Origin of the sequence: Streptomyces pseudovenezuelae (assembly GCF_029892565.1) — a bacterium.
GTDB classification, from domain to species: Bacteria; Actinomycetota; Actinomycetes; order Streptomycetales; family Streptomycetaceae; genus Streptomyces; species Streptomyces pseudovenezuelae_A.
Map to the genome: position 1 here is coordinate 412,501 of NZ_JARXVH010000002.1, position 57,671 is coordinate 470,171.

Genomic DNA, 57,671 nt, shown 5'->3' on the forward strand with positions numbered 1-57,671 from the left:
GGTGGATGTCGTGTCCGAGGGCCGGTGGCGATTCCATCCTTGAGGTGACGTGATGTGGGCGAGCGTTCAGCCTCCGCTGCCGGGCTGACGGCTCGCCGCCGTCTCGACGACGACCGCGCACCACGCGAGGTCCGCGGCATCGCCGTCCGCCTCGGTCACCGCGTCGAGCCAGCGCTGCCAGAGGTCCGCCTTGCTCCAGGCCGTGAAGCGCCGGTGCGCGGTGGAGTGCGAGATCCCGAACTGGGCGGGGAGCTGCTGCCAGCCGCAGCCGGAGGTGAGGACGTAGACGACGGCGGCGAAGGCCGCGCGTTGGTTCGCGGAGCCGGCGGGGAGGAGGGGTTCGACGGTGGCCCACAGCGCGTCCGGTACGAGACGCCGGGCCAGGGCCGGGTTCAGCGTGGCGGAGAGGCGGCCGTGCATCTCCTCGTCGGCGGCGGGCGTCGCGGCCTTCGGTTCGACGGCCGCCGTGTCGTCCTGCTCCTCCGGCCCCTGGGAGCGGAACTTCTGCCACTGCGTCAGCAGGTCGTGGTGGCTGTTGCGGACCCACTGCATGTAGTCGCGCATGTTGGTGAGACGGCGGCGAGGCGCCTGCTCCTCGGGCCCGAGCAGTGAGATGGCCTGTGTGGCGAGTTGCTCCTGCCGGTCCAGATGTCGGCGTTCACCGGCCAGGAAGCTGCCCCACACGTCGTCGTCGACGCGGAAGTAGTGGCTGCGCTCGCCCGGTACGGCGTGCCGCCTGATGAACCCCGCCTCGACCAGGCGGCGCGTCGACAGCGAGACGGAACCCGCACTGACCTGCAGGGCGCGGGCCAGCTCCGCCGAGGAGACGTACGGGACGTCCGTGATGAGCAGGTAGGCGATGACGCGGCCGTCCATCCGGCTGCTGCCGGCCCCCTCCCAGACCAGCCCGATCTCCTCCACGAACGACTCCCGGCTCCACCCGCCCGCACTCCCGCGAGGCTCGGCGGCGCCGACCGTGCCGTGCGTACCGTCGTGTGTGTCGCGCGCGGTGCTGGCTGGAGTGTCGCCGGCCATTGATTCCTCCGTGTAAACATTCATCTCATGCTAAAAGTTTCGTAGCTTTGCATTGACATGACATCTCACCGACGACCAGTATCCCGGTACGCGCCCCCGGTGAGCACCTGACCGCCCAGCCCCCTCCAACAGGGCCGGACGGTGGCGCGACCTGCTCTCCCATGGAGTCGTCTTGCCCAGATCACCCATGTTCACGGCGTCGGCGAGCCTATCGCTGGCCCTCGTACTCGCCCTCGCGGGCTGCTCCGGCGGCACCCAGGGCGGCAGCGGCTCGGCCAAGGACGGCGGATTCTCGGTCGCCGTCGGCGAGCCCGACCATCTCACCCCGGGCCGCAGCACCGTCGGCTGGGACCAACTGCGCGTCCTCTTCGCTCCCCTGGTCAAGGTCGATCAGCAGGGCAAGGTCAGCTATGTCCAGGCGCGGTCGGTGACCTCTGCCGACGCCAAGCACTGGACGATCAAGCTCCGTTCGGGCTGGACGTTCCACAACGGCGAAGCGGTGACCGCCCAGAGCTACGCCGACGCCTGGAACGCGACCGCCTACGGCCCCAACGGCTGGGCCGCCAACGGCCAGCTCGCCGGCATCGAGGGCTACGCCGCGCTCAACCCGGCCAAGGGCACCCCGAAGACCAAGACCCTCTCCGGCGTGCAGGTCGTCGACGCCACGACCCTGAAGGTCACCCTCACCAGCCCGGACAGCCAGTTCCCGCTCCAACTCACCCCGAACCAGACCGGTTTCTACCCGATGCCGAAGGCCGCCTTCACAAACCCCGCGGCCTACGACAAGAAGCCGATCGGCAACGGCCCCTTCAAGATGACCTCCGCCTGGACGGCCGACAAGGGCACGACCGTCTCCGACTACGCGGCGTACAAGGGCACCAAGCCGAAGTCCTCCGCCATCACCTTCAAGAGCTACACCGACCTCAACACCGCCTACACCGACGCGCTCGCGGGCAACACCGACGTCATCGGCGTGCCGGTCAGCAAGTACGGCCAGGTCAAGGCCGACTTCGGGGACCGGGTGTTCACCTACGAGGCTCCGTCACTGGAGTTCATGGGCCTGCCCCTGTTCGACAAGCGGTTCCAGGACGTGCGGCTGCGCAAGGCGCTGTCCATGGCGATCGACCGCTCCGCCGTCAACAAGGCGATCTACGGCGGCCTTTACACCCCGGCCACCTCACTCACCCCGCCCTCGGAGGTGGGCGCGGAGACCGACCTCTGTGACGCCTGTACGTACGACCCGACCGAGGCGAAGAAGCTGCTCGCCGAGGCGGGTGGCTGGTCCGGCGAGCTGACGATCACCTATCCCGGAGGACTTGGCCTCGACGAGCTGTACAAGGCGGTCGCCAACCAGATCAGGCAGAACCTGGGCATCGACAAGGTCACGGCCCAACCCACCGCCGACTGGGCGGAGTTCAGCGAGAAGGTGATCGGCAAGAAGGTCACCGGGCTGTCGCACGCCCACTGGGGCGCCCTGTACCCGAGCATGCAGAACACCCTGCGCGGCATCTTCACCAAGGCGGGCGGCTGTGTGTGCAGCAACTACAGCGCCGCCGCCGTCGACACCCTGCTCCGCCAGGCCGACAGCGAGACCGACGCCGCCGCGGCCCAACGCCTCTACAACGACGTCCAGAAGCGAATCCTCCAGGACTTCCCGGTGATCCCGCTCTTCTACGGCAGCTACATCTACGCCGCCACCGACCGGGTGAGCGGGGTGACCGTGGGCCCGGCCGACGTCGAACTGACCCAGATAGCAGCCGCCGGCTGACAGCCCTCTCGCACCCGCATGCCCGTACCCCTCAGTCCACGCACCCCGGAGACCCGCACCCGTATGACAGCCGCGACGTCCGAGCAGCCCGCCTTCTCCACCCCGGTCGAACCAGCCACCTGGGTGCAGCACGCGGGGACCGTTCCCGAGACCCACGCCTATCCCGCGGTGGATGAACTCCTGTCCCTCTTCAGGGAGTTGGCCGATGCCCACCCCGGCCTCGTGACCGAGCGCCGGATCGGCACCTCCACCCTCGGTGAACCCCTGTACTCCTTCACCGTGAGCGACGGCCTCGCCGCCGAGGACGAGGGGGGATACGTCGTCGTCGGCGGGGTGCACCCCAACGAGCCAGTCGGCGCGGTCACCACCCTGCACCTCGCCACCGCACTGTGCGAGGACCCGGAACTACGGGCGCACTTCGCCGGAGCGTGGCACATCGTGCCCTGCATCGACCCGGACGGAGCCCGGCTCAACGAGGGCTGGTTCGCCACCCCCACCGACAAGCAGAACTACGGACGCTACTTCTACCGCCCGGCCGGCGACCAACAGGTCGAGTGGACCTTCCCGTTCGCCTACAAGAAGGCATGGTTCGACCGCGTCCTGCCCGAAACCCTCGCGCTGATGCGGCTGTTGGACGCCACCCGCCCACGCTTCCTGACCACCCTGCACAACTGCGAGGCGGGCGGCGTCTATTACTACATGAACCGCCCGGCCCCCGAGCTGTACGGCGTCCTGGCCGACATCCCCGCCTCGCTCGGCATCCCGCTGGCGACCGGAGAGCCGGAAGCGGCCCACGTCCCGCTGTACGCCCCGGCCGTCTACGGCTGCATCGACATGAAGGACGCCTACGACTACCTCGAAGGGCTCGGCGTAGACGCCGCCACCAGGATCTCGGGCTCGTCGAGCGCCGCGTACACCGAGCGCTATGGCACGTTCTACTTCGTCACCGAGGTCCCGCACTGGAGCCACCCGGACGCGGACGACGACACACCCACCGAGGAGCGGTACGCCGACGTGGTCCGGCGCCGGGCACGGGCCCTGGCCGAGACCGGGTCGTTCCTCGGGGGCATCCTCGACGCGGCGAACCCGCACCTGAACATCCCGTCCCCCTTCCTGCGCGCGGTCCGCGACTTCGTCCCGTCGCTCGCCGAACTGGCCACGATGGAGTCGACCCGTGCCGACGACCTGCCCGACCGGCCGGCCACGGTCTCCGAGCGCTACGACTGCGCCGCCAGCGTGCACAGCTTCCGCATCCGCTTCGGCGGCATGCTGCTGCGCGCCCTGCACGCCGAGGTGGTCGCCGGCACGGCCACCCCCGAAGTACGCCGCCGCCACCGGGAGTTGCTGAAGACCTACGAGACATGGGAGCGCGCGGCCGACCCCGCCACCGGCGACCCCATCCCGATCTCCACCCTGGCCGGCATCCAGTACGCCGCCCTGCTGGCCGCCGCCGACCACGCCCGAGCCGGCGGCTCTGAGCAGAGCACCGGGGACCCTGGATGAGATACCTGATACGCCGTCTCCTGGAGGCTCTGGTCGTCTTCTTCGGTATCAGCCTGGTCATCTACGCGATGACATACGTGCTGCCCGGAGACCCCGTGGCCGCACTCGCCGGCGACCGACCCCTGGCGCCCAGCGTGGTGCGGGCGCTGCGCGAACAGCACCACCTGGACGAGCCGTTGCTGTCCCAGTACGGCCACTACCTGGCCGGGCTGCTGCACGGCGACCTCGGCACCGACTTCAACGGGCGTTCCGTGGCTGAGCAGATGGCCGATCGCTGGCCGGTCACCCTGAAGCTGGCTCTCACCGCCTGGGGGATCGAGGCCGTCGTCGGCATCGGGCTCGGAGTTCTCGCGGGGCTGCGCCGAGGCACCTGGACGGACCGCACGGTCCTCGCCTTCACCATCGGGGCCACCTCGGTGCCGGTGTTCGTGCTGGCGTACACCGCCCAGGTCGTTCTCGGCGTGAAGCTGGGGCTGTTCCCGGTCGCCGGGAACGCAGACGGCTGGCCGACCAGCTATCTGCTGCCGGCACTGTGCGTCGCGGCCTTCGGGCTCGCGTCGGTCTCCCGGCTGGTCAGGGCCGAGGTGATCGAGAACCTGCGGGCCGACTACGCCCGTACCGCCGTGGCCAAGGGACTCAGCCAACGCCGGGTGGTCGGGATCCACGTACTGCGCAACTCCCTCGTCCCGGCGGTCACCTACCTCGCCATCGACCTCGGCTACCTGCTCGGCGGCACCGTGATCATCGAGGGCGTCTTCAACCTCCCCGGTATCGGCCAACTGCTCTTCCAGGCCATCCGCGCCCACGCCGGGCCGACGGTGGTGGGGGTGTCGACCGCCCTGATCCTGATCTTCCTGGCCGCGAGCGTCCTGGTCGACCTCCTCAACAGCCTCCTGGACCCGAGGATCCGCCATGACTGACACCGCGATCGCGCCGCCGGACGGCACCGCACCCGCCTCCACCTCGGGACCGGCCCTCGATGCCGCGTCGGGCGCGAGATGGCGCACACTTCGCCGCAGGCCCCTCTTCCTCCTCACCGGCGGTTGTGTCCTGCTGCTGCTCCTGGTCGCCGCCGCGCCGGGGCTCTTCGCGGGCTGGTTCGGCCACGGGAACCCGACCGTCTGCGACCTCGGACACAGCGCCGAGGGACCGGCCCCGGGCCACCCCTTCGGATACGACGTCCAGGGCTGCGACCTGTACGCCAACGTCATCCACGGAGCCGGTGCCTCGCTCGGCGTCGGCCTGCTCGCCACCGGTTGCGGCCTGGCCGTCGCGCTGGTCCTGGGCTGTCTGGCCGGGATGGCCGGACGCGTGGTGGACAGTGTGATCGCCCGGATCACCGACGTCTTCCTCGGCTTCCCGTTCCTGCTCGGCGCGATCGTCGTCCTCAACAGCGTCACCACCCGTGACGTGCCGACCGTGGCCGGCGTCCTGGCACTGTTCGGATGGCCCACCATGACCCGGGTGGTGCGGGCGTCGGTCCGCTCGGTGCGTGAGGCCGACTACGTGGTGATGTCCCGCAGTCTCGGCGCGAGTCAGTGGCACATCGTCGTGCGGCACGTTCTGCCCAACGCCCTCACGCCGGTTCTCGTCCTCGCCTCCATCACCGTCGGCGGTGTGATCGTCGCCGAGTCCGCGCTGACCTTCCTCGGGGTCGGGCTGCAACCCCCGTCCATTTCCTGGGGACTTCAGCTGGCCGGGGCCCAGAACTCCTTCCAGACCCACCCGCACCTGCTGATCTTCCCCGGGCTGTTCCTGTGTTTCACCGTCTTCGTCCTCATCACCTTCGGCGACATCGTCCGCGACGCCCTGGATCCGAGAGGCCGGTGACCGTCATGCACGCGAACACCCCGGATCCGGCAGAGCAGTTGGATCCCGTACCGCTCCTGGACGTCAAGGACCTGACCGTCGACCTGCTGTCCCGGGGCGGCGACGGGGGGTCCGTCCACCGCGTCGTCCACGGCGTCTCGTTCACCCTCCACAAGGAGGAGACCGTCGCGCTCATCGGCGAGTCCGGGTCCGGCAAGAGCATCTCTGCGATGGCCGTCATGGGACTGCTCCCGGCGACCACCGCCCGCGTCGGCGGCAGCGCCCGCCACCAGGGCACGGACCTGCTGACGCTGCCCCCCGACCAACTCCGTGCCCGGCGCGGAAAGCGCATCGCGATGATCTTCCAGGACGCCCTGTCCGCCCTCAACCCCACCTTCTCCGTGGGCTTCCAGATCGCCGAGACCATCCGGGCCCACGAGAAGGTCGGCCGCCGCGAGGCACGCGCCCGGGCCGTCGACCTGATGGCCCGGGTCCGCATCCCCGACCCGGCCAGCCGCTACCGCGACTACCCGCACCAGTTCTCCGGCGGCATGCGCCAACGCATCATGATCGCCATGGCGGTGGCGCTCCGCCCCGACGTCCTCATCGCCGACGAACCCACCACCGCCCTGGACGTCACCGTGCAGGCGCAGATCATGGAACTCCTCGCCGAACTCCGCGAGGAGACCGGCTCCGCCCTGCTCCTCATCACCCACGACCTGGGACTCGCCGCGGGCACCGCCGACCGGATCGCCATCATGTACGCCGGACGCATTCTGGAGCAGGCACCGTTCGAGGAGCTGTACGACCGGCCCGCGCACCCCTACACCCGAGGGCTGCTGGCCGCCGTACCCCGACTCGACGGCGACCTCGACGACCTCACCCCCATCCCGGGCAGCCCGCCCGGCCCCGGCGCGTTGCCCTCCGGTTGCCCCTTCCACCCCCGCTGCACGGACTCCCGCGACCGCTGCGCGACACAGCCGCCCATGCTGCTGCCGGTCCTTCCCAACCCGCCCGCACGGCTCGTCGCCTGCCACTATCCGCTGGAGGTCTCCGGTGCCTGATGACCCCCTGCTGCTCGAAGTCCGCGGCCTGGTCAAGCACTTCAAAGCCGGCGGCCTGCCGATGGGTGGCCGGCGCCGGGACCCCGTCAAGGCCGTCGACGGCGTCGACCTCACCCTGAGCCGGGGCTCGACCCTCGGCCTGGTGGGGGAGTCCGGATGCGGCAAGTCGACCCTCGCCCGGCTCCTGATGGCCCTGGACCGCCCGACCTCCGGCACCGTGCTGGTCGAGGGCCGGAACCTGCTCGCTCTGCCGTCGGCCGAACTGCGCCGCCGCAGGCGTGACATCCAACTGGTCATGCAGGACCCGTACACCTCGCTCGACCCCCGGATGACGGCGCTGGAGATCGTCCGCGAACCGCTCGACATCCACCGCGACCTGATGCCGAAACGCGAACGGGCAACCCGCGCCCGCGAGTTGCTGGAGATGGTCGGACTCGACCCGGGGCACGCACACCGCCACCCCCACCAGTTCTCCGGCGGGCAACGCCAGCGCCTCGGCATCGCCCGGGCCCTCGCCCTCCGCCCGAAGATCCTGGTCTGCGACGAGCCGGTCTCGGCGCTCGACGTGTCCGTGCAGGCCCAGGTGATCAATCTCCTCAAGGAGTTGCAGCGGGAGTTCGGGCTGTCGTACGTCTTCATCGCGCACGACCTGGCGGTGGTGCGGCACGTCGCCGACGAGGTCGCCGTCATGTACCTGGGGCGGATCGTCGAACACGGCGACCGCGACACCGTCTACTCCCGCCCCGCGCATCCCTATACGCGGGCGCTGCTCTCGGCCGTCCCCGATCCGGACCCGCACCGTCGGGGCGCCACCGGCCGCATCGTGCTGCAGGGCGACCCGCCCAGCCCGTCCCGGCCGCCTGCGGGCTGCGCGTTCCACACGCGCTGCTGGAAGAGTCAGGAGATCTGCGCGGACCAACGGCCCTTGCCGAGCGAACCGTTGAGCGTCGGACGACGGCAGGTGTCCTGCCACTTCCCCGAGAACTGACAGGACGGAACTCAGCACATGCTCCAGCAGGAGGTCTTCCGGGTCGACGACCCCGGGTGGATCCGTGATCTCGCGAGAGCCCATCCCTGGGCGACCCTGATCAGTCACACTCCCGACCGTGGCCTGATCGTCTCCCACCTGCCGGTCCTGGTGGACAACTCGCAGGAGTGCGAAGGGGATTCGGATCTCGTACTCCGCGGCCACCTCGCCCGCACCGACGCGGCGAAGCACGAACTCGGCTCCCACGAGGTCGTGGTCATGCTCCAGGGGCCGCACGGCTACATCTCGCCGAGTTGGTACGGGGAGACACCCCATGTTCCCACCTGGAACTTCACGGTCCTGCACGTCCACGGCCGCCCCGAACTCCTGGACCCGTCGGACACCTACGACGTGCTGTCCGCCACCGTCGATCACTTCGAGGACCGACTTCCTGAGCCCTGGCGGCTGGCCCGGGTGGAGAGCTATGCCCACCGGATCGCCGCCGCCGTCACCGGATTCCGGTTGCCCGCATCGAGGGTGACGGCGAAGGCGAAGCTCAGCCAGGACGAGCGCGAGGAGGTCGTCCTCCGTCTCGCCGAAGCCCTCGAATCCGGCGGCCCGTACGCCAGTCCCGAACTCGCCCGCGCCATGCGCGACATCCGGAGGAAGCCGTGACCGCCGCAATCACCCCGACCCCCGCAACGCCCGGCACCCCTTCGGCCACGGCCGGGCCCCTCACCTTGCGCCGTGTCCACCTCGGCGCGGGCGGCCCGCTGAGCGATGTCCGTATCGAGGCCGGTCTCGTCTCGGCCGTCCACCCGGCGGGCGAGTCACCGCACACCGACGGGCGGAGCCACGACCTCGACGGCCGCACTCTGCTGCCGGGCCTGTGGGACTCGCACGTGCACATGGTCCAGTGGGCGGGCCTGCGCCGCCGGCTCGACGTATCCGGGGCCGGTTCGGCGCGGGAGGCCGCCGACGCGGCCGGCCGGCGAGCCGCCGCCCTGGCGCCCGGTGAGCCGATGATCGGTCACGGCTTCCGCGACGGACTGTGGCCGGACGTACCCCACAAGGACCTGCTGGACGCCCAAGTCCCCGACCGCCCCGCCCTGTTGATCAGCATGGACCTGCACTCCGCCTGGCTCAACTCGGCCGGACTCGCCCTGGTGGAGCGCGGTGACCACCCCACCGGCCTGCTGCGGGAGGACGAGTGCATCCAGGCCATGGCCAAACTCCCCACCGCCTCGGTGGAGTTGACGGACCAATGGGTGCAGGAAGCCTGCGTCGCCGCCGCGGCGCGCGGGATCACCGGCATCGTCGACTTCGAGTACGCCGACAACATCGCGGACTGGACCCGCCGCATGAACGGCGCCGCGGTGCCGCTCCGGGTGGCGGCCTCCATCTGGCCACCGCACCTGGAGGCGGCGATCAGCGGCGGGTTCCGCACCGGCCAGACCCTGGACACACCTGGCGGACTGCTGGAGGTCGGGCCGTTCAAGCTGCTGACGGACGGCTCTCTCAACACCCGTACCGCGCTCTGCCATGAGGCCTACCCGGGCGCGCTCCCCGGTGACCCCGGCTCCCACGGGCTGGAGCGGCTGTCCCCGTCGGAGCTGGTGTCCCTGCTGCGCCAGGCTTCCTCCCACGGGATCACACCCGCCGTGCACGCGGTCGGGGACCGCGCCAACGGGATGGCCCTCGACGCCTTCGAAGCGGTGCGCTGCCACGGCCGGATCGAGCACGGCCAGCTGCTCGCCCCCGAGGACATCCCGCGCTTCGCCGAACTGGGCGTCACCGTGAGCATCCAGCCCACCCACGCGGTCGACGACCGGGATGTCGCCGACCGGCACTGGCCGGGCCGCACCCACCGGGCCTACGCCTTCGCCGACCTGCTCGCCGCCGACGCCGTCCTGGAGCTGGGCTCCGACGCCCCCGTCGCGGCACTCGACCCCTGGCTCACCATCGCCTCCGCCGTGACCTGGACCGCCGACGAGCGCCCGCCATGGCATCCGGAACAGCGGATACCGGTGGCGGACGCCCTCGCCGGTTCGTCCCAGGGACGACGGCTGATCCGGGTCGGCGACCGTGCGGACCTCGTGGTGACCGACGCCGACCCGCTGACCGCGGACGCCCGGACACTGCGGGAGATGCCGGTGCACGCCACGATGCTCGCCGGTGCCTGGACCCACGGCCCGTCACTCTGACCCGAGCCGGGCACGTAACCAACAACTACGATCGCCATCGGTCCCGATCGGAAGCAACGGGAGGCGGGCGATGGTGATCGAAGTTGCGGGTGTGCGGGCCCCCTCGGGGCGGGCAGCGGAGGCGGCGCTTGAGGTGTGCGCGGAGTACGCCGACCCGGCGCTCTACCACCACTCCCTGCGGTCGTACTTCTTCGGAGCGGCCTGGGCGCAGGACCGTGGCCTCGACTTCGACCGTGAGCTGGTGTTCGTCTCGGCGATGTTGCACGACCTCGCGCTCACCGCGCCCTTCGACAGCCACACGCTCCCCTTCGAGGACGCGGGCGGTCATCTGGCTCGGGTCTTCGCGGCGGGCCTGGGCTGGCCGGTCGAGCGGCGGGACCGGGCGGGCGAACTCATCGTGCTGCACATGCGGGACGACGTGGATCCGGAGCGGGACCCGGAGAGCCGTCTGCTGCAGGTGGGGACCAGCGCCGATGTCTCCGGGACGGGGCTGGACGCGTTCGAGCCCGCCTTCGCCGAGGCGCTCGTCACGGCGTACCCCCGCCTGGGGTTCGCCGCGTCCTTCGTCCGTCTCTTCCGGGACCAGGCCGGGCGGAAGCCGCGGTGCGCGGCGGCGGAGCTGGTCGCCGAGGACTGGGCGGAACGGACCCTGGCCAACCCGCTGGAGGGGCTGGCCGCGGGGACGTCGGCGGGGGAGTAGTGGCTGGTGGGCGTGGGCGGCGCTGCCGGTGTGACCGGGGGATGACAGGATGGGCCGCATGAGTAACGTCTACTTCGACATCACCATCAACGGCGAGGCCGCGGGCCGCATCGTGTTCCGGCTCTTCGACGACGTAGTCCCGAAGACCGCCCAGAACTTCCGTGAGCTGGCCACCGGCCAGCACGGCTACGGCTACGCGGGCTCGCCCTTCCACCGGGTCATCCCCGACTTCATGCTGCAGGGCGGCGACTTCACCAACGGCAACGGCACCGGTGGCAAGAGCATCTGGGGCGGCGAGTTCGCCGACGAGAACTTCAAGCTCCGCCACGACCGCCCGTTCCTGTTGTCGATGGCGAACGCGGGCCCCGGCACCAACGGCTCGCAGTTCTTCGTCACCACCGTCGTCACGCCCTGGCTGGACGGCAAGCACGTCGTCTTCGGCGAGGTCGTCGAGGGTTCGGACCTGGTCAAGAAGATCGAGTCCCTCGGCTCCCGCTCGGGCTCGCCTGCGGGCAAGGTCGTGGTCGCCGCCTCCGGGACCGTCGACCAGTAAAAGCCCTGAGCACGTTGTCGTCACCGGCCCGCAGCGGCCGGTGACGACACCACCTCTCGGTGACCGGCGCTCAGTTCGGCGGAGGCTCCAGCGCGCCGAGCTGTTGCAGCATCGCCAAGTCGTCGCGTACCGCCCAGCGTTCGGCGATCCGTCCGTCGACCAGCCGGTAGGCGAAGGCGACGTCTCTGCGGAAGGTCCCGCTCGGTACGTCGAACCCGCGGAACGTTCCGCCGGGCCACTCGTGCTCTCGAACGCCGAACTGGACGACCAGGTCGCCCTCCGCGACCGTGTGCGACTCCACCCAACGGGCCGGGTGTTGATCACGGCGGGCCCGCAGCAGGAACCGCCGCGTGCCCTCGATCCCGGTCGGCATGCCGGGTGCCAATGCGTGGTTGACCATGTCGGGCGTGCACAGCGCATCCAGACGACCGAGATCGCCGCCGCCGTTGCCCAGCTCGTCGAACTCGCGAACGACCGTCTTGTTGCGCTCCGTATCCACCCCGCCGAGTGTTCAACAGCCGCCCGTCGAGCACAACGCGACCGTGTGCCAGGAGCCGGTTCACTTTCGTCCAAACGCCGTCGATCTTTGTCCATGGACCGGCCCATCGGTACGGGTGAGGGTGGCCCCATGACCGAATTCGGGCTCAGGGACACGGAGTTACCGCTACGCGGGCACCCTGCGCGGCAACGGACGCCGAGTGGACTGGTCGCGCTGGCACTTGGCGGCTTCGGCATCGGACTGACCGAGTTCCTGATCGCCGGGCTGCTGCCGCAGGTGGCGTCGAGTCTCGCGGTGTCCGAGGCGGCGGCGGGCTGGCTGATCTCCGGATACGCGTTGAGCGTCGCCATCGGCGCGATCGCGCTGACCGCGGCGACGGCACGACTGCCCCGCAAAGGCGTGCTGATCGGCCTGGTGGCCCTGTTCGTCATCGGCAACCTGCTCTCCGCCGTCGCGCCGAGCTATCAGGTGATGCTGCTCGGGCGGATCGTCGCGGCGCTGTGCCACGGTTCGTTCTTCGGCATCGGCTCGCTGGTCGCCCGCGGCCTGGTCGCCCCGGAGAAGAAGTCCCGCGCGGTGGCGGTCATGTTCGCCGGGCTGACGGTCGCCAACGTGCTGGGCGTGCCCTTCGGTGCGCTGGTCGGCGAGCGCTGGGGCTGGCGGGCCGCCTTCTGGGCGGTCACCGGAATCGGCGTACTCGCGCTGGGGGGCATCGCGGCGCTCGTCCCGGACAGCGCGGGAGAGACACGACGGCCGCCGACAGCGCAGGTCCACTCAGCTCCCGTACCGCCCATAGGCCTGCGGGATCAGTTCCGCGCGTTCCGCTCCTGGCAGGCCTGGCTGACCCTGACGGCCACCGCGCTCGGCTATGGCGGGATGTTCGGCGCGTTCAGCTACATCGCCTACACGTTCACCGAGGTCGGCGGCTTCTCGCCGTCGGACGTCGCCTGGTTGCTGATGGTGTACGGCGTCGGCCTGGTCGTCGGCAACCTGATCGGCGGACGAGCGGCCGACCACGACCGTGACCGCGCCCTGATCATGGCCCTGCTCGGCCTCACGATCACCTTGGCCCTGTTCGGCCTGCTGGCCGCCAACGCCTCCGCCTCGGTCATCCTGGTGTTCCTGATGGGGGTGTTCGGTTTCGCCGGCGTCCCCGGGATGATCACGCGCGTCACCGACTACGCCCACGGGGCAGCGCTGGCAGCCAGCGCCAACGTGTCCGCGTCCAACGTCGGCAACGCCCTCGGCGCCTGGCTCGGAGGCGTGGCCATCAGCGCGGGCCTCGGCTACACCGCGCCGCTCTACGTCGGTGCCGGCATCGTCCTGATCTCCGTCGTCGTCATGGTCGTTGCGGCACACCGAGCGAGGTTTCCGGCAGCGGACTCATAATCCGCCGGCCGTGGGTTCGAGTCCCACCCGCCCCACCACTCGCTACGCGAGAAGAAACCTTCTGACCAGGCATTTTCCCGGTCGGGGCGAGGGTGTGAGGGTCCTGGCGACCCCGTCGTGATCATGATTTCATGATCGTCTGGACAAATTCTGGACGCGGGTCACGCGGCGCGTGAACGGGCCCTTCTCTGCCTGTTGTTGCGGCGGAGAGGAGCGGGGTGCGAGGTGTCCCACCCCGCGATGCTCGGAGTCTCCGTTCGGGCGATAGTGAAGCGGAGGAGGGCGAACTCCTGGCGCTGATCACCCTGGTACTGGTCGTTGAAGTTCTCGATCCGGACCAGCTCTAGTTCGTTGCTCGTGCAGTGGTCGCGCATCCACTTCACGGCGGCATTGGCGGCGTCGTCCTGGCCTCGGCCGGCGAGGCTGACCAGGCCGAGCAGATCGGAGTCGGGCCCGATCTGAGCGCCTACGGACCAGTCCTCGCCCGCCTGGCGCGCGCCGTGGGCGAAGAAGACAGCGAGGTCGCCCTGCCAGGTCGTCTCGGGGATCTCTAGCGGCGTGTGCACCTTGTAGGGGACTTCGCGGGGGACGACGGAGATGACCGACTCGGCCTCGGCCCTCATCATCTCGGGCAGGACGCTGGTGTAGGTGTCGGAGGTGATCTGGCGTGAGGAGTGTCCCAATTTCTCCTGGACCACCTTGATGTCGTTCCCCGCGAGTAGGGAGAGCGTGGCCGCCAGGTGGCGAAGGTCGTGGAGACGGACCGGCGGCAGGCCGGACAGCTCCACGAGACGGGTGAAGCGTCTGGAGATCCAGTCAGGGTGCAGCGCCTCACCGTTCTCGTGCGTCCACACGCGACCGGTCTCGACGTAGGCAGCTCCCCACTCCTGGCGCTTCTGCTCCTGCTTCGTGCGGAAGCTCACCAGGTTGTCGGCGGACTCCAGGCTCAGCGACACGGTGCGGACGCTCTCCGCCTTCGGTGTCTCGCCGTATAGCTGGTAGGCGACTTCCACGATCTGCTGGGAGATCCGGAGCCAGAGGGCGTCGATGCTGACCTCCCTCCACGGCACCGCGGCCATCTCGCCGCGCCGGGGGCCGAGGAAGATGAACGAGTGCCACAGCTCGTAGAGCCAGTCGTCCTTGACGAAGTCGAGGAACTCCCCAGTCAGCTTGGGTGTCCAGACCATGACCGGGCCGGGCTTCTCTCCGGTGCGCTTCCAGTGTTCGACGCGCTCTGGCGTCCAGACGATGGGCTTCGGCCGTGTGACCGACGGAAGCTCGACGAGCTGCGACCAGTTCTTGGCGAATGCCTGCTCGCGCTTGATCCCCCAGGTGAGCGCCGAGCTGAGGGTGTCGTTGACGCGGTGCATGGTTGCGGGTGAGGTGACCTTTCGCAGGCCCCTGCGGCCCTCGCGTAGAGCCATGTTGGCCTCCAGGAAGGCTTGCCGGTAGGGGCGGCGTTCTTCCCTCTTGGCGTAGCCAGCGGTCTTCACCCAGGCCCGGTGGGCCTCATCCCGAGCCTCCTGGAGTTCCGTCACGCGGAGCCGGTGGAGGATGCGCTCCGCGTTCTCCCTCTCGATCGCGTTGTACATGAGGTCGAGGTGGCGGACCTTGAGGTCGCGTCGCTTGATGTGTCCCAGGTGTGGGACGAGGTAGTTGTCGAGGTGCTCCTGATAGCCGTGGCGAGTGGTGCGTGCGAGGGACTTCTTAGCCTTGATCCAGCGAAGGAAGAAGGCGCCGCACGTCTCGTCGGACAGTACGTCGGTGCCGGCGGTGGCGGCGTCGTACAGTTCCTTCGCCTTCCGCTGTGCGTCCGTCTTCTTGGCGAACCCGCCGCGCCGGACGCGCTGACGCTTGCCGCCCTCGCCGGGCTCCAGCTCGAAATACAGGTGCCAGGTACCGTGGTCCTTCTCTTCGAGCTTCGGGCAGCTCGCGCCGATCTTGCGCATCTTCAGCTTGCCGTTGGCATCCTTCTGCGGTCTGCCGTCCTCGTCTATGACGGGCTCCTGGCAGGCGCAACGCCGCATGTAGCTGGGGTCGAACACGGATACCCCCTTCGTGGCCTTCACTTGTGGAACTTCTGTGCCGGTCTATGTCGACCGAGTCTCTATCTTGCCCCAACACTCCAGTGTTGGAGTATCCTTACGGCATGTTGGCGTGGGGGAGAACGCGACAACGGGAATGACAACGAAGGACGCATCTGTAGCTACGGACGCCGGGATCAGTTCGATGACCCTGGAGGAACTACTCGCGCTGCCACCGACTGTGAACGTTGTGACGGCTGCGCGGGCGCTGGGGATTGGCACACACAAGGCTTATAACTTGATCAAGGAGGGGTCTTTCCCCGTGCAGACGCTCCCTCTGGGTGGCACGGTGAGAGTCCCCACTGCTGCACTGTGGCAAGTGCTCGGGGTGACGCCACTGGTGCAGTGATCGCGTAGCCCTGAGTCTGTCGGTCTCGCTGGGCCATAGCTCGGACATGTGCCGTGGCCTAGGATCAGGCGGCTACGGGCGCACGAGACGAGAACGGACCACCGCATGCCACGGCTCTACGGTTTCGATGACGCCTCACGTCGTCGGCTACGTGATGACGAAGTGGACGCGACCCGCCAGATGGTGAGCCGGGCGCTGAGCGGTCAGTCCAACCAGGATGTTGCCGTATGGGCGAATGGTGAGGGCTACCGGGGGACTCTCGGCGGAGAGTGGAAGGACGCGTCGGTTGGACGCCTGTTCCGCAATCCGGCGATTGCCGGACTGCGTTACGACGATGACGGGGAACTCGTCGACGCGGGCCACCCTGGCGCCATCACGCGCGAAGAGTTCGAGGCCCTTCTGGCGCGGGAGCAGGCTCGCCGCACGAAGGATGCAGAGCCAGCGTACGACTATCTCCTGACCGGTGGAGGCAGTACCTGCGGCATTTGCAATCACGACCTCGGGGGTGCCCGTACCAATGTGGGCACGCCTGGGTACCGCTGTCGCCCGAAGGACAAGAAGGGGATCGGCGGCTGCGGAGAGGTCCGGATCGATGCCGAACTGTTGGAGGATTACGTCGGAGAGTACGTCGCCGCAGAACTCCTCAAGCCTCGCATCCGCTCCCAGATCGTCAAGGCCCAAGACGCCGTGCGCAAGAAGGCTGACAGCCTGAAGCGGGAGATCAAGGATCTTGAGGAACGCCAGGCTGAACTCGGCAGGCTCTATGGAAACCGTGAGATCAGCAGCGAGGCACTGGTAGCCGGGGAGCGTGAGATCGCGGCCAACCTCAAGGACATCCGGCCGCGCCTTCGGTACGCCGAGCAGATGGTGAACTTCTCCCTCGGCCATGCCAAGGACCTGGTGAAGTGGTGGAACACTGCACCCACCGCGTCGAAGCGAGCCATCACGCTGCTCCTCTTGGAGAAGATCGAGGTGTTCGCCGCGAGCGCCCGAGGTGTCCGGACAGTCGAGCCGGGACGAGTCGTACTTCACTGGCGAAAACTGTCAGACACGTCAGGTGGCTGAGTCCGCCACCCGTGATGTGAGCCATCTGCTCACCATCGACATGGTCATCAGTCCCGTGATCAGTGAGTACGGCGAGCCGGCCAGGACCGGGGCGATGATTTCCTCGTGCCGCAATGGCCAGAGGGAGCCCAGGCCCAGGTAGACCAAGAGGTAGACGGTGACACCTAGCACGACGACATAGTCGGTCGTGAACTCCGTGCTCTCGTCGGTGATGTTGACAAACAGCGGCAGCGGCCTGCCTTCAACACCTCATGGCTATAGGTGCAGTCGACGAGCATCAGCTGAGGACGGCGGCGTTGTTCATGTCGGTCGCAGACTGGATCACGTCCGCTACCGCCGGGCCGGCGAGGACCATGCCCACTGTGCGGATGCCGATAGCCCCGGCGCGGGTAAATCGGGCTACGCGGTGGTCGCTTCGGTCACGCTGACACAAGGTTCCTAAGTGGAGAGAACGGTGTCCACCGGGCCGATCACAGCGCACAGGGCGAAGATTGAACGTCCCGCCTGGTTCAGGTCCCTTCTGGGTCAGAGACGGCGCGCTCAGCCGCTTCGGTGAAGCTCAGACGCCTCCGCCTGCCTGGCCGCGGAGGCTGCGGGAAAGGTAGAAGAGGTTCGGGCACCTCCGGGACCGTGAGATCACTGCGTCCATGTCGTAGACGGATTGCACGTGCAGCCTCGAGAAGTTCCGCAGCTCCGCCGTCGCCCAGGTCGTGGATGAGCCGAAGAGCCTCGCGCGCGTCTGGGTAATCCTCGTAGACCGACAGAGATGTCAGTCCGTTATAACTGGGGAGTAGGTAAGCTACCGGAGAGCCCAACGCCCTTGCGAGGCCGATCAGTTGAGAGACCGTCGGATTAGCTTTGACTCCGTTCAGGAGGTCGTTCACGACCTGGTGGGTCATCGCGGGCTTGCCGCCGGGGGGCTCGGCTGTGCAGGTAGCGATGTCGCGCGTGCTCAGGGTCTTCCCGTCCGCCCTCAGCTTTCTACCGATCAGGACGGCGAGTTTGCTGGAGAGAGGGGTGTCCGGGCCGAGCGGCATGGTGCTGGCTACTCCTTGTGACGCGGCAAGCCCGACCTGGTGGTGGGCGGCGGATGTGGTGCGCACCCAGTATCGCTGTGGGGCGTATGTGCACAGTGAGACAGCACAATGTCTATGTTGGTTGACAATGGGTAACGCTCCCAGCAAGATCTATAATCTCGGGCGCAGTAAGCGCGTGCTCGGCATGCGGGGCTGCCACCCCTCTATCACCTCCTTGAGTGCGAGATCGCGACGGGCGCTCAATTGGGTCTCGATGTGTGCCGCTAGCTCGCCTGTGTTGGGATCTAAGTTTGCTGCGGCTCATCGTGGGGGCGGAACGCTGTAATGCCGGGAGGCTACGGGTGGGGATCGAGTTAGATCGAGTGCTGGCCCGGCTGGAGGGGTCGGGCGGAGTGGAAAACGTTGTCCTGGACGACGAGGCCGCACTCGCCGTGTTAGGTGCTCTGGCGATTGTCGACCTGAAGAGGGTCGACTGTGACGTGGAGTTCGTGACGGGCGCGGCTGCAAGTTGATCTACGCGAGTAGCCGGAAGCGGGCCCCGAATGGGGGTCCGCTTCCATACGTTTGACCTGCAAAAACTTATCGAAAATTGTGGACCCCTCCGCTGAATGCATATAGAATAGAACCACAAGGAAGGGGGAAGAGAGAAGCCCCCGCCGACCTCTTGGAGATCGAAATGTCGCACAAGTTCGCCACCCTGAAGATGCGTCAGATCCACCGCAACCCGAACCAGCCCCGCAAGTCCTTCGACGAGGACGCGCTGAACGAGCTGGCCGCGTCGATCAAGCAGCACGGCCTCCTTCAGCCCATCGTCGTTCGGAAGGTGGCGGAGGGCTACGAGCTCGTGGTCGGCGAGCGCCGCTTCCGCGCCAGCGAACTCGCGGACAAAATCACCATCGAGGCGAAGATCCTGCTGCCCGACGGTGAGTCCGAGATCAGCGACATGGATTCCTTCGAGAAGGCCATGGCCGAGAACCTGAACCGCGAGGACATGCTCCCGCTGGAGGAAGCGCGCGGGTTCAAGAAGGTCCTGGATGACAAGGAGGGAGCCACGCCCGCCAGCGTCGCGAAGACGTTCTCCAAGTCGGTCCCGTTCGTCAACCAGCGCCTGGCCCTGCTCGCCCTGCGCCCGGAGATTCAAACGGCCGTCGACCTTGGGCACATCGGTACCCAGGCCGCTGTCCAGATCGCCGCACTCTCGAAGGACAACCAGAAGGCGGTCTTCCAGGACTGGAAGAAGGGCGACAAGAACGACAACCAGCTCGTCCACATCGCCTACGCCATACGCAAGCAGGAGAAGGCGGCCCAGCAGGACTCCATGGTCGACATCGACGAGATGACCCCCGAGGAGAAGGCCGAACGGAGTCGCGCGCAGGCCAAGACCAAGAGCGACCTCGACGCCATCGAGGGGATGTGGGCGCTGCTGGACAGCATCGGCAAGGCGGACCCCATGGAGCTGGCCCGCGCCCTGGCGGGGGAGGTCGGCAAGCGGCTTGAGCAGATGGACCGGGTGGCGGACGTCGTACAGAAGGCCCGGTTCCAACTCCGTCAGGCGAAGGCGCACGCCGACGCCAGCGAGATCATGGTCAACCCCGCCGCCGCAGCGCCCGACCTGGTGGCCGAGGCCGACGCCGTACTCGCTCAGGTGGACCCGGCTGCGGGCGACGCCGACGCGGAGACACAGGCCGAGCCCGCCACGGAGCCGGAGGCCGCCCCGGCCGCCGACGTCGACGCGGAGACCGAGGTCACCCCGGCCGCCGACGTGGAGCCCGAGAGCCCGGCAGAGCCGGAGGAGGACGACGCCGAGGTCGAGGCGGCGACCCAGCCGGTCGCCGTCGCAGCCTGACCCGTCCATCCCGGGGCGGCCCCCAGCGGGCCGCCCCCTTCTGTCTGGAGCCCCACAGTGATGAACGACATCCAGTCCATGCGCAACATCAACCGCAACCTGTTCGACGTGCCGGCCTCCGCCAACGCCCTTGAGGAGTACGACTCCGACGTGGCCCAGCTCGTCCGTGAGGCTGCGGCGCACCTGTTCAAGGCGCGCCGTGACAAGGACGGAGCCGCCCTGAACGAGGCCTACAACCTCACCCTGATCGCCGCCTCCGACCTCATGAAGGGTGCCGGTAGTTCGGTGTACGTGCGCACTCACGTCATGGTCACGACCCGCCTGGTCGAGCTCGAAGCGGCGCTGCTCGCCGCCGAGGCCAAGACTGCCAGCGAGTGAGGAAACGACCGTGAAGATAGATACCGACGTTCTCAAGGTCATCCGCTCCGCCACGGTCGACGGCCTGACGCTCCGTCTCAACGGCACGCTCGACCGGAAACTGTACGACCGGGTCAACCTGGCCCTTCAGGCGGTCGGCGGCACCTGGAACCGCTACCAGCGCGCCCACCTCTTCCCCTTCGCCGCTGCCGATGCCATCGCGGGGCTGCTCGCCACGGGCGAGGTGATCACCGACGTCGACCGCGGGTACTTCCCCACGCCGAAGCCCCTTGTCGAACAGCTCCTGGACCTGGCCGAACTCACCGCCGGTTGCGAGGTGTTGGAGCCGTCGGCCGGACGCGGCGACATCGCCAAGGCCGCAGCTGCCCGCGGCGCCGTGGTCGACTGCATCGAACTCGACACCGCTCGCGCCGAGCACATCCGCGCCGGCGGATACGCCCGTGAGGTCACGGCCGCCGATTTCTTCAGCGTGAAGATGCAGCGCCGCTACCAACGGGTCATCATGAACCCGCCGTTCGCTGACCGGCAGGACATCCGGCACGTCCAGCGGGCGTTGCGCTTCGTGCAGCCGGGCGGCCTGGTCGTGGCCGTCATGTACGGCAGCCTCCCGTACCGGAGCGACCGCAAGGCCAAGGACTTCCGGGCACGAGTCCGGGAGGCGCGAGGGGCGATCACGGAACTGCCCGACGACGCGTTCCCGGGCGGCGTGTCCACGGTGGTTGCCGTCATCCCGGTCCGAGAGCCTGCACCGCCCTCTCTGTTCAACCCCCAGGCGCCTAGGCCCGAGGACTTCACCCCAAGACCCGCAGTGGCCCAGTAGGAGCTGTTGTTCACCGACTCGCCGACGGTTCACGGCACGGCGCCGCTCGACGGGTTCGAGTGCGGAGCTGCGCCACGCCTGAAAATAGATCCCAACACTGATGCGTGATACGTTCTATCTCGTTGGTAGGGGCGGCCTCAGTCGAGAAACCGGCTCACCAGCGTGCCGTGGCATGCGGCACTCCCCTTCGGTGCCTGGCGGGTGGCCAATCCCCCGCGCCCTACCCGCCAGGCACCGGCCCCGCACCTGAGCGGAGCCACCGGAGCGCCGCCAAGATCCACAATCACGACCGGACCCGCCCTCGCCTCACGCCGGGGGCGGGTCCCCGTGCACTCAGGAGCGCCATGAACACAGAGGACTTCGCTGGGCACCCAGAAGAACGCGAGCTGTACGAACGTCTCCTCGTCGAGCGGGACGGGACACCGATCAGGGCCCTCGCTGAACGTGACCCGGGCCTCGAAGTACCAGCAGACCCCGATCCAGACACGACCCGGCACCTCACGGAACTCGAAGCAGCCGCATCTCCCCGATGACGAAGGCGACATGGAGCATGACCGCCAAGCAGGCACCGCCCGCAGAGTCGGAGCGCCGGACACCTCCCGTACCCGGTGCGGTGTGGTGCCGATCCTGTGACTCCTGGTGCCTGCCTACCGGCATCTGTGGCTGCAACAACCGGTAATGCACACCCTTCTGCGCCTTCTCGCCGACGCGATGGCCGTCCTCTCATGGCGGCCATCGCCGTTGCCGCCTGGGTCGTCGCAGGGGCGTTTTGGGTGCAGCTCGGCGGCGGCGGAGTCCTTCTCGCCAGCCTCTTGGCCTTCCCCGCCTGCGGGCTGGTGGCCGCCGCCATCCACCACGTTCAGCGATGCGTGGGCGGTCGGCGACTAACGGACCGACTGAACCCCCGCCCCGGCTCGGCGTGATCGTCTAGTCTGAACTAGCTGTAGGGCGCGGGGAACGGCCTACACAAGGGACGCCCAGTGACCTCGACGCCCGCCAACATCCCCGAACTGCTCCTGCCGCTCGCCGTCCCCACAGAGGACCTCGTTCCGTACTACCGGAACCCCCGCAACGGTGACCTCCCCTCGATCGCCGAATCGCTGACCGTCAACGGCCAGTACCGCGCGATCGTCGTCAACAAGGGCACCCACACGGGCCGCCACAACGAGATCCTGGCAGGCAACCACACGCACGCGGCTGCCCAGCAGCTCGGCTGGGAGCGGATCGCCGTCACCTGGGTCGACGTCGACGACGACGCGGCGGCCCGCATCGTCATCGTCGACAACCGGACCAACGACCTCGCCGGATACGACAGCGTGCTCCTGGCCGAGATCCTTTCCGAGATCCCGGACCTGGCCGGTACCGGCTACGACCGCGAGAGCGTAGACCGGCTCCTCGACGACACCTCCCTGCCCGAGACGCTGGAACTCACCTCCGACGGTGCGGGCACCGGTGCCGCAGCCACCGTCGACTACCTCCAGTGGGGCTACCTCCAGTGGGAGTCCAAGCGGGTCCGGATCACCTCCGAAGAGGTCGAAGCCCTCAACGCCATCTACACGAAGTTCGTGGACGACACCAACAGCGACCTCGGCTTCGGCTGGCACGTCTTGCAGCAGGCCCACGAGGAGGGCGAGGTGGCATGAGCAGCGCGCCCACCACGACGTTCTATGAGGCGTACCCGCTCGACCGGCTTCGCCCCGCCGACTACAACCCGCGCCGCCTCAGCGAGGAGGCGTTCGTCAGGCTTCAGGCGTCGCTGCGCCGCCACGGTGTTGTGAAGCCCGTCATCCTCAACGCCGACGGCACGCTGGTCGCGGGCCACCAGAGAACCAAGGGCCTCCAGGCCATCGGCCTGACGCACACGCCCGCGGTCATGCTGGGCACGAAGGTCAGGTTGCAGGACGAGATCCAGTTCAACCTGCTGCACAACCGAGTCGAGACGGAGGCCAGTGTCGTATACGCCGAGCCCGGCGTCATCGGCGCCTGGTCGTGGATTCCATGGCAGTCCATCCGGGTCGCGGAACGAAAAAACCTGTCCTTCGTCAACGCCATCGGGCACATGACCGCCGGCCACGGCCCGTGGGGGAGCGTCGTCATCGACGACCAGGGCCGCATCGTCCTCAACGCCGAATACGCCGTCGTCGCCTCCATCAACCGCTTCGACCTCCTCGCCTGGACCGTCACGTCGGCCGACGCCGCCCAGCTCCACGCCGACCTCACCGGCGAGTACGGCGTCTACGACTGGACCGCCATCGAGAGCAAGGCCCCGGTGTGGAACCAGCACATCGTGCAGCCCAAGAGGCTCCGCAAGTTCTCCTCCAAGGCCAAGGCCGGAAAGCTCGCCTACGGCTCCGAGACCTGGGACCAGTTGGTCACGCCCTGGCTCAAGCCCACCCACCGGGTCGTGGACTTCGGCGCTGGGTACGGCGACTACGCCAAGCACCTGCGCGCCAAGGGCTTCAACATCCACGACTACGAGCCTTACCGCTGCCGGGACGGCTCGTACGCCGTCGACATCCGCGCCGTCGTCGGCATGATCCGCGACATCGACAAGGACATCCAGACCAACGGCCTGTACGACGTGGTGGTCCTAGACTCCGTCATCAACGCCACCACCACCCTCGACTACCAGCACTGGGTGATGACCACCGTCAACGCCCTCTGCTCGGCGGACGGGGTCGTGTGCCTCGGCACGCGCAACCTGGCCCGTGAACTCCGGGACGAGCAGGCCAAGCGGGTCACCTCCCGGACCGCCACCACCAAGATGAGCTTCCTCGACGAGGACAACGTCGAGATGAACTTCGTCAAGGGGAAGTGGCAGAAGCTGCGTTTCCATACCCCCGAGACCCTGGAGCCGCTGCTCCGCCGCTACTTCGAGGACGTGAAGGTCACCGACCTCAGCGGCTCGAACATCAAGGCCACCTGTCGCCGCCCCATCGTGCTCCCCAAGGAGGAATACGAGAGGGCATTCGAAGAGGAATTCAATATGCCTTACCCGAATGGATTCCGGCATGACAGGCATCTGGAATTGGTGGGAAATTTGATAAAATTGGTAGTAGGGAGAAATGAATCTCTTGCCAATTGAATCGGGCAAATGGGGAACGGATGTCGCAGCGAATACAGGTCCAAATTGAATCGCGAACTCGGTACCACATCATGTGGCTGGCAGGAGTGCGGCATGTAGCCCTCGACCAACACTGCCTGCGCAGCTTCGGCCAGCCCGACCGTCCCCGGTTCGACGTCAGCCGCCGGCACCAGACGATCGAACTCCCCGAGCGCAACCCGCCCTTGGCCTGGTATCTGTGCGCGCTGCCCAACCCGTGGAAGTGGAGCGACAATGCGCACCTTGCCTTCGAGGGCGCACCTGGAGAGCAGTGGGAGGGGCCCGCCCTGGTGCCGGGCCTGTATGTGCACCTGGAGAACGCTCGCCCCATCACCGGATGGGGCGAGCACAACATCCCCGAGAGCGAGCCGCGCCGGAAGTCGGTCCGCTACCGGACCTGCCGCAACTACCAGTTCGCCTGGTGGCTGCGCACTGAGCGAAACGCCCCCGACGCGCCACCCGAGTACATGCCGCCCAAGCGGCCCGGCGAGGGCGAGCAGATGTCACTGATGTGATGCTGGTGGGGTCGGGCGAACACCGTCTGGCCCCACTGCCGTCTCCTGGTCTCGCCTGGCCTCATCCGCCGCCCCGGTCGTCTCCTCGCCGCGCACGGTACGAACCAGCGCCCGCCATGAATCGACGAGAGGCGGTAGCTGGTCGAGGAGCCCTTTGGCTACGAAGATGACGACGGAGAGCACTCCGGCCCAGGCCAAGATCCACAGGGTGAGGGTTGAGTCCACCGTTCGACTTCCCTTTCAACGGGCCGAACTGTGCGCGGGCACACTCAGTTCGGCCATGGTCAATGGCTGAACTGAGTTTCGTGCCGGCGATTGAAACTCAGGTCTTGCAGTTCCGCCAGGGTTTCGAGTGCGTGTGGAGAAGTGAAGCCTGCCAAGGCAATACGGCTGTCGATGGACCGAGCAGGTCACCGGATCCGCTCGTTGGATCGCCAGCTTGGGCACGACGACGGTCAGTACGTAACTGCCCGTCGGGCCCCACTTCCAAGACCACGGTAGCTGACGGGTGCGCGTCGGGGGTGGGAATCGTCGACTCCACTGCCACGCAACTAGAACGTTGCGGAGTGGGGTCATGGACTCAAGTGCAACCCCAGTGTCGCTTGTTAGAACGTGCCTACGTGGAGAGGTGGACGAGGCACTTATAGCGGCAGAGGGCGGCAGCAAGTCCGAGAAGTGCCAGGTAGTTGCGAGGATGGCGCTCGTGGCGGGGGTTGAGTCTGCGGTAGCCGGACAGCTGCCAGCGATACGCCCTCCGATCCGCCTGCCACTCAGCCATTTCCGTAGGTCGGCCCGGTCGTACGCCTTGTCAGCATGAAGGCGCTGGGGCTTGAAGTAGGGGCCGCAGCGGGTGTCGTGTCTTGTTTGGTGACTCGTGTTGGCGCTTCCGGGACCACGGGCGCTGGAAGGGCTCCCACGGTTCATCCGGCACCGGCCGCTCAACGATTCCCATGCCAGCAGGCTATCGAACATGCCAAATCTAGGGGTTCATTATGCTTCGGATTGTTCAGGAGGGGACTGTGTAGTCCTTTCGGTTTTGAGTGATTCGAGAGTATTCAAATAGTCCCTCAGGGCGCGCAGCATTGCTCTTTCGGCGCTTTCGGGTAGAAATGGAAAGATCAGCAGAGCGGGGATCATCAGTACAAGGAAGATGGAGGCCCCTAGCCTCTTCAGTAGGCGAGGCATTCCAGTCGTGTGCGCGGTAAGGGCACCGACTGGCATGAATCCCTGTTGATGAATTCGGGGCGCAAACATCTGACGGACGCGATCCAGAAGGATTGAATTGCTCGTCCGAAAGGCTGGCGTATTACGGGCTATCGCTGAAGCTAGCTGCTTCGGGAAGCTCTCAGAGGACGTCATGGGCTTGATTCGCTCCTCTCGGTTGAGATCGGTGAATCATCTTTCTGTGGAAGATCCAAACTCGCCCGACTCGCCAACTGCTCAAGAATCTTCGGGGCTCCTGCTCCGACGATGACACCAGCGAGGGGACCGGCCACCTGTCCGGCCGCACCGAGAGCTAACGCGACACCGGCACCTAGCACCAGCCTCAAGATCACTGACACGGCGTACGCGTCGGCTTCCGGTTCCCCCTCCATCCGCCAAGGGAGTCCTTTCAACCGTTTGATCGCCAGCCAAAGCTGCCATATCTCCAGCAGGGCTGACCCGAGAAGGCCCCACGACATCGCGACCCATGCGCCCACTGGCAGTTCGCCTCCCCTGTGTTCGTTCAGGGTGTCACGCCTGGAGCCGGTACGACCTTGATTGTGGCGAGTTGAATGTGATGGACGGAGGCCATGAAACGATCATCGAGGTGGGCTCATCGGCCGTTGGTCGCGCAAGTGCACGCGCGACGGTGGAGGACTCGGAGAACCGCCGTCCGGCTCAAAGGGCCTCATGGGTGGCTGTCAGCAGCGGCTGACTCCGCAGCCCTGAGTGCACAACTCTGTTGCTTGGCTGGACAGTTGGAACCAGCGGGACGGCGGAACGGCGTTGCCGAGCCGCGCTTGCGTGGCTCAGTCCAGCTGATAAGTTTGCTCAAGCTCCTGCCTATGGGCAGGAAAAAGCAGATCAGATACCTGCAACGCTTGCCCCGATGCATCCTGGGCAATGACCAGAACGTTGAGGGCGGGCGTGGTGACAGACAGGCCGAGAAGCTCGGCCTCACTGGTATCGGGCAACCGAGTCGAGATCCGCTCAATCACATGGTCGAGGCGCACCTTCAGACGGGCCTCAAGGTACTCACGAAGCCCCCTATGCATTGGCTCGGCGTTCACCAAGTCCGTTCCGTCGGCGAGTCTGGTCGGGAAGTACGACGAGACCAGCTCAGCGGCTTCCCCGCCCTCCTCAACCAGGAAACGCCGCAGCAACACGTCAGTCTGCTCCGGCAGTTCCAGTGCCAAGGCAACGCGTGCTGGAGCCCGTACCCGGTCAACGGCAACCAGTCGCCCCGCGGCCTGTGACTCGTTGCGCGCCAGGGTTTCCTGCCCCCGACGGCCACGTCCCTCGATGGCGGTCGGCCGCCCTCGCACGATGGTTCCGTATCCCTGACGGGACTCCAGCCAGCCATCGCGTTTGAGTAGTTCAAGTGCTCGCACGACCGTTGGGCGGGACATGCCGAATTCCTGGACCAGCTGATTCTCGCTAGGCACCCTCGTGCCGGGCGGATACTTGCCAGCCTCGATGCGGCGTTGGACCGTCTGCGCGAGGCGTACGTATTTGGGCGCATCCACTTCGTACGCCATGAGCGCCACCTATCAGGATTGGGCAAGTCGACTGGTCAACCAGACTACCCATCGGGCAAGGCGAACCACCCCGCTGGACGCCATGGAACCAGGGCAGCCGTAACGAAGTGGGATCATGGACTCGGGCGCGGGGGCGCACCCGAGCTGTGAAGGACCCCCGCCGTGGGACGCCCCGACAAAGCCGCGCGTGCGGCCATCGCGCGCCGCCGCTCGGACGCCATCGATCTACGCCTCGCCGGTGTGGACTGGTTGACGATCGCCCGCAAGCTTGCCGCCGACCCGACCGTCAACTCTGACGGGATCGCCTACCCACAGGGCTACGGAGTCGAGCGGTACCGCAAGAACCAGGACCCGCCCACCAACGAGGCCCTGATTCACGCTGCTTGCCGGGACGTTCGCACCGCGCTCGCCGACCGCCGCGCCGAACTCAACGACGACGTGGACGAGTTGCGCGCGCTGGAAGCCGACCGACTCGACCGGCTCTTCTTCGTCGCCTACAAGAAGGCCGTCCGGGACCAGGACCTCAGCGCCATCGACCGCACCCTGCGGATCATGGAGCGCCGCGCACGGCTGCTTGGCCTCGACATGCCCGTTCGTGCGGAACTGTCCGGCCCGGACGGCGGACCGGTCCAGGTCGAGAACGTGACCGTCGACGAACTCGACGCCCTGATCGCGCTCACCGATCCGGACGGCGAATGACCCCGCGCGACCACGAAAGCGTCATAGCCCACTACAAGACCCTTCCGCCGGCGCAGCGCCGCACTATCGCACGGGCCGCATCTCCCACGCTGCGCACTGAGTTGGTGCGCGTCGAACGCCAACTCGTCATGGACCACTCGCCAGGCGCGCTCGCCGCCGTCCTTACCGGCGGGCGCGAGATGCAGGCCCCGCACCTGGATCTCATCGACCAGGCATTCATCGACATGGCCGCAGGCCGCTGCGACCGGGTGATGTTGACCATGCCCCCGCGGCACGGCAAGAGCCGACGCGCCTCCCGCTGGGCGCCCCTCTGGTACCTGCGGCGCAACCCCGGCCACCGCATGATGATCGCCAGCTACTCCGCCGACCTGGCCGACGACCACGGCCGGTGGATCAGGGACGCCATTAACACCTGGAGCGACGACCTCGGCATCCAGCTCAAGGCAGGCAGCCAGGCCGCCAACCGCTTCGACATCGTCGGCGGTGAAGGCGGCCTCCTCGCGGCCGGTATCGGCGGCGGCCTCACCGGACGCGGCGCACACATCGCCATCGTCGACGACCCGGTCAAGGACATGGCCGACGCCGACAGCCCCACCATGCGCAAGCGCGCCTGGGACTGGTGGACTTCGGTACTGCAGACCCGACTCGAACCCGTCGGCGCCATCTGCCTCATCCAGACCCGGTGGCACGAAGACGACCTCGCCGGACGCATCCTCGCCACCGAGCGCGACGCCTGGCGGGTCATTGACCTGCCCGCCATCGCCGACAGTCCCGACGACCCGCTCGGCCGCGCTCCTGGCGATGCGCTGTGGCCCGAACGCTTCGACGTCACCCACCACGCCAAGACCCGCAAGCGAGTCGGCGAACGCGTCTGGGCCGCCCTCTACTTGCAGAAGCCCCGACCGCCGGAGGGAGGCGTCTGGAAGCGGGAGTGGATCGAAACCGCCCGCATCAACGCCGTCCAGTTCTCCGGCCTCGACATGGCGCGCATCATCGTCGCCGTCGACCCCGCCGGCGGAGAGTCCACAGTCGGCGACGAGACGGGCGTCATCGGCGTCGGCCGCGACTTCGACCGACAGCTGTACGTCCTGGCCGACCGATCCGGATCGATGGGCGCCAACGACTGGGGCCTGGCCGCATGCCGTCTCGCCCTCGAACTCAAGGCCGACGCGATCGTGGTCGAGAAGAACTACGGCGGCGACATGGCGCGGCAGATCGTCACCCAGGCATGGGAGCAGCTGCGCCGCGAAGGTGTCACCAAGGGGCTCCTGATGCCCATGATCCTGGAGGTAACCGCCAAGGTCGGCAAACGCCTGCGGGCCGCCCCCGTGGCCCAGCTGTACGAACAGCAGCTCGTACACCACGTCGGCGAATACCCCGAGCTGGAAGGGCAAATGGTCACCTGGGTTGAGGGAATGGACAGCCCGGACCGCATGGACGCCGCTGTCCACGGACTGACGGAACTGGCCGACCCAGACCAGCTCGACACCTTGCCCACCGACACCGATGACGATCGCTTCGACGGCCGCCGCTGAACTGGCGTGGGCAGACGTACGAGCGGAAACGGCCCCAAGAGGAAACGGCCCATGACGGTATGGCCGCCGGTGATGAGGCTGGTTGAAATGGGCTCTGTCCGTAGTTTCCTGGACGAACGGCCGGTGGGCTCGCGCCGGGTCATCATCCGGCTGCGGATGCCGAGGACGAAGAGGAGGTCACTCCGTGAGGATCTTCGTCGCCGAGCATGCTCCCCACCTTCCTCACCGATAGGGTCGGCGGCGTCGGAGCGAGGAGGAAAACCATGGCGCTGACTACGTCGCTGGCTGGACGGGTCCGGAACACGAGCCTGCCGAAGAGCCATGCGCTCTTGCCGCTCCTTGAGGCCGTCGTGAACGCCATTCAGGCGATCGATGCCCGATTCGGCAACGAGGTCGAGCGTGGCCGTTTGACCGTCAGAATCAAGCGCAGCCCGCACGAGCAACTCGAACTCGTCCCCGCCAGTCCTGGTCGCATGGCACTCAAGCCCATCGTTGGCTTCAGCGTTGAAGACAACGGGGTGGGCTTCACCCCGGAGAACATGAAGTCGTTCGAGACGCTGGACAGCGACCACAAGGTCGACATGGGTTGCCGTGGCGTGGGACGACTGCTCTGGCTCAAGGCATTCGACAGAGTCACCATCCGCAGCGCCTATGACGACGGCGCCGGACACATCCGTGGACGACAGTTCCGCTTCTCCGTCCAGAGGGAAGTCGAGCCGGGCGTGGAGGAGGACGGCCTCGACATCGTCGGCACGACCGTGAGTCTGGACGGGTTCAAAAAACCCTTCCAGCAGACCGCGCCGAAGGGCGTCGACGCTATCGCTCGAGAGATGTTCGAGCATTGCATTTGGTACTTCCTCCGCCCAGGAAGTGCTCCTGCGATTACGGTGACCGATGGTGAAACAACCGTCTCCCTCGACGACCTCATGAACGACTTTGTGTACTCCGCGATGCCGACGTCCAGAATCGAGGTCAAGGGCGAGCAGTTCGACATGGTCAACCTGTGCCTCAAGTCCTCGACGCGAAATCACACGCCACGGCTGTACTGGTGCGCCGCGAACCGCGTGGCGGTGGTGGAGAACCTCACGAGCAAGGTGCCAGGACTCTACGGGAGACTCAAAGACGAGACGTCGGCCCAGTTCACCTATGTTTGTTACCTGTCTTCCAGATTCCTGGACGAGCACGTCCGCGCCGACCGCACGGCCTTCGACATCCCCGAGAGCGTGCCCGGCGCGACGCTGACCGAAGACGTGTCGCTGAACGACATCCGCGACCGAGTACTGAAGGAAGTCGAGACGATCCTTGCCGTCCCGCTCAGCGCGGCACGCGAGGAGGGCAAGGATCGGGTCAACGAGTTCGTCAGTAAACGTGCGCCAAGATACCGGCCCGTTCTGTCCCGGCTCGAGTCACTCGGCGTGACCGTGGATCCGTCCATCAAGGACCAGGAGCTTGAGCTGTTGTTGCACGGCAACCTGCAGAAGCTCGAAGCAGCCGTGCTCGCCGAGGGCCACGCCGTCTTCAACGAGGTCGGCTCCGTGCGGCCGGAGAACTACGCGGAACGGCTTGAGCAGTACGCCGACATGGTGAAGGACATAAATCAGTCCGATCTGGCTGCGTACGTCTCACGCCGGCGAGTGATGCTCGACGTCCTCGCCAAACTGATCAGGTCCGACGACCAGGGCAGGTACAGCAGGGAGGACGCCATCCACTCACTGCTCATGCCTATGCGGACCGACTCCAACGAGCTCGGCCCCGACGCCTCAAATCTCTGGATCATCGACGAGCGGCTTGCGTTCCACGACTACCTCGCCTCCGACAAGACGCTGAAGAGCATGCCCACTACCGGATCCGAATCGACGACGGAGCCCGACCTGTTCGCGACTCGCCTCGTCGACACTCCGGTGCTGGCCGCGGAGGGCGAGAAGCTCCCGCTGCCGTCCATCGTCGTGATCGAGATCAAACGGCCGATGCGTAACGACGCGTCGGAGGGCAAAGACCCGATCCAGCAATGCCTTGAGTATGTGAATCGTGTGCGCGCCGGCGGCGTGAAGACGTCATCGGGGCGGCCGATCCCCTCGACGCCGGAGCCACCCGCTTTCTGCTACGTCATCGCCGATCTCACGGCGACGATGGAGAACAGATGCAAGTACGCGGGCTTGCGTCCCACCCACGACGGGATGGGCTACTTCGGCTTCAACGAGTCGTACAAGGCCTACATCGAAGTGATGAGCTTCGACCGTCTTGTCAACGCAGCCACCGAGCGGAACCGGGCGTTCTTCGACAAATTGGGACTCCCGTCCAGTTGATTTGTGATGGGGCGACTTGAGTTTCACCGGTGGCCTCGCTGGAGGCTTGCCGATCTACAGGACGTTCCTCTCCACACGCACAGGCTCGCCAGCGACCATGCGTTCAGTGATGTCCTCGGCCTCCGGGAACGTAGAGGACGTCAGTCGCATTCCGGTGCGAGTCATCACTGTGACAACACGCTCTGCCAGTCCCTTCTGTTCTGCGTCCGGAACGCTGTTTAGGTTGAGGGAGAGCCAGATCCGCATGTCGTGGCCCTGCGAGACGAAGACCGGGCCCTGCAGAGGAGTGCAGGAAATCGTCGCGCGGTCAGCGCCTGGACGACTTGGTCCCGTAGTTCGGCTGTGCTTCGCCGGTCGACCGCGCGTGTCGCGGCGTAGATCGCATCGAACAAAGCGTTGGCTGCTCGGAGGACTGCCTTCACGCCGTAGGCTGATCTTGCGGCGCGGGGCCGACTGCCTGGAGGGGCACTGTGGGCCTGCGCGAGCTGATCACCGACGTCTGGAGCTGGTTGGATTACAAGCCAGCTATGGCCGACCCGCGCCGACCGGGCCGTAACACCTGGGCGGAACTTACCCGATCCTGGGTGCCAGACGAGGACCTGCGACGCCTGGCCGCCTACCGGCTCCTGGCCGCGTACGACTCCAACCAGGCCGGCCAGTTCGCTGCCGTGACTGGCGACGACGAAGCAGGCATCGAGCGGAGGGAACTCGGCGACGCCTCCAAGCTGGTCGACACCGCGCTCGGCTACCTCCTCGGCTCCCAGCAGGTCATCAGCGTCGCGGGCGCGGAGCACACCAACGACGAGCCGACCGCCGAAGCGGCTGCCGCGTTGGCTGTGCAGGACAAGCTGAGGTCCTGGGCGGAGAAGGAACTGCTACCGCTGCGCCTTCAGCAGGCCGAGCGAACCGCGATCCTGCTGGGCGACGCCGTCTACACCCTGGCCTGGGATCCCGCGAAGGGCCGTGCGCTGCTGCGCACCTGGGATCCGGGCCTGTACTTCCCGGAGTGGCCAGAGGATGGCGAGCAGGACGGAGCCGAGTTCCCGCCACGTGTACACCTGGCGTGGGAGCTGCCCGAAGACAAACGGCGCGGGCTCAAGACGAGGCTGCGGCGCGTCACCTACGAACTCGGCCCGATCGGTCCAGCCAGTCGGCGCGGCGCGTCGGAGGACGGCAGCCCGGCACGCGAGTACCTCTACACCGATAGTGGCGACCCGATCCTGGTGAAGGGCCACGTACGCAACGCCGACACGGGCGTCATCACCCGCATCTACCCGTGGGCGCCCAACCGGCCCTCACCGTGGACGTGCTTCCTCACCGACGCGGAATGGGACCTGGACGACCTCACGCACGCCGACCTGCTGTACGACCTGCCTATGCACAAGGCCCGCTACCGAGTCCGCTCGGACGGTGAAGTCCTCGACAAGCTCGACCTGATGGTGGACTTCATACCGGTCGTCCACATCACGAACAGCATCCCGGCCAGTGGAGAGCACTGGGGGAAACCGACCGTGGCCACCGTCCTCCAGGCCCTGGACGAGCTGTCCGCGACGGACACCGACGGCTCCGGTGCGTCGGCCACCACCGGCTCGCCGATCATTGGCCTGGCCGGAGCCCGGTTGCCCATCGACCGCGCCACCGGACAGCCGCTGCCGGTAAAGGTCCGGGCGGGGACGGTGTGGCAGCTCAACGACAACGGGCGCATGGACGTCCTCGACACGTCGGCTCAACTCGCCGAACTCCGTGCTCGCGTCGACCACATCCTCGACCGTATCGCAGCGAACAGCCGTCTCACCGCCGCCGGCCTCGGCACCCTCGACCCGACCGCCCTGCCGTCCGGGTACGCGCTACAGCTCGCACTGGGCCCGCTTGACTCGCTAGTCGCCGCCATGCGCCTGGCCCGCACCCACAAGTACGTCGTTCTGCTGCGTATGGCGCAGCGCCTTCACCTGGCCGGGCAGGCCGAGGGCTGGCCTGCGGGGGAGTCGTTGCCCGCGCGCCTAGTGTGGGGCCCACACACACCGACCGACCGTGCCGCTGTTCTCGACGAGGTGGTCAAGGGCGTCGGTGCTGGGGTCTTGTCCGTCGAGACCGGCGTGCGGATGCTGATCGACGCCGGATATCCCATCGACGACGCCCAAGAGGAGATCGAGCGAATCCAGGCCCGTGCCTTCGAAGCCGCAGCCCGCCTCGCGGACGCCACCGGGGACAACGTGGCCGTACGAAAATACCTCGGCCTGCCTGACGCGGACCCGGAGGTCCCATCTATGTTGCTCACCTGACAACCCGACGGCCCGACGGATCTCCCAGCTGCCTTCCCTCCCTGCCCTATTTTTCTCCGCCTACCGATTAGGCGGGGTTCGATCTGTATCACCTCCTTAGCTCTTTGGTCCGAGGTGGCCGGCGCAGGTATTTCCCGCCTTATTGCTATTCACGCCGTCCGGACACGTGGTGTTCTTCCAAGTTACATCCGTAAGGGAGGCGTCGGTGAGATCTGCCCCGGTGAGTAGCGCGTTAGTGAGGTCGGTGTGGTCCAAATTGGCGCCATTGAGTTCCGCATCGCGTAGATCGACGCCGACGAGCTTGGCGTTTTCTAGGTCCGCCGACGGCGTCTTGGGCGCTGGAGGGTTCGATGCCCAAGCGAACGATACGATCCCCAAGGCAGCCATTCCGGTGGCAAGGACGAGCCACCTCAAGGAATCGTGGAACCTGGCCTCCAGGGCTTTATGTTGGGCTACCTGTTGGATTGACCTTCGGTAGCTTCTCAACTTGGTCAATGTCCTTATGGAAACTTCTTTCGCTTTCTCGTCACCACGTTCCTGTGCATCTTGAAGCTCTTGCTTTGCTTCCTTCTCTGCCTTCTTCAATCCTTTTGGTGACTTCCACTCGCCAAGTTGTCGCGGCTCCCTCTTCAGAAACTCCACCGCGGCCTTTAGTTCTTTCGTTGGTTTTTTCCACTGTTCCTGTAGTCGATCGATAGTTACAGTTACAGGCATCAGTAGGAGGGTGGCGAGCCAGATTGCCCAGATAACGGCGATGAGTCCTACTGTGGCGCCTCCAATAGCTACCCACAGCCGCCAGCCCCAATCGAGCTTTCCGATGTTTGAAAGCTGGCTTCCCGCGAGTAGCGCCGCACCGACCGCTGCCGAGCTACCGATCAGCCACTTTGCCGCAATACGAATGCTGTCATTCGCCTTTGTTAGGGCGGAAACGTCGAGGTTTGGCGCCGCGGGAGAACCTTCGGGGGCTGCTGACATGGGAGTGGTTTCGGTTGCTTCTGGCCTCGCGGGAGAGGTTCTGGGTGCTGCTGGTGCCGAAGGTGGCGTCTCAGAGGGCTGTTGTGACATGACCTTAGTCCCCTATCATGGAGGGCTCGGGCGGTTCCGGGTCATCTGTGGCGGATGGTTCAATCGGTTCAGGATCATCCCAATCGGGAATGAGATGCCCAAGTATTGCAAATACTTTAGGCTCGGAGTAAATGGGTTTCTGGATCGTCTTTTGAAACCTTCTCCTGTATCTAGCCTTGCTGGCGTTCGGGTGCTTCTTTTGGCGCACCATTTTATGGCCTAGGCCATAATAATCGAGAGCTACCATTTCCTCCGATGTGGAGAGTGTGGTTTTACTGGATGTGGGGCCATTCGAGATCTTGTTTGCACTATATGGGAGGGTTAGAGCCCCCTGCTCGATCTTGGCCCCTGCGAGAGGTACCACTTTCTTCTGCCTCTTCACGAGGACTTGCACAAATATAGGCTTGGCGCGGGTCCTGGCAACGTGGATCGCGATCACTCGGCCGATTCGTTCACCGTCTCTTGTCCTGACAGGGGTGTTCTTGACCGATGTCAGATCGGAGAGTTTCATAAGGCTGCTCCAAGGCTCATACTGCGCAGTCTCTCTGGTGATGCGCCCGCTCGCAGTCAGTCTCCCGGGCCGTTGAGGGTCCAGCTCGCGGATGCCGCCATCTGGGTGAATGGATGGGTTCTTCTGGTTTCGGATGCGCCCGCTGGACGGTGCCTTGATCGGAGTCCTCCAGCTACACTGATCACCGGCGCGGGGGCGCTGGAGACCTGTGGATGGTTCACGTATGACGCGCGCCTCGTTCCCCAATCCGCTCGAACCGGTCGGGCATCGCAGTGACGGGCGGCCGATCTATCCGATTCTCGGGGCCTCGTCCGACGACGACTCCAACCAGTCAGGTGACGAGGACGGCGCCCCGAACAGCGGCGTCACGCAGGAAGACCTCTCGCGGCTGCTGGCCCGCGAGAAGACCCAGGGCGGCCGGGCGGCCGTGAAGAAACTGCTCGGCGACCTCGGGTTCGACAGCTCGGAGGCACTGACCGACTTCATTACCACGAAGCGCGACGCCGACCAGGCCGCGCTTACTGAGATCGAGCGCCGTGAGCAGGCCGCCGAGGAGCTGCTGAGGTCAGCGGAGACACGCGAGGCGCAGGCCCGGGACCGGGAGCGCGCCGCCATCCTGCGTGCTGCCCTGGGAGGACTCGGCGCGACGGGGGACGACCTTGATGACGCGGTCCTCCTGATCGACCGCGCCCTGCACGACCAGCCTGACGCTGGCGAGGCGGCTGTGGCTGCTGCCGCTGACCAACTCAAGGAACGACGCCCCGAGTTGTTCGGCGCTACCCGGGAAACCGTGCCGCCAGCTCCGGGCGGGTCTCCCGCCAGCGGCCCGCCGAAGCGCGGAGGCATTCCGCCCCGGCGCGGGGCGGCGGGTCTCGAAATGGCCCGGCGGCGAGGGCTCATCAGCGACTGACCACGTCGACGAGACATGGCCGTGGGACCACGCCCCTCCAATCGTGGACGCTCTTCCGGAAGCCGGTCGGGCTGATCAGGGACCACGCCCTGGCGCGCTTCGGCCGCCGTCATCTCGTGGACACCGCCCCGCGCCGCTCGCGCCGGGTGCGGGGGCAACCCGATCCGCACCCATGAGGGAGACATCGTGAGCGACTACCAGGTCCTCACCACTGCCACGACGGTCACCGACGACCGGACTTGGCTCGCTTCACTGGACGGCGTCCACGAAGCCCAGACGATCACCGTCGACACCAGCAAGCTGACGGCAGGCACCCACTACACGCCGGGCACGCAGAACCAGCCCCGCCACATCATCAAGTCCGGCATCCCGCTCGGCAAGATCACTGCATCCGGCCTGTACGCGCCCTACAACGCCGCGGCCAGTGACGGCACTCAGGTCCTCGCCGGATTCCTCGTTGCCGAGACCGCGTTCACTCCCGGCTCGACGAAGACCGCGGGTGCACTGCTGTGGCGTGGCGAGGTGCAGGCGTCGAAGCTGCCCGTCGCCTTCGCGCCGCCGGCCGCCGCGAACACGACCGCGTTCATCCACTACCGGTAAGGAGGCAGCCCCATGGCACTTGAGAAGCTTCTTGAGGCGATCGTCCCCGAGGACATCCAGGCGTTCATCCGAGCGATCACCACGCCGGAGGACTACCTCCTCACCCGCGAGGTGTTCGCCGAACGGAACATCGACAACGTCAAGTTCCGTACGAAGAGCAGCAAGCGGCGCGTGAACGCGGCGAAGTTCCGCGCGTGGGAAGCCGCCCCGTCGCTAGCCAGGCGGCGCGCGGAGCAGGTCATCAACGAAGGCATGCTGCCCTGGGTCGGCCAGGAATTGCCCTTCTCCGAGCTCCAGATCATCCTGGCGGCCGTCGACCGCGGCCAGGACACCAGCGAGTTCCTCGACCTGCTCTACGACGACCTGGAACAGCACGTGGAGGCCACGAAGGCCGCCATGGAGATCGCCGCCGGACAGATGCTGTCCACCGGTGTGGTGTCCCTGCCCGGAGTCGCCCTCGATGTCGACTGGAAGGTGCCGGCCGCCAACCGGCCGACGGTCGCGGTGCCGTGGTCCCAGTCGGATGCAGCCACCCCGATCACCGACGAACTGGCGTGGATCCAGTACCTGAAGAGCATCGGCGCACCGCGCCCCGAGCAGGTCATCTCCTCGGAGAAGGCGCTGTCGCTGCTCGGGGCCACGGCGGAATACCGGGCCGCGTTCCACAACTCGCCGTCCACCGAGCAGATTCCGACGGGGATGCTCGCTCCGGAGGAGGTCAACCGGGTCCGCGCCAAGTACAACCTGCCGCCCGTGACCGCCTACGACGTGCAGGCGTACGACAGCAGCGACACCCTGGTGCGCACGACCCCGGAGTCGCTGTGGGCGATGATCCCTCCGCGTCGCGAACAGTGGGGCGAGACCCAGTACGGTCTGACCGCCGAGGCGATCGAGCTGCGAGGTAAGGGAGTCATCACGGCCGAGGAGGCCCCCGGCATCGTGATCACCACCCACGTGCAGACGCGTACCCCCGTCCAGTTGTCCACGATCTCCGCCGCTGCTGCGATGCCCGTGCTGTACGTGCCGGACATCCACATCGCCGCGACGGTCTTCTAACGGGAGCTGGTCATGGCGAAGTTGGCGCGCACGGTATTCCTGCGAGACCCCGAGCAGGGCCCGATCCGGCTGGAAGCGGGGGAGGAGGTACCCGAGCGGCTCGCCCCGCTCATCCCGAACCCGGCCGCGTGGTCGGGGGAGGCGCCCTCACCGGATGAGGCCAACCCGAGCCCGGTCGGCGCGGATGGCGATATGGAAGAGCTGCCGAGCGTGGCGGATCCTGCCTCGGAGCCGGAGCCGGAGCCGGAGCCGGAGCCGGAGCCGGAGCCGGAGCCGGAGCCGGAGCCGGAGCCGGAGCCGGAGCCGGAGCCGGAGCCGGAGCCCACCAAGGCTCCGAGGCGACGCACCGCCAAGGCGGCCGGTGCGGGTGCGTAGGTAGCGGCCCATCACCAGTGAGGCTCGGCACCGTCACGGTGTCGAGCCTCACCTCGTACGACAGGAGCATTTGATGGACATCGCTGTACGGTCCTGGCTGCTGGCTCAGCTCGGCCCCACCACGGACACCGCCGACTTGGACGCACGCTACGCGCGCCTATCCTCCGCTCGCGCTGTCGCAAACGAGATCCTGGCCGAGCGGCGCGCGAAGCTCCTTTCCGACCCGCTCCGTATGACCGTGGACGGTGTGGTCACCATCGACCAGAGCAACAACCTCGCGGGGCTCGAACGCCAGATCACCGCGCTCGTGGACCTGGTCGCACCGGATGAGCTGGCTGAGGGTGAGGAAAGCACCGACCTCGTGACCGCGCCGCTGCTGCGTGCTCGCCGGGGACGGTAGATCGGCATGCCGTATGAGTGGCCACCACTGGTGCCCGGAGACCCGGACGAGATCGCGCGCCGCGTCGCGGCCGTACTCGAAGATGCCTGGCAGCGACTCGCCGCTCAACAGCGCGCCGTCCTCACGCAGTTCGCCGACAACGCGAGGGCGCCGCACACCGTGGCGACACTGGAGGAGTTCAAACAGGCGATAAGCGCCTTCCGCCAACGCGTCGACCAGGAGGCCCGGCAGTTCGTCCAACGGCAACTACCGCACCTGTACGCCGCTGGCGCTCAAGCCGCTGCCGAAGCCCTCAACGTGACCTTCACCTGGACCACCTTCCACCGCGACGCCCTACAGTCCCTCGCAGCCGACTCCTATGCCGACTTCCTGCGCCGCTCCCAGGAGGCCGAGCGAATGGCCAGCCAGTTCTATCGGGCGATGCGAGAGGCGGCCCGCCGAGAGGTCCCGCTGCTTGCGGCGGGCAACGTGACGGCGAAGCAGGCCGCGAAGAATCTGGCGGACAGACTCGCCGCTGAGCACAAGCTGACTCACGTCGTCTACCGGAACGGCGCTCGCGTCCCGGTCCGCGCCTGGGCCGAGGCCGCCACCCTCGCCAAGTCGGCCGTCGCCTACAACGCCGGCACCCTCAACCGCACCCGCCAGGCAGGCGTCACCATGGTCGAGGTCTTCGACGGCCTCGACTGCGGCTGGACCACCCATCAGGACACCGACAAGGCCAACCGCACAGTGCGAACCGTCGAGGACGCCGCGGAATGGCCGATCTCCCATCCGCGCTGCCGGCGTGGGTTCGGTCCACGGCCAGATCTGACGGCGGCCTGACGTATCCAGAGGTCAGGGTCGCCGGTGAGGCACCTGATCCAACTTTCCGTCCAAGGCGGCGCCGATCAGTCGATGCGCCAGGCGCTGCACCGCAGCAGGCTGACCTTCGAGATTGCTCTCGACCTCGTTCGACGGCATATCGAGGACACGCCGGATCTCGGCCGTCAGCGCGGGAAAAGGTTCCAAGGCGGTCGCCATGGTGTCCAAGTTCTCCTGCCATCCGGCACGGATCATCGCGACGACCATCGGCACGAGCAGCATCACGAACTCCGGATGGTCGTCGAGGTGCCCGACCCTTTCCATGCCGGCGTAGTTGTCGTTGCCGAACACGGCGCCGATCATCCTGGCAACGAGCGGCAGGAACCGGAACAGCATCGCTACGAGCTGCCGAGCCGACTCCAGCTCCGCATCCGTTGCGTCCACGAGGGTCTCCGCCATCCTCGGCAGTGAGATGACCTGCGCCGCATCGAACAGATCCTGCGCCGGACCGACCAGCCATGGCCCGCCACCGTCCACGCGCTGCCGACGTCCCGGCGAGACACCGAGAACCCTTTCGACGGTCGCGGCTTCCTCCTCGGTAGTGTCGAGCGTCTCCCCGAACGCGAACAGCCGCAGCATCAACTCGACCGCGTTGGTGCGCTCTGAAGCCGTCACCCGTACCGGCCGCGGCAGGGCGTTCGGTCCCCGCCGTGCAGCCAGAGTCGAAGCGATGGAGTTCAGCGCGGCCTCGCGTTCCGATGCCGGATCCAGGCCCCGGCGCGAGGCCTCCGCCTCGAGTTCGCGTTCCAGCGTCTGGGCCATCGTGGTCAGGCTGGTACTCACTGATTCACGCACGGCGCTGGTCCCGATAGGAAAGCCGTCCAGCCACAGCAGCACCCGCAGCACGTTGCGGTCCTTCGTGTGCTCGCGCCAGCGCATGAGACTCACCAACTGCCGCTCCGTGCCGGGCGGGTACAGCCACACGGGCTTGCGACCTCGATTCGGCCCGCGCTTAGGGGTTGGGAGCAGGCCTTGTGCACGGGAACGGAACTCCTCCAGCATCCGCTCGCTTACGAGGTGTCCGGCTGTGGCTGCGGCCTGGAGCAGATCGTCGCTCTCGATACCTGCGGGGTCGACATTCATAGGGAGAGCGTAGCCCTGCAAGTACTCCCAGCAGAGTGCCTGCTAACTCCTTCGCGCCGAGTACTCCCACGGGATGCCCCGATAACTTGCAAACCGGCCCTACCCCCTTGCTACCTGCATGTTCGTCCTGCTCTGCTGAGAACGCAGGCCCCCTCTCGGGGCGAAGCCAACACACATGCAGAAAGGCAATATCGTGCCCAAGAAGATCACTGCGGCGATCGTAGGATCCTGCGCTCACGCGATCGCTAAGAGATGGGCGCTCCAGAACGGACTACAGGAATGGGAGGCTGCCGCGCTTGCGTGGGTGGCAGGCGCGGTCGTTTCAGCCGCAGTCATGCGCGCGTGAGGGCTGTCCGACCCGAGAATCCTCGGTCACACGCGAGAGTGGGCCCCGTACCCGATGCCGGTACGGGGCCCACTGCGCGCCCCACAACGGGGGCGAGGAGGGCCGCGCCGACCTGCGGACGAGTGCCACAAAGGAAGTGCTGGCTAGTCGGTGATGTGCAGTGCGGTGTCTGGGCGGCAGATCGGGCAGGCAGGCACCCCATCGACGGTGAGGAGGCGGCGGGCGCCATCCTGGTCGACCTGCCGTCTTCGGCGGCCGGCCATGCCACAGTCGCCGACGTGCACGGACTGCGGGTGCCCTGTGGCGCGGTTGAGTTCGAGGATCCAGTCAGGTACTGGCGGGCGGTGCGTCCGGCGGTGCTCCTCTTCGGCCTGACGCTGTTCCAGTGCGGCGATCTTGCGGTCGATGCGGGCCAGCCACATGGCATTCCAGGTCCGCAGCGTCTGGAGCCGCTCTAGGTCGTCCGGAAGATCCCGCGAGTTATCGAACGCATTTTCCACTCTAGACGCGCGACGCTGACCTTCACGCTCGCGCATTCGATCGAATGTTCGATAGCGTGGCGGGGGAGGTGAGTGCCGGATGAGTGCTACGTCGACGGAGCGTCGGCCGGGTGTGGTGATGCATGTGCGCTGCCCGGACCGGCTACCGGAGGAGACCTACCGACAAGTCCTGGAACAGCTGGCGGAGTTGTCGCCAGTGGTGCAGGCCCTGCCGCCCACGGCGGCCCTGGTCGACCTGCGCGGCGCGCTGCGCTACCACGGCGCGACCGCATCCCACCTGGGGGAGATCCTGCGGCTACGGACGGTCTCCCGCTACGGCGTCGACGTCCGCGTCGGGATTGGCCCGACCATCACCGTCGCTGCGACCGCCTCCGCGCAGGTCCGACATCCGGGCGGCGTCTTGGCCATCGAGGCCGCTGACGTCGCAGACTGGCTCGCCCTACTCCTGGTGGAGGAACTCCACGGCATCGGCCCCCGCCAGGCCGCCACCCTTCGGCACTACGGCGTCGACCGCGTCGGCCTGCTCGCCGCACTGCCGGCCGAGACCGTGCAGCGCCTGCTGGGGCGAGCGGGCCGTGCGGCCGTCGATCGGGCCCGCGGTATAGACCCCCGGACCGTCACCCCACGCCGCTTGCCAGCCTCCGTCAGCGTCCGTCACCGGTTCCCCCACGACGTCCTCGACGGCGCCGTGGCGCGCTCGGCCCTGCTGGGCCTCGTCGTGCAGCTCGGTGCCGAGCTGCGCCGCCGCGGGCAGGCCGCGCGGGCTCTCACGCTCACGCTGACCTTTGCCGGAGGGCCGGCGTGGGAGAAGACCCGTCGCCTGGCCGAGCCGTCCGGGCACGAGGACGACCTGCGGCAGCTCACCTACCAGCTCATGGATGCCGCAGGTCTCCAGCGAGGTCGGCTGACCGGTCTCGCGCTGCGCGGCGAGGACCTGGTCGACGGCGACCGGGTCGCCGAACAGCTCAGTCTCGACGCTGCCCGGCAGACGCGGCTCGTTGCCGAGATCGCGGTCGACCGGATCCGCGAGAAGTTCGGGCCCGGCGCGATCGGCCCGGCCGCCACCTACCGGTCGGCCTCTTGACCTCCCTGCCGAAGGCCAGCGGGGGGAGTGTCAACGACATCATCGCGTGAGCGACGCCGCAGGCGCCCATGATGGGCAAGCTCGGCCCGGACAGTGAGCGAGCGGGCGGTCCCTGCTCGCCTCGGTCTCCGCACCTCCGACGTGGCGGCGTGGCCTGCGGACGGCTCATGACCCACGTCGCCGAGGTCACTGTGAGAGCTGAGTGATCGCCTGCCGGGGCTGGGGCGGCGACGGTACGCATGAGACGCGTGACTACTGTGTCGCGCATCACGCACGTTCGGCGAGGGAGAACGGGTGGACGTTCGACAAGGCACGCCATGGTGGTACGGCATACCACCGGTCGCGGTCACTTTGATCACGTACAGCATCGTCGGGATCACGATCTTCCTGACGCTTTCCGGCTCTGCGGAGAGCCGGGGAGCGACGGCCCTAGGTGTCGGGCTGGGGGCTGGCTGGGCAGCGTCCTTCGTCCAGGGCGCGGCCCGACAGCGACACGATCGGCAATCCCGAGCACGGGTGTAGCCTCCAAATGGCCGTCCGGTCGGCGGACGGTTTCAACCATGTCCATTCGGAGGACGCCATGGCCTTGAGCCGTCTTGCCCAAGAATTCGCCGCCGAGATCGCCCAGCATGACTGGTCGGACGCCCCCTGGCGGATGGACCGAGCGGGCCACAGCCGCACCAGCGACTCCCCCTCCCGCCGTACCGAGCAGGTCCTCACCGAAGAAGAGACTGACCGGGTACGCACCAACGTCATGTGGGTTGCTGCGCAGGTGCTTGGCCACGCCGATCCGCAGTTCGACGTCCACGAGTTCGCAGAGGCGTGCGGCGTCAACACCAGCCGTGCGGCTAAGAGTTCCTGGATCGAGAACGGTCTTCGTACACAGGTCGGCCTGTACATGCAGCCCGGCACGCGGAAGTTCGACCCGCTCACCGAGGTCGTCACCACCGACACCAGCGACGCCTACCACGCGAGCACGAACTGCACCCTCTTCCGCCGGGGATACCAGCACGCCCCGATCCGTCGCTTTGCGCCCGGCGAGGTGCCGGCGAACCGCAAGCCGTGCCAGTGCATCACTTTGAACCGCACCTGAGGTAGCGAGAGCCCCGCCGCCGTGGTGCGGCGGGGGCTCGTTCAGCCTGCCCAACCCACGTCGTACACCTCGATGCCGTCGATGTACGCGGCGAAGGCGACCCACGACAGCGGCCCCCAGCAGAGTGCGCCGTGCCGACCGCCGGGCGGCGGCCAAATGGCCGGCCGGACCAGGGCCGCCGCGATCGTCTCAAAGATCTCCTGCTGGCCTTTGTCCGGGAGGTTGGCCAGCGCATCCTCCACCCGAAACGCTAGATCGACCCTGTACGTCATCGCGCACCCCCGTACTCGTGATCGCTGAGGCAGCAACGTACGGCGAAGCGTCGAAGCGCGTGACGGCCTGTGGATAACCGCGAATGCCTGTGGATAGCTCACCGCAACCGCAACCGCAACCGCAACCGCAACCGCAACCGCAACCGCAACCGCGTCACCGTCACAACTTCCTTGATGCTTGGGCGAGTTCAAGTGTCAGGAAGGGTGCCTGTTGAGCACGTGACACGTGGTGCGAGTTCCGGACCCGGGCTGGTGGGGCGCAGACGAGGGGACCCTGCGGGGCCAATGCCGGGTGATCCGAGACAGCCTGACTCCACCAGCGCACAGAGACCTCGCGCTGTCCGGATGGCTCGGGGTCGCAGCCATGCGCGGACAGCATTCCGTTCCTTATCGGGCTGACAGAGATCCCCGAAACCGGAGAAAAGCAGAATGAATAACTCTGAATCGGGCTACACGCAGGTGGCGTAGTGTGACGCCGGTGAAGACAGTGCGCTTCCCTGAGTATCGACAGTACGAGCAGATACGCACCAGGGCCAATAACGCCGTGATGGGCTTGCTGGCTGGCGCGGGCATGGCCTCGCACCTGCTGCAGCTGACCGAGGGCTCCGATCGGCTGTTGTCGGAAATTTTCCCCAACGTCCCCCACATCAAGAGACTTGACATGAAGTCCGTCTCTGCCAGAGCGATCCTCTCCTCAGGTGATGTGCACCTCGGTGCGATGACAGTTCCATACGTCCTCGGCATCCACGAAGACTTCATAAAGACCTGCCTCGGGATGCTCCAGCAAGCTGGCTACACCTTGTCAAAGCAGGACATCAAGTACATCAAGGCCTGGACGCAGCACGAGGAAATCGAGAGGGTTGCTGGCGGCAACTTCTCAGCTGTTGAACTCCAGCAATTTCACACGCTGCGGCTGATGCGCAACTGTTCGATCCACGCTGGTGGGTTGGTCGACCGCGACCTCGCCGATCACTTGGCCGTCTGGGACGCCGCATCGGAAGCGGGGTGGATCGCCCGGGCTGGTCGATCACCGCGGACCGTGCAGTTGGGGGACAAGGTCGAGTTCGGACACGGCGAGATCGTGGCTGCCTTGGCGTGCACCAAGGCCCTGGCTCGCGAAGCCAACGTGCTGCTTCAGTCGGCTCTCACCCGCGATGCCTGGGCAGATCTAGTTGTCGAAGACGCCGCCGGGGAGCTCCCCGGGGTGCTGAAAGAGCCGGCTCCGCAGCGGCAGAAGAGGATCAAGGGCTTTGCGCGCTTCCACTACTTGCCGCTTTCCCTGACTGAAACTGAGATCGCGGACGCCATCACGCGAGCCAGCTGATCGACCGCAAAAACGCTGATGCCCGTTCCTGACGGAACGGGCATCAGCCAAAGAAAGGCGGGCTCTACCAATTGAGCTACAGCCATAAATGGCCGCCGGGTTTTGAAGCCGGATCACCGCGACTCTGCGAAGTTCTCGGTCGTGAACCGATGGGGCCTACGCCCAACTCCTACACGACGCGAGACTCTACCAGACCTGACAGGCGGGTGCTCCGACTTGGACCGGGTGGCCGCTTCTCGTCTCCGCCTACGGTGAAGGCCACGTCTGTCGGGGGCTGTCTGGTAAGGATCGGCGAGTGATGGGCAAGGGAACTGCCTACCCTGGCTGAACCGGCGACTCGGTCACCGACGTAGGCGCAGGGGCCTGCGGGGCAGCTCCCGCGGCCGGCGCCCCCAGGAGCGCGTAGAGCGCGGCGAGCACGGCGCAGCCTGTCATCAGGGCGGCGCCGAGCTTCTCGTCCCGGTACGCGAGCACCACGGACGTGATGACAAGGGCGAGGGTCACAACGGGCGTGAGGGACACGCGATGTCCTTTGTTCAAGCGCGGCCGTCGTGTCCTCCCGGATCCCGATGGCGGGGCGTTCCTGTGTTGCCAGGAACGATGCCAAGGATAAAAGGACTCGGGAGACCCAATTGGCGTCTGCTATGGCCGACCGCATGCGGCGCCTCGGCCGGCGCCGGACAGCGGGGCAGGCAACTGTCGTACGACAGAGGCGAATTCGGCCAGATGCGGTGTGCCGGAGACGGCAGGTATGGGACCGTGGCAGTCATCTGGCCCGTCGCTTTCCCCCGTAGCGGCGGGCCGGACCAGTTTCAGCGGGCGAAGACGACGGAGATGGGCTGATCGGGACAGCTGCTCAACGCCTCGGACAGTGCGGCGTGTTCGGCGGGGTCGACGGTCAGACCCCACCTGGATTTGTCGGCGACCCAGTCGGTCACGTACTGGCAGCGGTAGCCGAGGGCGGGCGGCTGCCAAGTGCTCGGGTCCTGGTCAGACTTGCTGCGGTTCGAAGCGGCGGAGACCGCGATCAAGGCGCGCGCGTCGTCCAGATCGTTGGCGTACGCCTGGCGTTCCTGGGCTGTCCAGCCGGAGGCGCCGGAGTCCCAGGCCTCGGCGAGGGGGACGAGGTGGTCGATGTCGAGGGCGCGTGCGTCGTTGAAGTACTTGTCGTCGTACGGGGAGTACCACTGGCCGCCGGTCAGCGTGCAGTTCGGTCCCTGCTGCGGGGCGAGGAGCGCCTCGGATTTGAGGACCTCCTGGCGGGTGTTGCAGCCGTCGCGATCGGCGTCGATCCAGTGACGGAACTTGCTGCGTTCGTAGCCGGCCCTACTCTCGTCCTGGACGGGGAGCGCCGCCAGGGCGTCGCGGACGGGCAGCGTCAGGGTGTCGCCGGGAGCGATCGCGCGCTCGGATGTGACGGCGTGGGCGGTGGCGGGGGAGAGCAGGACGGCGAGCGCGGACAGCGTGGCGGCAGCCGTACGGGCGGCGAGGGTGAAGCGCACGACGGGGACTCCCTCTCGAAGATCACTAACGGTCATGATCTTCGTAGCGGGATGGCATCCGTACCGTCAGGCGATCCGCCGCCGTCTCACCCGCTCGGGCGGTAAGTCACACCGATCATAGAACTCCGCTTGTTGTTGAAGGATCGACGAGTGAACTACGGATCCAGATGGGACAGTTGGGCGCCTCTGGCAGCAGTGAACAGGGGAGGAGTGCATGCGCCGCGTGGGCCGGGAGCAACGAGTGACGCTGCGGTTGAGTCGCCAGAGGCCGGGCCGGGTGAGGCAGCGGCAAAGAACTGACGGGCCGGAGGGCGCGAGGAGGCCCCGCCAGTGGCGCGACCTCACAGTGGTAGGGGGGCTAGTGACCGTCCTGCTCGCCGTTCCGGGGACCGTGTGGGCAGTGCTTGTCGCTCAAGACCAACTCCATCAGTCGCAAGAGGCGGAGACCAAGTCGGAACGCGCTCAGGCATCCCGGGTATCCACCTGGGCAATTCAGGATGCGCACGGCAAGTGGTCCCTGCACCTTACGAATCGGAGCCCCGACCCCGTCACCAACGTGGCACTGACCTTCGTGGTGGTAGGCACGCGCACGAAGGCGGCAGCTGGCCATTCGCCGGCGATTTGGGTGGGCTATTCGCTCTCGTTGACTAGTGTGCCTCCCTGCACTGACTTGACGATCAGCCAAGACCAGCTCGTGTACAGCGAAAAGCTGAGCCCCACCCTAGAGAGCCTTCACAGCTTCGCCTCGCCCTACTTGTGGGGGCTGCCGAATGCTGAGGGATGGCGCTCGGTAGAAGGTGAGCTTCCCATCTTGGAAAGCGGTGGCTTGCAATTCACAGATCGAGACGGATTGACCTGGGTACGCCACGATGGGCGGCTGACTCAAGGGGCGCCCGCTCTGAAACCCCTTCCTGGGGTGCAGGGTGGCGTAAAGGGCATGCCATCGGCCCACGCTGTTGAGCAGTGTGACGACACGGATAGCTGAGCCTGGGCTCCGCGATGGTCCGTACGAACTCGCTGGGCTGGCCAGCTTCTAAACGCCGAACACCGGGACGGCAAGCGCCCGGACAGGGGTTGAGGAGCAGGTCGTCCCGATATCCGTGTCCCGGCGAGCCTCAGAGCCGCCACGGTGCCCGGTTGTACGGCGTTCGCGCCCAGGAGGAGTGCCACGATCACGGCGGCCCGCACCGTCCGCGCGGAACCCCACTGCCCACCCTTTGTAGATGTGCTCGCGGATCGTGCCTTCCTCGATCATGCCGAGGGCGAGCACCGCAATGTGGGGCGCGGGGGTCTTGCCTCCCCTGGCACAGGCGGCAAGACCCCGCTTGGCAGAAGGCTGTCAGCCGAGCGGCACTTTCGCGAAGGTCTCCCACTCGTACATCTGGTTGTCCCGGTGGATGACGATGAGTTCCGCAGTGGAGATGCGAGCATGCGCTGGCGGGAGGTTGAGATTGGCGAGGGCCTCCGTGATGGGCTCAGCGGGACCGTCTTCCGCGCTGTAGGCCACGGAGACGTGCGGAGTGAAGCCCGCAGCCTTCTCTGGGACCTCGCCGAGAACCTCTCCAATGGCCTCCCGAATGGCGTCTCTAACGGCCCGGACAGGGCCGTCGGGGTGGACATGCAGGAGCACGGCCTCGGGGTCCAACACCTCCGGTCCGATCCGGACGTCGAAGGCCGAGATAGCGGCCAAGCGCGTTTGGGCTGTATCCACGATGCTGTGGACGTCCTGCTCTTTGGTCTCGCCCACGAAGCCGATGCCCTGCATGGTCAGGTGCAGCCATTGGTCGGGGATTGGGGTGAGTATCTCTCCGAGGGGTGCGAGCGCGGAACGGTACTCGGCAGCGAGCCGGTGCACGTCGTCCTGGCGCTCGAACGTCAGGTGCCAGGTGTAGAAGCGGCGGCCTACACTCCAGCCGGGCCGCCACCACCAGTGGTTCCGCATGGTCTCGGGTTGAGTCTTCATAGCTTGGGATCAAATCAGGGAGAGCCCTCTCCTGGCGAGAGTGCAAAATGTCGCGGAGCGGAGTGCACGCAGAACTCTTCGACGGCTTGTCGCAGGCCGACGGTCGCGGTGCCGCTGGCGCGAGGCCGACCGATGCTTGTGAACAGTTCGCTGAGGCGGCGGGTCACGGGCTCCATGCGATGGTCCGGCGGGAGGGCGAGGACAGGCGTGAGGGCTTCGAGAGCGCCCTCCGCTTCCCCGCTGGCGAGATGGGCTGCGGCCTGACTGATGTGGATCTGTGCCTCAGTGCCGTAAGCCCTGACCGGCTGTACGGCCAGGAGGGCAATAGCGTTGTCTGCGGATCTCAAGGCGTCGGTGTGGCGACCAACACGCAGTTGAACGGCTGCGGCGTAGTTCTCCTGCCGTGCGGGCTGACAGGCGAAGATGCCCCCGATCTCGTCTTGGCTACTCATAGCGGCGCGTACGTCTTCAGCATGGGCGAGCGCCGCCAATGCCTCGTCTTGGGCACCCAGTTCCGACCAGGCATCGGCCTCTTGGCAGGCGAGAAGCACTGCCACAGTGCCCGTCGTGCGGTAGGTGGCACCACGCCGGGCGAAGTTGATCGCCTCCCGGAGACGGCCATCCCAAAACGCCACCTTGGAGCGAGTTGAAAGCACCCAGGCACGCAGGTTGTTGTGCCCAGCCAGCTCGGCGCACAGCCACGCCGTCCGACCCTGGGTATCTGCGTCGCGCAACTGTCCCAAGTCGGAGGACATCCATGCCAGGAGCCCGCACAGGTAACCGGCCGCGACGTATAGGTCGGTCGACTGGCGAGGGTACTGGTGGCCTTCGAGGAGAGCGAAGACGCGGTCACGTAGTGCTCGGGTGCGGACGAAGAGCGCGACGGGATCTGAAGTGAGGTAGTCCGAGGCGAGCGACCGAGTCTCGGCCATGAGTTGCTCGAGGGCGATATCGCCGACGTTTGAGGCCTCCGCCCATTGCGCCCACGTCGCGGACTCGTCGGCGGCAAGACGCACGAGATGAGACCCGGTCGGTTCAGACGGGGCAACGATGGACGATGCCGCGGCCGGCGTGCCCGACGGTTCGGTGGTTGACAAGCGATGGGTGAGCAGGTGCAGGTCTGCCTCGGGGAGGACGCGCCGGTCTTCCAGGTCCAGCAAGTCCTCTACGCGGCATGAGTAGGCCTCCGCCATGGCAAACAGGACTGAGAGGCTCGGCCGACGTGAGGAAGGGCCCGGCCATTTCTCCCACTTGCCAACGAGCGATGCGTCGGCGGCGACGGACTCGCCGAGGCGTCTGGTGCTTCCTTGGGTGATGCGATCGGCTGCCTCTTGAAGGGTCCAGCCGTGGGCGTGCCGGCACGCTTCTCTGGGACGCATCTTGAAGCGGGTGCGCATCTCGATAGCGATATCGGCGAGCGCGCATCCGGCGGCAGCCATGTCGTGGCGGAGAGCATCCCGATCTGCCTTGGAACCGGGTTTCGAGGGGGCGTTCATGGGCGTGCTCCCTTTGCGGTGTCGTGGACTCAAGGTAGCTGCGTCATCGATCGATCGGGTGGGCGTGAACCGGGAGATCGGGGATATGCAGCCCAACTGGCCGTCCAAAGAAGGCGTTTGCTCCTGGTCGGCGCGCCGGTGCGTGTCCAAAAAAGTTGGTCACGCGTGCCCGTGACGCCAACTGCCCTGATTGAAAACGTAGGGGTCCCCCACCAGCACCCCGGGCAGAGCAGTCCCCGGCCACTGATTCCTGGACGCTGATCGCCAAGTGAGGACGCATGGAGAAAACGGCATGACACCGACTGCGACCATCGCCCGAACGCGCCCAAGAATCCTCCCCCCTGTCCGCGAGTACCGCGGATTCAACATGTCCTTCAAGCGAGACGAGGGCACCACGGATGGTGTTATCGCCGATCCAGATCGAGCCGTGCCGCGTCGCGCGCGGGTCATAGTCCGGGCCGGGTTGCGGTATTGGGGCTGGCCGGGGCTGATCGAGTCTGCCGATGTACTCGTCAGCGAGCTGGTCACGAACGCGCTTGAACATGGGGCCGGTGATGTCGGGCTCCGTGTGTATCTCACCGACACGCACCTCCTGATCGAAGTGCGGGACGGCTCCCACGAACTCCCCGTACTGCGCAAGGCGGCTCCCGACGACGAGAACGGCCGCGGCCTCTTCCTTGTCCGCGCCATCTCCGACCAGTGGGGCTTCAGCACGGACGGCAAAACGACCTGGTGCTCCCTCCCCCTTGTGAGAAGGAACGACGACATGGAACACGGTGGTGTCGCTGTGATCCCCGACTTCGGGTGCGCAGCGACCAGGTGGATCCAGAAGGATCAGTTCCCGGCGAACCGCCACATCGTCGGCAACGCCTACCGCTTTACCCGCGTTTACCTGCACGCGCACCTGTCCCCGGACGACGGCTTCGGGGACATCGAGGATCTGGCCATGATCGGGCGTGTGTTGATGGCCAACGCCTTCGCGCACACCTGCGTGCCCGAGTACGCCGTGATCACCATGGAGTGGGCGCTGCTCCAGAGCGGGGAACTCGTTTTCCAGGTGCACGACGGCCGTACCGAATTCCCGGACTTCGACAAGGCCGTGAGCTGGGAACCGGCCGAGGGCGAGCAACCTCGCGGGCTGTGGACCGCCCGCCGGCTCGGAGCGGAGATCTCCTACGCCCCGACGGCCGAGGGAAAGATCGTCCAGGCCCTGATCAAGCCCTGCGCACTGCCCGTCTGACCTCTGCCGAACGCCGTCCCCTGACTGGCCGTCGGGAAGCCGTGCGCCTTGCCTCCCCCGTCGAGGCCCGCATTCCGGCGGCCAACTCTCCCCTGACCGACTCCCCTTGAGGTCTCGATGTCCCCATTACGGGCGCTCGTGCCCTGCCCCAAACCGTTACTCGCGCTCGCCATCGGCCGAGCCGCTCTAGCAGGAGCAACTTCGAAGTACTCGTGCAGGTACGGGATATGCCGATGAACGGTGCTGTTCATCCCCGGTTTCATCCGGCCGGTTTCGACGGTGCGTTACGTACGGCGCTGGACGACGTACGGGCTGGCCGGTGGCGGTCGACGAGCGAGCTGTTGAGGAACTGCCGCACATGGGGGGTGCGCACTTCGCGCAGCCAGGTCCTGGCGGCGGCGGTGGTTGCGGCTCAGGGGGACGCGGTCGAGGCGTGGTTGCAGGAGGAGCCGAGTGCCGACGCGTTGATGATGCGGGCGCGGGTGAGGGTGCAGCAGGCGCTGGGGGCGCACCGCGCGGGGAAGCGCGGGGTGGGGTTGCTCGCGGATCGTGCCCGGGCGGCGTGCTTTGAGGCCGCGCGCTACGGGCCTGCTGATCCGGTGCCGTGGGTGTGTCTGGTGGCGCTGGCGCAGCTGGACTGGCCCGAGGAGGGGCGGCGGCGTCCCGAGCATCGGGCGCAGCCCCCCGAGGGCATGCTGCCGTTCGGGCCGTGGGTTCTGTTGCACGAGGCCGACAAGCGTGATCCGGGCAGTCGCGAGGCGTGGCACCGCATGATCCAGGCGTTGCGGGCGTACGGGGTGAATGTCCGCGACGTTGCCCGGTGGATCTGCTCGTGGGCGCCGGATGGGTCGCCGCTGCTGCTGCTGCCGCTCTATCTGCAAGCCGAGCACTACGCGAAGGAGCGGGCCCGTGGTGCGCTGACCCCGTTGTACTGGACCACCGACCTGATCTCCCACTCCGCGTGGCGGGCGTTGGAGGGGTGGTTCTGGTGCGCGGACCGGACCTCGTGGTCGGCACAGGACCTGGGCCACCTTGCGCAGGCGCTGTTCTCCACAGGCCTGTATGCGGAGGCCGCTCCGGTCTTCGAGGTGATCGGACCGTTCGTCACTCCGGAGCCGTGGAAGTACATCGCCGAGGCGCCGGACCTGTGGCTGGAGCAGTTCGAACGGGCTCGCGACAAATGCCTTGCAGCTGCGACGGGCGACACGCGATACGCGGCTCGACGCCGGTGACCGGCCACCAAAGCTGCCGGGCCCCGCCGTCCTGGCGCTCCCTCGTCTCGCAGGCCATCGCCGGCCCCTGGTCGTTCCACCGTCCCCACCCCCGTTTCCGGAGGTACTCCCGTTGTCTTCCCCAAGAACCACCCATCGCCGCGGCCCGAGCGATGAGGACACGTTGCGGCAGATGGGCTACAAGCCCCAACTGGCCCGCCGCATGGGCCCGTTCGGCAATTTCGCGCTCAGCTTCTCGATCATCTCGGTGCTGTCCGGGTGCATGACCTTGTTCGGGTTCGGGCTCGTCACCGGCGGTCCGGCCGTCATGCTGTGGGGCTGGGCCTTCGTCGGTCTGACGGTGCTGTGCTTGGGTGCCGCACTCGCCGAGGTCACCTCCGCCTACCCCGTCGCTGGTGCCCTCTTCTACATGGCCGGCAGGCTCGGCGGCCCCAAGTGGGGCTTCTATACCGGGTATTTGAACCTGTTGGGCCTGCTCGGCGGTATGGCCGGCGGCAGTTACGGCATGTCGCTGTTCGTCGGCGCCTGGCTCAACCTCCAGTGGGGCTTCACGCCCACCCCCGGGCGGACGATGGCCATCTGCGGCGCCATCCTGTTACTGCTCGCGGTGCTCAACCTGTTCGGGGTGCGGCTGGTGTCGGTGCTGAACTCGATCAGCGTGTGGTGGCACATCGGCGGCGTCGTGGCGATCGTCGGCGCCCTGGCCCTTATCCCCTCCCGCCATCAGTCGGCGAGCTTCGTGTTCACCCACTTCGCCAACACCACCGGGTGGGGCAACCATCTCTACGTGATCGCGCTGGGGCTGTTGCTCGCGCAGTACACCTTCTGCGGCTACGACGCCTCCGCTCACCTCTCGGAGGAGACCGTCCATGCCCAGATATCGGCTGCCAAGGGCATCGTGAACTCCATCTTCTACTCCTGGATCGTGGGCTTCGTCCTGCTCGCCGGGATGCTGTTCGCGATCCAGGACTACGCCGGCACTGTCGGCAGTGCGACCGGGGTGCCGCCCGCGCAGATCTTCCTCGACGCCCTCGGCCTGACCGGCGCCAAGATCCTCCTGCTGGTCGTGATCGTCGCCCAGCTGTTCTGCGCGAACGCGGGCCTCGCCTCCGCCTCACGGATGGTGTTCGCGTTCTCCCGCGACGGCGCCCTGCCCTTCTCCAAGACCTGGCAGCGGCTGAGCCCCCGCACCAAGACCCCGGTCCCGGCCGTGTGGCTGTCGGTAGTCGTCCCCTTCGTCCTGGCCCTGCCGTCGCTGTACTCCCTGACCGCGTACTACGCGGTCACCGCGATCAACGTCATCGGTATCACCCCCGCCTACGCCATCCCCGTCTACCTGCGCCTGCGCGCCGGAGACCGCTTCACCCCGGGCCCCTGGCACCTGGGCCGCTGGAGCAAACCCATCGGCTGGACCGCCGTCATCTGGGTCGCCTTCATCACCGTGATGTTCTTGCTTCCGCAGGTCTCCCCAGTCACCAAGGACTCCTTCAACTACGCCCCCGTCGCGCTCGCGGCGGTGCTGGTCCTGGCCGCCATCGGGTGGATGACCCGCGGGCGACGCAGCTACGGCATCCCCGAGTACGGCACCCAAGGCGAGCGCGCGCAGATGGCGGAGGACGTCGTATGACCGACATCGCCTGCGACACCGCAGCAGACGGCCTCGCCCAGCATGAGGCCCCCGAGGCTTCCGACTTCGAGACCTTGCGCCACCTGGTGAAGCACGACACGGTGAAAACCGTGTTGCTGGCCGTGCCCGACATGCAGGGGCGGCTGACGGGCAAGCGGTTCGACGCCGACCACTTCATCGATCACGTCGTGCCCAAGGGCAGCGACATGTGCGCCTACATCCTGGCCACCGACGCCGAGATGCGCCCGCTCGACGGCTTCGCCCTGGCTTCCGCCGACACCGGCTGGGGCGACATGAGCGTGCTCCCCGACCCGGACGCCGTCTACCAGCTGGCCTGGATGAAACGCACAGCCCTGGTCTTCGCCGATGCCCTGGCCAACGACGGACAGCCCGTCAGCGTGGCGCCCCGGCGAATCCTGATGCACCAGCTCGAACGGCTCGCCGCCCGCGGCATCACCGCCCAGGTCGGTCTGGAGACCGAGTTCGTGCTGAGCTACGCCGACACGGGGGAGACCGGGCGGCGCGGGGCGCAGCCGGTGGCGAAGCGCAATCTCGACTACGCGCTCGACCACCCGCCGGTACTCACCCGCTACTTCGACGATTTGCAGGAATCTCTCGCCGGGATGGGCTGGCCGGTCGAGGCGATCAAGACGGAAGGCGCCTTGGGGCAGGTGGAGGTCACCTTCCCCTACGGCGATCCGCTGCGCGCGGCCGACGTCCACCTCCTGTTCAAGCACGCGGCCCGCACGCTCGCCGAACAGGCCGGTCTCGTGGCGAACTTCATGGCCGCTCCCCAGACCGGCACCGGCAGCGGCTGCCACATCCACTTCTCCCTCCTGGACCGTGACGGCGTACCGCTGTTCGCCGAAACCGACGGGCGCGTGCCGGACAAGGCCCTCCACGCCATCGGCGGGCTGCTCGATGTGCTGCCGCACCTGGCCCTGCTGTATGCCCCAACTCCCAACTCCTACAGGCGTTTTGTGCCCGGAACGTTCGCCCCGACGACGTTCACGTGGGGCCGCGACAACCGCACCTGCGCCATCCGAGCCGTCGGCCACGGCGACGACCTCCATCTGGAAAACCGCCTCCCCGGCGCCGACACCAACCCCTACCTCGCGATCGCGGCCGTCATCGCCGCCGTGCTGGCCGGCCTCGACCACAAGCTCGACCCGCCCAAGCCGTACATCGGCAGCGCCTTCCAGGACGTCAAGGCACTGCCGGTGCACGGCTCGCTGGAGGAGGCGCTCGCCGCTCTCCGGGACTGCCCGCTGCCCGCGAAAGACCTCCTCACCCCGGAGGTGGCCGCGCACTACACGACCGCGGCCCGACACCAACTCGACCTCTACCGCACGACCGTGACCGACCTTGACTGGCGTCTGGGACTGGGCACGGCCTGAGCGCCCCCGACCCCCGCGCGCGGCAGACCCCGTCGTCGCCAACTGCCGCGCGCGGGACCGCACTTCGCCGCCGAGCACACAGCCCCGGCTGTGCTGTCGGTGACGGAGAGGCGGACCCCCTTCGTTCCCCGGGACCAGACGGTGGCCCGGGGGACGAAGGGCCCCACGCAACCGACCAGACCGATCACTTCTCGACAGGACCATTTGTGACCGACACCCGCTTCACCGTGCTGGACGAGACCCAGCGCCATCCCGACCTGGTCAAATGGATCTCTCTGATCCTTCGCCAGGTGGCACCGACGGTGAACGAGATAACCGGCCTCCCGCTCCCGCCGGCTGTCCGCTTCCGCCTGGTGACACCGAAGGCGTGGCGGGAGGAGGCCCGCCAGGGCCAGCACCGCATCCTTGCCCGCGACATCGCCGATCTGGAGCTGACCCCGCAGGAGATCGGCGGCATCCGGGGCGGGCTGAAGGCCATGGGATTCGTCCCGGTGCTGGTCTGGCCCCTGGTGCTCGCCAGTACCCAGGAGGCCGAGGACGGGCACGACGAGACGCTCATCGCGCCCAGGGCCCTGCACCACGGCGGCCTGTTGGTCGATGAAGCCGCTCTCCACCAGCTCCTCATCCATGAACTCGTCCACCAGATGCAAACCGGTGCCCGCGGCGGCGCCGTGTGGGCGACGTTCTTCCCTCAGAAACGGGGGATCGCAACACCGGGCGTCTCGACCGTTCTTGAAGGACACGCGGCCTGGGCCGATCAGCAGGTCACCGCCCGTCTCCTTGGCGCACCGGCCGATCACCGGCAAGCGCCGAAGTCGCTGCGCTACCGCCTGTACAACGCGCTCCCCGGTATCCGCCGCCTCGGCCCCAGCCGTGCTGAGTACGAACAGGGCTCCCGCCTCATCGGACAGGCCGTCACCGAAGGCGGCACCGACCTGGTCAACCAGGTCCTGAAAGACGTGACCTACCTCCCCACCGAGGCGGAGATCACCGATCCCATGTCCTGGATCTACCGCATCGAGCGGGGGCTGCCCCGTGCGTGATCTCCTGTCTCGCCCAGCGCGTCTCGACGACGTAGTCCGCATGGAGCGCATCACTGGCGTCGTCCTGGACCTGCTGTTCGACCTGGCCCAGCAATCCGCCCGCTTCGGCTCCTGCCCGCAGCCGTGGGCGTCACTGGCTGCCTACGACGTCGATGACTTCGCGCCCTTCACCACTGGAGGGCCTGCATGAAGTCTCTCCACGTCGCACTGCTCGACTTGACAGACCGCCCCGCCCCCGAGCCCTCTGAGCAGACCGACGCGCCCGCCCGCCGTGTGGTGCGGCACGTGATCGGGCTGCTGCTCCTTGGCTGCTATTTCCCCCTGGCCGTCACGGCAGTGACCTCCGGCCACCTGTATGGCCTGTCGCTGTCGTTGACGACACAGACCAGATACGCGGTGATCTACGGCCAGTTCACTGTCGCGACCATCGTGTTCTGGTG

55 protein-coding genes and 1 pseudogene (2 of these 56 only partly in view) are annotated in these 57,671 nt (G+C 67.0%); 40 read left to right on the forward strand and 16 right to left on the reverse strand.

The features are described from left to right. Positions 1-43, forward strand: the 3' end of a protein-coding gene (locus tag M2283_RS06585; protein WP_280875108.1) for a Type 1 glutamine amidotransferase-like domain-containing protein. It extends 626 nt beyond the left edge of the window; only the last 43 of its 669 coding nucleotides appear in the window; the start codon falls outside the window, past its left edge; it ends in the stop codon at positions 41-43. Between the two features lie 23 nt (positions 44-66). On the opposite strand, the gene M2283_RS06590 is transcribed toward M2283_RS06585, so the two are convergent. Further along, positions 67-1,035 (reverse strand): transposase, encoded by a 969-nt coding sequence (locus tag M2283_RS06590; RefSeq protein WP_280875110.1) that lies wholly within the window; start codon positions 1,033-1,035, stop codon positions 67-69. Positions 1,036-1,207: 172 nt separating this feature from the next. Here M2283_RS06590 and M2283_RS06595 point away from each other — a divergent pair, with 172 nt between their 5' ends. From M2283_RS06595 to M2283_RS06640, 10 genes are all read left to right on the forward strand, one after another. Further along, positions 1,208-2,803 (forward strand): peptide ABC transporter substrate-binding protein, encoded by a 1,596-nt coding sequence (locus M2283_RS06595; RefSeq protein WP_280875111.1) that lies wholly within the window; start codon positions 1,208-1,210, stop codon positions 2,801-2,803. 63 nt (positions 2,804-2,866) lie between these two features. Continuing rightward, the gene (locus M2283_RS06600; protein ID WP_280875112.1) at positions 2,867-4,306 is read left to right on the forward strand and encodes a M14 family zinc carboxypeptidase; all 1,440 of its coding nucleotides are present in this window, start codon (positions 2,867-2,869) and stop codon (positions 4,304-4,306) included. After that, entirely contained in the window at positions 4,303-5,226 is a 924-nt protein-coding gene (locus M2283_RS06605; protein WP_280875114.1) for an ABC transporter permease, read from the forward strand. The genes M2283_RS06600 and M2283_RS06605 overlap by 4 nt, the downstream gene beginning before the upstream one ends. Beyond that, the gene (locus M2283_RS06610) at positions 5,219-6,136 is read left to right on the forward strand and encodes an ABC transporter permease (RefSeq protein ID WP_280875115.1); all 918 of its coding nucleotides are present in this window, start codon (positions 5,219-5,221) and stop codon (positions 6,134-6,136) included. The genes M2283_RS06605 and M2283_RS06610 overlap by 8 nt, the downstream gene beginning before the upstream one ends. A 5-nt stretch (positions 6,137-6,141) precedes the next feature. Continuing rightward, a complete protein-coding gene (locus M2283_RS06615) occupies positions 6,142-7,179 on the forward strand; it encodes an ABC transporter ATP-binding protein (RefSeq protein ID WP_280875116.1) in 1,038 nt (345 codons plus the stop codon). Continuing rightward, complete coding sequence (locus tag M2283_RS06620; RefSeq protein ID WP_280875117.1) at positions 7,172-8,167, forward strand: ABC transporter ATP-binding protein; 996 nt, start codon at positions 7,172-7,174, stop codon at positions 8,165-8,167. Before M2283_RS06615 ends, M2283_RS06620 begins: the two co-directional genes overlap by 8 nt. 18 nt (positions 8,168-8,185) lie before the next feature. Further along, positions 8,186-8,821 (forward strand): FMN-binding negative transcriptional regulator, encoded by a 636-nt coding sequence (locus M2283_RS06625; RefSeq protein ID WP_280875119.1) that lies wholly within the window; start codon positions 8,186-8,188, stop codon positions 8,819-8,821. Next, positions 8,818-10,350, forward strand: a complete 1,533-nt coding sequence (locus tag M2283_RS06630) for an amidohydrolase (protein WP_280875121.1) — start codon at positions 8,818-8,820, stop codon at positions 10,348-10,350. The genes M2283_RS06625 and M2283_RS06630 overlap by 4 nt, the downstream gene beginning before the upstream one ends. 70 nt (positions 10,351-10,420) lie before the next feature. Further along, complete coding sequence (locus M2283_RS06635) at positions 10,421-11,050, forward strand: HD domain-containing protein (RefSeq protein WP_280875123.1); 630 nt, start codon at positions 10,421-10,423, stop codon at positions 11,048-11,050. 49 nt (positions 11,051-11,099) lie between these two features. Next, entirely contained in the window at positions 11,100-11,603 is a 504-nt protein-coding gene (locus tag M2283_RS06640) for a peptidylprolyl isomerase (RefSeq protein ID WP_280875124.1), read from the forward strand. Positions 11,604-11,673: 70 nt separating this feature from the next. On the opposite strand, the gene M2283_RS06645 is transcribed toward M2283_RS06640, so the two are convergent. Further along, entirely contained in the window at positions 11,674-12,102 is a 429-nt protein-coding gene (locus M2283_RS06645) for an ester cyclase (RefSeq protein ID WP_280875125.1), read from the reverse strand. A gap of 129 nt (positions 12,103-12,231) precedes the next feature. Here M2283_RS06645 and M2283_RS06650 point away from each other — a divergent pair, with 129 nt between their 5' ends. Beyond that, complete coding sequence (locus tag M2283_RS06650; protein ID WP_280875126.1) at positions 12,232-13,491, forward strand: MFS transporter; 1,260 nt, start codon at positions 12,232-12,234, stop codon at positions 13,489-13,491. A 161-nt stretch (positions 13,492-13,652) separates the two neighbouring features. On the opposite strand, the gene M2283_RS06655 is transcribed toward M2283_RS06650, so the two are convergent. Next, positions 13,653-15,536, reverse strand: coding sequence for a tyrosine-type recombinase/integrase (locus M2283_RS06655; RefSeq protein ID WP_280875127.1), 1,884 nt, complete (start codon positions 15,534-15,536; stop codon positions 13,653-13,655). Between the two features lie 493 nt (positions 15,537-16,029). Here M2283_RS06655 and M2283_RS06660 point away from each other — a divergent pair, with 493 nt between their 5' ends. Further along, a complete protein-coding gene (locus M2283_RS06660; protein WP_280875129.1) occupies positions 16,030-16,989 on the forward strand; it encodes a recombinase family protein in 960 nt (319 codons plus the stop codon). Here the strand turns inward: M2283_RS06660 and M2283_RS06665 are convergent. Both M2283_RS06665 and M2283_RS06670 read right to left on the reverse strand, forming a co-directional pair. Continuing rightward, positions 16,978-17,160 carry a hypothetical protein gene (locus M2283_RS06665; RefSeq protein WP_280875130.1) on the reverse strand — a complete coding sequence of 61 codons (183 nt, stop codon included), beginning with the start codon at positions 17,158-17,160 and terminating at the stop codon, positions 16,978-16,980. The genes M2283_RS06660 and M2283_RS06665 overlap by 12 nt on opposite strands. Before the next feature lie 338 nt (positions 17,161-17,498). Beyond that, positions 17,499-18,026 (reverse strand): hypothetical protein, encoded by a 528-nt coding sequence (locus tag M2283_RS06670; protein ID WP_280875132.1) that lies wholly within the window; start codon positions 18,024-18,026, stop codon positions 17,499-17,501. A 676-nt stretch (positions 18,027-18,702) separates the two neighbouring features. On the opposite strand from M2283_RS06670, the gene M2283_RS06675 reads away from it, so the two are divergent. From M2283_RS06675 to M2283_RS06705, 7 genes are all read left to right on the forward strand, one after another. Then, entirely contained in the window at positions 18,703-19,872 is a 1,170-nt protein-coding gene (locus M2283_RS06675; RefSeq protein ID WP_280875134.1) for a ParB/RepB/Spo0J family partition protein, read from the forward strand. A 60-nt stretch (positions 19,873-19,932) separates the two neighbouring features. Next, on the forward strand, positions 19,933-20,250 hold the full coding sequence (locus tag M2283_RS06680) for a hypothetical protein (protein ID WP_280875135.1): 318 nt from the start codon (positions 19,933-19,935) through the stop codon (positions 20,248-20,250). 10 nt (positions 20,251-20,260) lie between these two features. Continuing rightward, positions 20,261-21,070 (forward strand): class I SAM-dependent methyltransferase, encoded by an 810-nt coding sequence (locus M2283_RS06685; RefSeq protein ID WP_280875136.1) that lies wholly within the window; start codon positions 20,261-20,263, stop codon positions 21,068-21,070. 344 nt (positions 21,071-21,414) lie between these two features. Next, on the forward strand, positions 21,415-21,603 hold the full coding sequence (locus M2283_RS06690) for a hypothetical protein (RefSeq protein ID WP_280875137.1): 189 nt from the start codon (positions 21,415-21,417) through the stop codon (positions 21,601-21,603). Between the two features lie 447 nt (positions 21,604-22,050). Next, positions 22,051-22,713 (forward strand): ParB/RepB/Spo0J family partition protein, encoded by a 663-nt coding sequence (locus M2283_RS06695; RefSeq protein WP_280875139.1) that lies wholly within the window; start codon positions 22,051-22,053, stop codon positions 22,711-22,713. Continuing rightward, positions 22,710-24,155: a ParB N-terminal domain-containing protein gene (locus tag M2283_RS06700; RefSeq protein ID WP_280875140.1), complete on the forward strand. Its 1,446-nt coding sequence runs from the start codon at positions 22,710-22,712 to the stop codon at positions 24,153-24,155. The genes M2283_RS06695 and M2283_RS06700 overlap by 4 nt, the downstream gene beginning before the upstream one ends. Positions 24,156-24,226: 71 nt before the next feature. Beyond that, positions 24,227-24,688, forward strand: coding sequence for a hypothetical protein (locus tag M2283_RS06705; protein ID WP_280875141.1), 462 nt, complete (start codon positions 24,227-24,229; stop codon positions 24,686-24,688). Positions 24,689-25,304: 616 nt separating this feature from the next. Here the strand turns inward: M2283_RS06705 and M2283_RS06710 are convergent. Continuing rightward, a pseudogene (locus M2283_RS06710) lies at positions 25,305-25,612 on the reverse strand (IS5/IS1182 family transposase); the annotation flags it as partial. 1,088 nt (positions 25,613-26,700) lie between these two features. Further along, positions 26,701-27,429, reverse strand: coding sequence for a GntR family transcriptional regulator (locus tag M2283_RS06715; protein WP_280875142.1), 729 nt, complete (start codon positions 27,427-27,429; stop codon positions 26,701-26,703). A gap of 162 nt (positions 27,430-27,591) precedes the next feature. Here M2283_RS06715 and M2283_RS06720 point away from each other — a divergent pair, with 162 nt between their 5' ends. The 4 genes from M2283_RS06720 (at position 27,592) to M2283_RS06735 (ending at position 34,251) form a co-directional block, all read left to right on the forward strand. After that, entirely contained in the window at positions 27,592-28,128 is a 537-nt protein-coding gene (locus M2283_RS06720) for a hypothetical protein (protein WP_280875144.1), read from the forward strand. Continuing rightward, complete coding sequence (locus M2283_RS06725) at positions 28,125-29,663, forward strand: terminase large subunit domain-containing protein (RefSeq protein WP_280875145.1); 1,539 nt, start codon at positions 28,125-28,127, stop codon at positions 29,661-29,663. Before M2283_RS06720 ends, M2283_RS06725 begins: the two co-directional genes overlap by 4 nt. 263 nt (positions 29,664-29,926) lie before the next feature. Continuing rightward, positions 29,927-31,969 (forward strand): ATP-binding protein, encoded by a 2,043-nt coding sequence (locus M2283_RS06730; protein ID WP_280875146.1) that lies wholly within the window; start codon positions 29,927-29,929, stop codon positions 31,967-31,969. A 584-nt stretch (positions 31,970-32,553) separates the two neighbouring features. Continuing rightward, complete coding sequence (locus M2283_RS06735) at positions 32,554-34,251, forward strand: hypothetical protein (protein WP_280875147.1); 1,698 nt, start codon at positions 32,554-32,556, stop codon at positions 34,249-34,251. 96 nt (positions 34,252-34,347) lie between these two features. Here M2283_RS06735 and M2283_RS06740 read toward each other — a convergent pair whose 3' ends face one another. Together M2283_RS06740 and M2283_RS06745 are read right to left on the reverse strand one after the other, a co-directional pair. Then, entirely contained in the window at positions 34,348-35,226 is an 879-nt protein-coding gene (locus M2283_RS06740; RefSeq protein ID WP_280875148.1) for a pentapeptide repeat-containing protein, read from the reverse strand. A gap of 94 nt (positions 35,227-35,320) precedes the next feature. Continuing rightward, the gene (locus tag M2283_RS06745) at positions 35,321-35,827 is read right to left on the reverse strand and encodes a hypothetical protein (protein ID WP_280875149.1); all 507 of its coding nucleotides are present in this window, start codon (positions 35,825-35,827) and stop codon (positions 35,321-35,323) included. Between the two features lie 223 nt (positions 35,828-36,050). Between M2283_RS06745 and M2283_RS06750 the strand changes: the two genes are divergently transcribed. The 6 genes from M2283_RS06750 (at position 36,051) to M2283_RS06775 (ending at position 39,990) form a co-directional block, all read left to right on the forward strand. Further along, the gene (locus tag M2283_RS06750) at positions 36,051-36,737 is read left to right on the forward strand and encodes a hypothetical protein (RefSeq protein WP_280875150.1); all 687 of its coding nucleotides are present in this window, start codon (positions 36,051-36,053) and stop codon (positions 36,735-36,737) included. 186 nt (positions 36,738-36,923) lie between these two features. Next, positions 36,924-37,337 carry a head decoration protein gene (locus M2283_RS06755; RefSeq protein WP_280875152.1) on the forward strand — a complete coding sequence of 138 codons (414 nt, stop codon included), beginning with the start codon at positions 36,924-36,926 and terminating at the stop codon, positions 37,335-37,337. Positions 37,338-37,349: 12 nt separating this feature from the next. After that, a complete protein-coding gene (locus M2283_RS06760; RefSeq protein WP_280875153.1) occupies positions 37,350-38,393 on the forward strand; it encodes a major capsid protein in 1,044 nt (347 codons plus the stop codon). Positions 38,394-38,405: 12 nt separating this feature from the next. Next, complete coding sequence (locus tag M2283_RS06765) at positions 38,406-38,768, forward strand: hypothetical protein (RefSeq protein ID WP_280875154.1); 363 nt, start codon at positions 38,406-38,408, stop codon at positions 38,766-38,768. Between the two features lie 73 nt (positions 38,769-38,841). After that, positions 38,842-39,168, forward strand: a complete 327-nt coding sequence (locus tag M2283_RS06770) for a hypothetical protein (protein WP_280875156.1) — start codon at positions 38,842-38,844, stop codon at positions 39,166-39,168. 6 nt (positions 39,169-39,174) lie between these two features. Continuing rightward, complete coding sequence (locus M2283_RS06775) at positions 39,175-39,990, forward strand: hypothetical protein (RefSeq protein WP_280875158.1); 816 nt, start codon at positions 39,175-39,177, stop codon at positions 39,988-39,990. Between the two features lie 12 nt (positions 39,991-40,002). Here the strand turns inward: M2283_RS06775 and M2283_RS06780 are convergent, their stop codons facing one another. Next, positions 40,003-41,112 carry a hypothetical protein gene (locus tag M2283_RS06780; protein ID WP_280875159.1) on the reverse strand — a complete coding sequence of 370 codons (1,110 nt, stop codon included), beginning with the start codon at positions 41,110-41,112 and terminating at the stop codon, positions 40,003-40,005. A gap of 489 nt (positions 41,113-41,601) precedes the next feature. Beyond that, positions 41,602-41,994 (reverse strand): DUF6233 domain-containing protein, encoded by a 393-nt coding sequence (locus M2283_RS06785; protein WP_280875161.1) that lies wholly within the window; start codon positions 41,992-41,994, stop codon positions 41,602-41,604. 43 nt (positions 41,995-42,037) lie between these two features. Here M2283_RS06785 and M2283_RS06790 point away from each other — a divergent pair, with 43 nt between their 5' ends. After that, the gene (locus tag M2283_RS06790) at positions 42,038-43,042 is read left to right on the forward strand and encodes a DNA polymerase Y family protein (protein WP_280875162.1); all 1,005 of its coding nucleotides are present in this window, start codon (positions 42,038-42,040) and stop codon (positions 43,040-43,042) included. Positions 43,043-43,475: 433 nt separating this feature from the next. Next, positions 43,476-44,135 (forward strand): hypothetical protein, encoded by a 660-nt coding sequence (locus tag M2283_RS06795; RefSeq protein WP_280875163.1) that lies wholly within the window; start codon positions 43,476-43,478, stop codon positions 44,133-44,135. Positions 44,136-44,176: 41 nt separating this feature from the next. On the opposite strand, the gene M2283_RS06800 is transcribed toward M2283_RS06795, so the two are convergent. Continuing rightward, the gene (locus M2283_RS06800; protein WP_280875165.1) at positions 44,177-44,407 is read right to left on the reverse strand and encodes a hypothetical protein; all 231 of its coding nucleotides are present in this window, start codon (positions 44,405-44,407) and stop codon (positions 44,177-44,179) included. A 478-nt stretch (positions 44,408-44,885) separates the two neighbouring features. Here M2283_RS06800 and M2283_RS06805 point away from each other — a divergent pair, with 478 nt between their 5' ends. After that, the gene (locus tag M2283_RS06805) at positions 44,886-45,731 is read left to right on the forward strand and encodes a hypothetical protein (protein ID WP_280875167.1); all 846 of its coding nucleotides are present in this window, start codon (positions 44,886-44,888) and stop codon (positions 45,729-45,731) included. Positions 45,732-46,046: 315 nt separating this feature from the next. Here the strand turns inward: M2283_RS06805 and M2283_RS06810 are convergent, their stop codons facing one another. The 4 genes from M2283_RS06810 to M2283_RS06825 all read right to left on the reverse strand — a co-directional run bounded on the left by M2283_RS06810 (position 46,047) and on the right by M2283_RS06825 (position 50,692). After that, positions 46,047-46,253 carry a hypothetical protein gene (locus tag M2283_RS06810; protein ID WP_280875168.1) on the reverse strand — a complete coding sequence of 69 codons (207 nt, stop codon included), beginning with the start codon at positions 46,251-46,253 and terminating at the stop codon, positions 46,047-46,049. Between the two features lie 290 nt (positions 46,254-46,543). Then, complete coding sequence (locus M2283_RS06815) at positions 46,544-47,233, reverse strand: HNH endonuclease family protein (RefSeq protein WP_280875170.1); 690 nt, start codon at positions 47,231-47,233, stop codon at positions 46,544-46,546. Between the two features lie 1,339 nt (positions 47,234-48,572). Then, a complete protein-coding gene (locus M2283_RS06820; RefSeq protein ID WP_280875171.1) occupies positions 48,573-49,196 on the reverse strand; it encodes a 2'-5' RNA ligase family protein in 624 nt (207 codons plus the stop codon). A 14-nt stretch (positions 49,197-49,210) separates the two neighbouring features. After that, complete coding sequence (locus tag M2283_RS06825; RefSeq protein ID WP_280875173.1) at positions 49,211-50,692, reverse strand: helix-turn-helix transcriptional regulator; 1,482 nt, start codon at positions 50,690-50,692, stop codon at positions 49,211-49,213. A 367-nt stretch (positions 50,693-51,059) separates the two neighbouring features. On the opposite strand from M2283_RS06825, the gene M2283_RS06830 reads away from it, so the two are divergent. From M2283_RS06830 to M2283_RS06860, 7 genes are all read left to right on the forward strand, one after another. Further along, positions 51,060-51,932, forward strand: coding sequence for an ATP-binding protein (locus M2283_RS06830; RefSeq protein ID WP_280875174.1), 873 nt, complete (start codon positions 51,060-51,062; stop codon positions 51,930-51,932). Positions 51,933-52,159: 227 nt separating this feature from the next. After that, positions 52,160-53,164 (forward strand): hypothetical protein, encoded by a 1,005-nt coding sequence (locus tag M2283_RS06835; protein WP_280875175.1) that lies wholly within the window; start codon positions 52,160-52,162, stop codon positions 53,162-53,164. A gap of 172 nt (positions 53,165-53,336) precedes the next feature. After that, positions 53,337-54,791: an amino acid permease gene (locus M2283_RS06840; protein ID WP_280875176.1), complete on the forward strand. Its 1,455-nt coding sequence runs from the start codon at positions 53,337-53,339 to the stop codon at positions 54,789-54,791. Beyond that, positions 54,788-56,188 (forward strand): glutamine synthetase family protein, encoded by a 1,401-nt coding sequence (locus tag M2283_RS06845; protein WP_280875177.1) that lies wholly within the window; start codon positions 54,788-54,790, stop codon positions 56,186-56,188. Before M2283_RS06840 ends, M2283_RS06845 begins: the two co-directional genes overlap by 4 nt. Positions 56,189-56,394: 206 nt before the next feature. Then, positions 56,395-57,231 carry a zinc-dependent metalloprotease gene (locus M2283_RS06850; protein WP_280875178.1) on the forward strand — a complete coding sequence of 279 codons (837 nt, stop codon included), beginning with the start codon at positions 56,395-56,397 and terminating at the stop codon, positions 57,229-57,231. A gap of 40 nt (positions 57,232-57,271) precedes the next feature. Next, complete coding sequence (locus M2283_RS06855) at positions 57,272-57,421, forward strand: hypothetical protein (protein WP_280875180.1); 150 nt, start codon at positions 57,272-57,274, stop codon at positions 57,419-57,421. Continuing rightward, positions 57,418-57,671, forward strand: the beginning of a protein-coding gene (locus M2283_RS06860) for a hypothetical protein (protein ID WP_280875182.1). The gene runs 874 nt beyond the window's last position; the window shows 254 of its 1,128 coding nt (coding positions 1-254); the start codon lies at positions 57,418-57,420; its stop codon lies beyond the right edge, outside the window. The genes M2283_RS06855 and M2283_RS06860 overlap by 4 nt, the downstream gene beginning before the upstream one ends.

Coding starts and splice junctions, on each gene's coding strand:
- M2283_RS06590 (WP_280875110.1), bottom strand. CDS start 1,035: ATGGCCGGCGACACTCCAGCCAGCACCGCGCGCGACACACACGACGGT.
- M2283_RS06600 (WP_280875112.1), top strand. CDS start 2,867: ATGACAGCCGCGACGTCCGAGCAGCCCGCCTTCTCCACCCCGGTCGAA.
- M2283_RS06605 (WP_280875114.1), top strand. CDS start 4,303: ATGAGATACCTGATACGCCGTCTCCTGGAGGCTCTGGTCGTCTTCTTC.
- M2283_RS06610 (WP_280875115.1), top strand. CDS start 5,219: ATGACTGACACCGCGATCGCGCCGCCGGACGGCACCGCACCCGCCTCC.
- M2283_RS06615 (WP_280875116.1), top strand. CDS start 6,142: ATGCACGCGAACACCCCGGATCCGGCAGAGCAGTTGGATCCCGTACCG.
- M2283_RS06625 (WP_280875119.1), top strand. CDS start 8,186: ATGCTCCAGCAGGAGGTCTTCCGGGTCGACGACCCCGGGTGGATCCGT.
- M2283_RS06635 (WP_280875123.1), top strand. CDS start 10,421: ATGGTGATCGAAGTTGCGGGTGTGCGGGCCCCCTCGGGGCGGGCAGCG.
- M2283_RS06640 (WP_280875124.1), top strand. CDS start 11,100: ATGGGCCGCATGAGTAACGTCTACTTCGACATCACCATCAACGGCGAG.
- M2283_RS06650 (WP_280875126.1), top strand. CDS start 12,232: ATGACCGAATTCGGGCTCAGGGACACGGAGTTACCGCTACGCGGGCAC.
- M2283_RS06660 (WP_280875129.1), top strand. CDS start 16,030: ATGCCACGGCTCTACGGTTTCGATGACGCCTCACGTCGTCGGCTACGT.
- M2283_RS06670 (WP_280875132.1), bottom strand. CDS start 18,026: ATGCCGCTCGGCCCGGACACCCCTCTCTCCAGCAAACTCGCCGTCCTG.
- M2283_RS06675 (WP_280875134.1), top strand. CDS start 18,703: ATGTCGCACAAGTTCGCCACCCTGAAGATGCGTCAGATCCACCGCAAC.
- M2283_RS06680 (WP_280875135.1), top strand. CDS start 19,933: ATGAACGACATCCAGTCCATGCGCAACATCAACCGCAACCTGTTCGAC.
- M2283_RS06690 (WP_280875137.1), top strand. CDS start 21,415: ATGAACACAGAGGACTTCGCTGGGCACCCAGAAGAACGCGAGCTGTAC.
- M2283_RS06700 (WP_280875140.1), top strand. CDS start 22,710: ATGAGCAGCGCGCCCACCACGACGTTCTATGAGGCGTACCCGCTCGAC.
- M2283_RS06705 (WP_280875141.1), top strand. CDS start 24,227: ATGTGGCTGGCAGGAGTGCGGCATGTAGCCCTCGACCAACACTGCCTG.
- M2283_RS06715 (WP_280875142.1), bottom strand. CDS start 27,429: ATGGCGTACGAAGTGGATGCGCCCAAATACGTACGCCTCGCGCAGACG.
- M2283_RS06725 (WP_280875145.1), top strand. CDS start 28,125: ATGACCCCGCGCGACCACGAAAGCGTCATAGCCCACTACAAGACCCTT.
- M2283_RS06730 (WP_280875146.1), top strand. CDS start 29,927: ATGGCGCTGACTACGTCGCTGGCTGGACGGGTCCGGAACACGAGCCTG.
- M2283_RS06740 (WP_280875148.1), bottom strand. CDS start 35,226: ATGTCAGCAGCCCCCGAAGGTTCTCCCGCGGCGCCAAACCTCGACGTT.
- M2283_RS06745 (WP_280875149.1), bottom strand. CDS start 35,827: ATGAAACTCTCCGATCTGACATCGGTCAAGAACACCCCTGTCAGGACA.
- M2283_RS06750 (WP_280875150.1), top strand. CDS start 36,051: ATGACGCGCGCCTCGTTCCCCAATCCGCTCGAACCGGTCGGGCATCGC.
- M2283_RS06760 (WP_280875153.1), top strand. CDS start 37,350: ATGGCACTTGAGAAGCTTCTTGAGGCGATCGTCCCCGAGGACATCCAG.
- M2283_RS06765 (WP_280875154.1), top strand. CDS start 38,406: ATGGCGAAGTTGGCGCGCACGGTATTCCTGCGAGACCCCGAGCAGGGC.
- M2283_RS06770 (WP_280875156.1), top strand. CDS start 38,842: ATGGACATCGCTGTACGGTCCTGGCTGCTGGCTCAGCTCGGCCCCACC.
- M2283_RS06775 (WP_280875158.1), top strand. CDS start 39,175: ATGCCGTATGAGTGGCCACCACTGGTGCCCGGAGACCCGGACGAGATC.
- M2283_RS06780 (WP_280875159.1), bottom strand. CDS start 41,112: ATGAATGTCGACCCCGCAGGTATCGAGAGCGACGATCTGCTCCAGGCC.
- M2283_RS06785 (WP_280875161.1), bottom strand. CDS start 41,994: ATGCGCGAGCGTGAAGGTCAGCGTCGCGCGTCTAGAGTGGAAAATGCG.
- M2283_RS06790 (WP_280875162.1), top strand. CDS start 42,038: ATGAGTGCTACGTCGACGGAGCGTCGGCCGGGTGTGGTGATGCATGTG.
- M2283_RS06800 (WP_280875165.1), bottom strand. CDS start 44,407: ATGACGTACAGGGTCGATCTAGCGTTTCGGGTGGAGGATGCGCTGGCC.
- M2283_RS06820 (WP_280875171.1), bottom strand. CDS start 49,196: ATGAAGACTCAACCCGAGACCATGCGGAACCACTGGTGGTGGCGGCCC.
- M2283_RS06825 (WP_280875173.1), bottom strand. CDS start 50,692: ATGAACGCCCCCTCGAAACCCGGTTCCAAGGCAGATCGGGATGCTCTC.
- M2283_RS06830 (WP_280875174.1), top strand. CDS start 51,060: ATGTCCTTCAAGCGAGACGAGGGCACCACGGATGGTGTTATCGCCGAT.
- M2283_RS06835 (WP_280875175.1), top strand. CDS start 52,160: ATGCCGATGAACGGTGCTGTTCATCCCCGGTTTCATCCGGCCGGTTTC.
- M2283_RS06840 (WP_280875176.1), top strand. CDS start 53,337: ATGGGCTACAAGCCCCAACTGGCCCGCCGCATGGGCCCGTTCGGCAAT.
- M2283_RS06845 (WP_280875177.1), top strand. CDS start 54,788: ATGACCGACATCGCCTGCGACACCGCAGCAGACGGCCTCGCCCAGCAT.
- M2283_RS06855 (WP_280875180.1), top strand. CDS start 57,272: ATGGAGCGCATCACTGGCGTCGTCCTGGACCTGCTGTTCGACCTGGCC.